Annotated in this window: 53 protein-coding genes and 1 pseudogene (1 of these 54 cut by a window edge); 9 read left to right on the top strand and 45 right to left on the bottom strand. The window is 65.2% G+C overall.

From position 1 onward, the window contains the following. Positions 1–470 carry the start of an urea ABC transporter substrate-binding protein gene (gene urtA / locus KNW02_RS11640; protein ID WP_216033443.1) on the bottom strand. 817 nt of this gene lie to the left of the window's left edge, so only the first 470 of its 1,287 coding nucleotides appear in the window; the start codon lies at positions 468–470; its stop codon lies beyond the left edge, outside the window. Positions 471–955: 485 nt separating this feature from the next. On the opposite strand from urtA, the gene KNW02_RS11635 reads away from it, so the two are divergent. After that, the gene (locus tag KNW02_RS11635) at positions 956–1,561 is read left to right on the top strand and encodes a calcium-binding protein (protein ID WP_216033442.1); all 606 of its coding nucleotides are present in this window, start codon (positions 956–958) and stop codon (positions 1,559–1,561) included. 113 nt (positions 1,562–1,674) lie between these two features. Here the strand turns inward: KNW02_RS11635 and KNW02_RS11630 are convergent, their stop codons facing one another. From KNW02_RS11630 to KNW02_RS11570, 13 genes are all read right to left on the bottom strand, one after another. Beyond that, positions 1,675–3,009: a sensor histidine kinase gene (locus KNW02_RS11630; RefSeq protein ID WP_216033441.1), complete on the bottom strand. Its 1,335-nt coding sequence runs from the start codon at positions 3,007–3,009 to the stop codon at positions 1,675–1,677. Further along, on the bottom strand, positions 3,006–3,668 hold the full coding sequence (locus KNW02_RS11625) for a response regulator transcription factor (protein WP_216033440.1): 663 nt from the start codon (positions 3,666–3,668) through the stop codon (positions 3,006–3,008). The genes KNW02_RS11630 and KNW02_RS11625 overlap by 4 nt, the downstream gene beginning before the upstream one ends. 33 nt (positions 3,669–3,701) lie before the next feature. After that, positions 3,702–4,046 (bottom strand): PepSY domain-containing protein, encoded by a 345-nt coding sequence (locus KNW02_RS11620; protein ID WP_216033439.1) that lies wholly within the window; start codon positions 4,044–4,046, stop codon positions 3,702–3,704. A 170-nt stretch (positions 4,047–4,216) separates the two neighbouring features. Then, complete coding sequence (locus KNW02_RS11615) at positions 4,217–5,179, bottom strand: dihydrodipicolinate synthase family protein (protein ID WP_216033438.1); 963 nt, start codon at positions 5,177–5,179, stop codon at positions 4,217–4,219. 125 nt (positions 5,180–5,304) lie between these two features. Beyond that, on the bottom strand, positions 5,305–6,009 hold the full coding sequence (locus KNW02_RS11610) for a GntR family transcriptional regulator (RefSeq protein WP_216033437.1): 705 nt from the start codon (positions 6,007–6,009) through the stop codon (positions 5,305–5,307). A gap of 74 nt (positions 6,010–6,083) precedes the next feature. Continuing rightward, on the bottom strand, positions 6,084–7,112 hold the full coding sequence (locus tag KNW02_RS11605) for a trans-3-hydroxy-L-proline dehydratase (protein WP_216033436.1): 1,029 nt from the start codon (positions 7,110–7,112) through the stop codon (positions 6,084–6,086). A gap of 15 nt (positions 7,113–7,127) precedes the next feature. Beyond that, complete coding sequence (lhpI, locus tag KNW02_RS11600) at positions 7,128–8,819, bottom strand: cis-3-hydroxy-L-proline dehydratase (RefSeq protein WP_216033435.1); 1,692 nt, start codon at positions 8,817–8,819, stop codon at positions 7,128–7,130. Continuing rightward, positions 8,816–9,817: a 4-hydroxyproline epimerase gene (locus KNW02_RS11595; protein WP_216033434.1), complete on the bottom strand. Its 1,002-nt coding sequence runs from the start codon at positions 9,815–9,817 to the stop codon at positions 8,816–8,818. Before KNW02_RS11595 ends, lhpI begins: the two co-directional genes overlap by 4 nt. A gap of 1 nt (position 9,818) precedes the next feature. After that, positions 9,819–11,045 carry an NAD(P)/FAD-dependent oxidoreductase gene (locus tag KNW02_RS11590; protein ID WP_216033433.1) on the bottom strand — a complete coding sequence of 409 codons (1,227 nt, stop codon included), beginning with the start codon at positions 11,043–11,045 and terminating at the stop codon, positions 9,819–9,821. 11 nt (positions 11,046–11,056) lie between these two features. Next, entirely contained in the window at positions 11,057–11,779 is a 723-nt protein-coding gene (locus tag KNW02_RS11585; protein WP_216033432.1) for an amino acid ABC transporter ATP-binding protein, read from the bottom strand. Continuing rightward, positions 11,772–12,425: an amino acid ABC transporter permease gene (locus tag KNW02_RS11580; RefSeq protein ID WP_216033431.1), complete on the bottom strand. Its 654-nt coding sequence runs from the start codon at positions 12,423–12,425 to the stop codon at positions 11,772–11,774. The genes KNW02_RS11585 and KNW02_RS11580 overlap by 8 nt, the downstream gene beginning before the upstream one ends. 12 nt (positions 12,426–12,437) lie before the next feature. Continuing rightward, entirely contained in the window at positions 12,438–13,103 is a 666-nt protein-coding gene (locus tag KNW02_RS11575; RefSeq protein WP_216033430.1) for an amino acid ABC transporter permease, read from the bottom strand. A gap of 65 nt (positions 13,104–13,168) precedes the next feature. After that, a complete protein-coding gene (locus tag KNW02_RS11570; protein WP_216033429.1) occupies positions 13,169–13,978 on the bottom strand; it encodes an ABC transporter substrate-binding protein in 810 nt (269 codons plus the stop codon). A gap of 605 nt (positions 13,979–14,583) precedes the next feature. Here KNW02_RS11570 and KNW02_RS21165 point away from each other — a divergent pair. Beyond that, a complete protein-coding gene (locus KNW02_RS21165) occupies positions 14,584–17,937 on the top strand; it encodes a M10 family metallopeptidase C-terminal domain-containing protein (protein ID WP_216033428.1) in 3,354 nt (1,117 codons plus the stop codon). A 70-nt stretch (positions 17,938–18,007) separates the two neighbouring features. After that, entirely contained in the window at positions 18,008–18,412 is a 405-nt protein-coding gene (locus KNW02_RS11560) for a hypothetical protein (RefSeq protein WP_216033427.1), read from the top strand. Between the two features lie 5 nt (positions 18,413–18,417). On the opposite strand, the gene KNW02_RS11555 is transcribed toward KNW02_RS11560, so the two are convergent. The 6 genes from KNW02_RS11555 to KNW02_RS11530 form a co-directional block, all read right to left on the bottom strand. Then, positions 18,418–19,263: an ATP-binding cassette domain-containing protein gene (locus KNW02_RS11555; protein ID WP_216033426.1), complete on the bottom strand. Its 846-nt coding sequence runs from the start codon at positions 19,261–19,263 to the stop codon at positions 18,418–18,420. Further along, the gene (locus KNW02_RS11550; protein WP_216033425.1) at positions 19,260–20,099 is read right to left on the bottom strand and encodes an ABC transporter ATP-binding protein; all 840 of its coding nucleotides are present in this window, start codon (positions 20,097–20,099) and stop codon (positions 19,260–19,262) included. Before KNW02_RS11550 ends, KNW02_RS11555 begins: the two co-directional genes overlap by 4 nt. Positions 20,100–20,102: 3 nt before the next feature. Beyond that, complete coding sequence (locus KNW02_RS11545) at positions 20,103–21,020, bottom strand: ABC transporter permease subunit (protein ID WP_216033424.1); 918 nt, start codon at positions 21,018–21,020, stop codon at positions 20,103–20,105. Continuing rightward, positions 21,017–22,024: an ABC transporter permease subunit gene (locus KNW02_RS11540; RefSeq protein ID WP_216033423.1), complete on the bottom strand. Its 1,008-nt coding sequence runs from the start codon at positions 22,022–22,024 to the stop codon at positions 21,017–21,019. The genes KNW02_RS11545 and KNW02_RS11540 overlap by 4 nt, the downstream gene beginning before the upstream one ends. Positions 22,025–22,096: 72 nt before the next feature. Further along, a complete protein-coding gene (locus KNW02_RS11535) occupies positions 22,097–23,698 on the bottom strand; it encodes an ABC transporter substrate-binding protein (RefSeq protein WP_216033422.1) in 1,602 nt (533 codons plus the stop codon). A gap of 175 nt (positions 23,699–23,873) precedes the next feature. Continuing rightward, positions 23,874–24,539 carry a GntR family transcriptional regulator gene (locus tag KNW02_RS11530; protein WP_216033421.1) on the bottom strand — a complete coding sequence of 222 codons (666 nt, stop codon included), beginning with the start codon at positions 24,537–24,539 and terminating at the stop codon, positions 23,874–23,876. Positions 24,540–24,801: 262 nt separating this feature from the next. On the opposite strand from KNW02_RS11530, the gene KNW02_RS11525 reads away from it, so the two are divergent. The 5 genes from KNW02_RS11525 to KNW02_RS11505 are packed head-to-tail and all read left to right on the top strand — an operon-like array spanning position 24,802 to position 30,988. Beyond that, positions 24,802–26,037: an NRAMP family divalent metal transporter gene (locus KNW02_RS11525; protein ID WP_216033420.1), complete on the top strand. Its 1,236-nt coding sequence runs from the start codon at positions 24,802–24,804 to the stop codon at positions 26,035–26,037. A gap of 53 nt (positions 26,038–26,090) precedes the next feature. Further along, positions 26,091–26,864 (top strand): LamB/YcsF family protein, encoded by a 774-nt coding sequence (locus KNW02_RS11520; protein ID WP_216033419.1) that lies wholly within the window; start codon positions 26,091–26,093, stop codon positions 26,862–26,864. Further along, entirely contained in the window at positions 26,861–27,652 is a 792-nt protein-coding gene (locus KNW02_RS11515) for a putative hydro-lyase (protein WP_216033418.1), read from the top strand. Before KNW02_RS11520 ends, KNW02_RS11515 begins: the two co-directional genes overlap by 4 nt. A gap of 1 nt (position 27,653) precedes the next feature. Next, the gene (locus tag KNW02_RS11510; RefSeq protein WP_216033417.1) at positions 27,654–29,216 is read left to right on the top strand and encodes a 5-oxoprolinase subunit B/C family protein; all 1,563 of its coding nucleotides are present in this window, start codon (positions 27,654–27,656) and stop codon (positions 29,214–29,216) included. Next, entirely contained in the window at positions 29,213–30,988 is a 1,776-nt protein-coding gene (locus KNW02_RS11505) for an ATP-binding protein (protein WP_216033416.1), read from the top strand. The genes KNW02_RS11510 and KNW02_RS11505 overlap by 4 nt, the downstream gene beginning before the upstream one ends. A gap of 92 nt (positions 30,989–31,080) precedes the next feature. Here the strand turns inward: KNW02_RS11505 and KNW02_RS11500 are convergent, their stop codons facing one another. The 3 genes from KNW02_RS11500 to KNW02_RS11490 all read right to left on the bottom strand — a co-directional run bounded on the left by KNW02_RS11500 (position 31,081) and on the right by KNW02_RS11490 (position 32,844). Further along, on the bottom strand, positions 31,081–31,491 hold the full coding sequence (locus KNW02_RS11500; RefSeq protein WP_216033415.1) for a type II toxin-antitoxin system VapC family toxin: 411 nt from the start codon (positions 31,489–31,491) through the stop codon (positions 31,081–31,083). After that, on the bottom strand, positions 31,488–31,733 hold the full coding sequence (locus KNW02_RS11495) for an AbrB/MazE/SpoVT family DNA-binding domain-containing protein (RefSeq protein ID WP_216033414.1): 246 nt from the start codon (positions 31,731–31,733) through the stop codon (positions 31,488–31,490). The genes KNW02_RS11500 and KNW02_RS11495 overlap by 4 nt, the downstream gene beginning before the upstream one ends. Before the next feature lie 184 nt (positions 31,734–31,917). Then, positions 31,918–32,844 (bottom strand): VaFE repeat-containing surface-anchored protein, encoded by a 927-nt coding sequence (locus KNW02_RS11490; RefSeq protein WP_216033413.1) that lies wholly within the window; start codon positions 32,842–32,844, stop codon positions 31,918–31,920. 329 nt (positions 32,845–33,173) lie between these two features. Between KNW02_RS11490 and KNW02_RS11485 the strand changes: the two genes are divergently transcribed. After that, a complete protein-coding gene (locus KNW02_RS11485; protein WP_216033412.1) occupies positions 33,174–34,271 on the top strand; it encodes a Hint domain-containing protein in 1,098 nt (365 codons plus the stop codon). Positions 34,272–34,294: 23 nt separating this feature from the next. On the opposite strand, the gene KNW02_RS11480 is transcribed toward KNW02_RS11485, so the two are convergent. From KNW02_RS11480 to KNW02_RS20870, 22 genes and pseudogenes are all read right to left on the bottom strand, one after another. Then, positions 34,295–35,290, bottom strand: a complete 996-nt coding sequence (locus tag KNW02_RS11480; RefSeq protein ID WP_216033411.1) for an aldo/keto reductase — start codon at positions 35,288–35,290, stop codon at positions 34,295–34,297. A gap of 17 nt (positions 35,291–35,307) precedes the next feature. Beyond that, a complete protein-coding gene (locus tag KNW02_RS11475; protein ID WP_216033410.1) occupies positions 35,308–36,309 on the bottom strand; it encodes an ABC transporter permease in 1,002 nt (333 codons plus the stop codon). Continuing rightward, positions 36,302–37,840, bottom strand: a complete 1,539-nt coding sequence (locus tag KNW02_RS11470; RefSeq protein ID WP_216033409.1) for a sugar ABC transporter ATP-binding protein — start codon at positions 37,838–37,840, stop codon at positions 36,302–36,304. Before KNW02_RS11470 ends, KNW02_RS11475 begins: the two co-directional genes overlap by 8 nt. Before the next feature lie 85 nt (positions 37,841–37,925). Next, positions 37,926–38,945, bottom strand: a complete 1,020-nt coding sequence (locus tag KNW02_RS11465; protein ID WP_216033408.1) for a substrate-binding domain-containing protein — start codon at positions 38,943–38,945, stop codon at positions 37,926–37,928. Positions 38,946–39,003: 58 nt separating this feature from the next. Continuing rightward, complete coding sequence (locus tag KNW02_RS11460) at positions 39,004–40,536, bottom strand: FGGY-family carbohydrate kinase (protein ID WP_216033407.1); 1,533 nt, start codon at positions 40,534–40,536, stop codon at positions 39,004–39,006. A gap of 20 nt (positions 40,537–40,556) precedes the next feature. Then, positions 40,557–41,366 carry a class I fructose-bisphosphate aldolase gene (locus tag KNW02_RS11455; protein ID WP_216033406.1) on the bottom strand — a complete coding sequence of 270 codons (810 nt, stop codon included), beginning with the start codon at positions 41,364–41,366 and terminating at the stop codon, positions 40,557–40,559. Between the two features lie 3 nt (positions 41,367–41,369). Continuing rightward, positions 41,370–42,785 carry an FAD-binding oxidoreductase gene (locus tag KNW02_RS11450; protein WP_216033405.1) on the bottom strand — a complete coding sequence of 472 codons (1,416 nt, stop codon included), beginning with the start codon at positions 42,783–42,785 and terminating at the stop codon, positions 41,370–41,372. Between the two features lie 14 nt (positions 42,786–42,799). Then, complete coding sequence (locus tag KNW02_RS11445) at positions 42,800–43,588, bottom strand: DeoR/GlpR family DNA-binding transcription regulator (protein WP_216033404.1); 789 nt, start codon at positions 43,586–43,588, stop codon at positions 42,800–42,802. Further along, positions 43,588–45,204, bottom strand: coding sequence for a glycerol-3-phosphate dehydrogenase/oxidase (locus tag KNW02_RS11440; RefSeq protein WP_216033403.1), 1,617 nt, complete (start codon positions 45,202–45,204; stop codon positions 43,588–43,590). The genes KNW02_RS11445 and KNW02_RS11440 overlap by 1 nt, the downstream gene beginning before the upstream one ends. 141 nt (positions 45,205–45,345) lie before the next feature. Then, the gene (locus KNW02_RS11435) at positions 45,346–46,305 is read right to left on the bottom strand and encodes a serine hydrolase domain-containing protein (protein ID WP_348524719.1); all 960 of its coding nucleotides are present in this window, start codon (positions 46,303–46,305) and stop codon (positions 45,346–45,348) included. A gap of 360 nt (positions 46,306–46,665) precedes the next feature. Further along, on the bottom strand, positions 46,666–47,592 hold the full coding sequence (napH, locus tag KNW02_RS11430; protein ID WP_216033401.1) for a quinol dehydrogenase ferredoxin subunit NapH: 927 nt from the start codon (positions 47,590–47,592) through the stop codon (positions 46,666–46,668). Then, on the bottom strand, positions 47,589–48,251 hold the full coding sequence (gene napG / locus KNW02_RS11425) for a ferredoxin-type protein NapG (RefSeq protein ID WP_216033400.1): 663 nt from the start codon (positions 48,249–48,251) through the stop codon (positions 47,589–47,591). The genes napH and napG overlap by 4 nt, the downstream gene beginning before the upstream one ends. A gap of 25 nt (positions 48,252–48,276) precedes the next feature. After that, complete coding sequence (locus tag KNW02_RS11420; protein WP_216033399.1) at positions 48,277–49,497, bottom strand: cytochrome-c peroxidase; 1,221 nt, start codon at positions 49,495–49,497, stop codon at positions 48,277–48,279. 4 nt (positions 49,498–49,501) lie between these two features. Continuing rightward, positions 49,502–50,404 carry a methylamine utilization protein MauJ gene (locus tag KNW02_RS11415; protein WP_216033398.1) on the bottom strand — a complete coding sequence of 301 codons (903 nt, stop codon included), beginning with the start codon at positions 50,402–50,404 and terminating at the stop codon, positions 49,502–49,504. A gap of 8 nt (positions 50,405–50,412) precedes the next feature. Next, positions 50,413–50,811 (bottom strand): amicyanin, encoded by a 399-nt coding sequence (locus KNW02_RS11410; RefSeq protein ID WP_216033397.1) that lies wholly within the window; start codon positions 50,809–50,811, stop codon positions 50,413–50,415. A 54-nt stretch (positions 50,812–50,865) separates the two neighbouring features. Then, the gene (gene mauA / locus KNW02_RS11405; RefSeq protein WP_216033396.1) at positions 50,866–51,432 is read right to left on the bottom strand and encodes a methylamine dehydrogenase (amicyanin) small subunit; all 567 of its coding nucleotides are present in this window, start codon (positions 51,430–51,432) and stop codon (positions 50,866–50,868) included. Positions 51,433–51,476: 44 nt separating this feature from the next. Then, entirely contained in the window at positions 51,477–52,076 is a 600-nt protein-coding gene (gene mauD / locus KNW02_RS11400) for a methylamine dehydrogenase accessory protein MauD (protein WP_216033395.1), read from the bottom strand. A 1-nt stretch (position 52,077) separates the two neighbouring features. Further along, positions 52,078–52,659 (bottom strand): MauE/DoxX family redox-associated membrane protein, encoded by a 582-nt coding sequence (locus tag KNW02_RS11395; protein ID WP_252733755.1) that lies wholly within the window; start codon positions 52,657–52,659, stop codon positions 52,078–52,080. Then, a complete protein-coding gene (mauB, locus tag KNW02_RS11390; RefSeq protein WP_216033394.1) occupies positions 52,643–53,875 on the bottom strand; it encodes a methylamine dehydrogenase (amicyanin) large subunit in 1,233 nt (410 codons plus the stop codon). The genes KNW02_RS11395 and mauB overlap by 17 nt, the downstream gene beginning before the upstream one ends. A 96-nt stretch (positions 53,876–53,971) precedes the next feature. Next, positions 53,972–54,796, bottom strand: coding sequence for a methylamine utilization protein MauF (locus KNW02_RS11385; RefSeq protein ID WP_348524718.1), 825 nt, complete (start codon positions 54,794–54,796; stop codon positions 53,972–53,974). Between the two features lie 258 nt (positions 54,797–55,054). Further along, the gene (locus tag KNW02_RS11380; RefSeq protein ID WP_216033393.1) at positions 55,055–55,918 is read right to left on the bottom strand and encodes a LysR family transcriptional regulator; all 864 of its coding nucleotides are present in this window, start codon (positions 55,916–55,918) and stop codon (positions 55,055–55,057) included. A gap of 321 nt (positions 55,919–56,239) precedes the next feature. Further along, positions 56,240–56,356, bottom strand: a pseudogene (locus KNW02_RS20870) (IS200/IS605 family transposase); the annotation flags it as partial.

Genomic DNA, 56,356 nt, shown 5'->3' with positions numbered 1-56,356 from the left:
CGCATGTAATCCACGGCGGGGATCGCCTGCTGGTTCGGTGCGGCGCCGGTATAGATGACGTTCTTCGAGGATTCCTCGCCCTCATACTGAACCGGATAGAACAGCAGCCCGTTCAGTTCCTCGATCACCGGCAGCACGGATTTGCGGCTGACCGAGGTCCAGCAGCCGAAGATCGCATCGACCCCCTGGACCGAGATCAGTTCGCGCGCCTTTTCGGCGAACAGGGGCCAGTCCGAGGCCGGATCGACCACCACCGCCTCGATCTGCTTGCCCAGAAGCCCGCCCTTGGCGTTCTGCTGGTCCACCATCATCAGCACGGTGTCCTTCAGCGTCGTTTCCGAAATCGCCATGGTTCCCGACAGCGAATGCAGAACACCGATCTTGATCGTGTCTCCGTCCTGCGCCGCCGCGCTGCCCGCCACCGACAGGCCAAGCATGCCGCCGAATAGAATGGGTCCGAAAGCTTGCATATCTATCCCTTCCGCGCCGCATCGACCTGCCGCCCCCCCCTGCCAGGCGGAGGCGGTGCCAGATCCTGGCAGCAACCTGATTTCACCCGCGCGGCATCGTCGTCGTTCACGCGATCGCGGCCGCACACATCCGGCCTCAGCGACCGGTCGCAACTGCAGAACATCCGCTTGCCCTTCCGGCCGGCAATTCGCCCGGCGCAATTGCGGGGCCGCCGCATCGGCACTGGCGATGCAGGCGTCAGTTTCAGGCCCGGATGCACAAGATCCGTGCAGTCTTGGGAGATGCCGGCCGTGGGAAATGGCCGCCCGATGGGTGATCGCCCTTTGCCTCGCAGGGCGCGCGCCAGTCTGACATTTTCCTGACAGGAACCGTCAGCCCCGCGTCAGCGTGCGGCCGCTATTCAACCTTCCAGAGGCGCGAATCAATCCGGATCGCGTCGTGCATTGGCCGCCAGACAGGCGCCGCAATCTGGAAGGAAGATAAAATGGCTCGCATTTTCGGCACGTATCGCAACGATTTTCGCAACGGGACCAGCCTGTCCGACGAGATCTTCGGTCGCGACGGCAATGACGTTCTGAACGGCCTTGGCGGCAATGACGAACTCGAAGGCGGAAACGGCAACGACACGCTCGACGGCGGTTCGGGCCATGACGAACTCGAGGGCGGCGCGGGCCATGACCTTCTGAAAGGCGGCCTCGGGAATGACGAGTTGGACGGCGGGTCCGGCGCGGATCGGCTCTGGGGTGGCGTTGGCAATGATGAACTGGACGGCGGTTCGGGGAACGACTACCTGAATGGCGGCGCCGGTCGTGACAAGCTGGAAGGCGGCAAGGGCAACGATGTCCTGACCGGCGGACAGGGGGCCGACATCTTCGAATTCGACTTTGGCGACGGGCGCGACCGGATCACCGACTTCCAGAATGGCGTCGACCGTCTGGAACTGGACGATCTTTCGCTGGCGCAGGTGCGCCATGTCATCAGCACCGCAAAGCAGGTCGGCAGCGATCTGGTGCTGAAGATGGGTGACACCACGATCGTTCTGGACGACTTCAACCGCGCCGATCTGGATGTCAGCGACTTCCTCATCTGAAGCGGCGTCAGGACCCGTCCCGAGACAGGCGCGCCGGCGGTATCCACAGGGTACCGCCGGCAGTCTTGCGTGACCGGATACGGTCCGTTCGGGCCGCACGCGGGCCCTGCCCGTCACCCGGCCTTCAGACTTAACGTGACAAGAAATCCGCCAGCGAGATTTTCAAGCCGCAATGTGCCATCGGCCGCCAGGGCGATCTCATGGGCGAGGGCAAGGCCCACCCCATGGGCTTCGGCCGTGTCCGCGCTGGTTTCGCCGCGTTTCATGATCCGCGAAAGCTGCGCCTCGGCGACGCCCGGGCCATCGTCCTGCACCCCGAGGTCTATCCGGTCGCCACGCCTTGCGGCCCGGATGACGACGCGATTGCGGGCGTGCCGCATGGCATTCTCGGCCAGCGCACCAAGTGCTTCGGTCAGGTCATGGGCATCGATCCGCGCGAAAAGATCATCGGCGATATCGACCCGCAACTCGATGTCATCCCCGCGCGAGGTGCGCCGCAGGACCTTTGCGACATTTCCGGCGACCTGCCCCAGATTGGCACGGCCCTCGCCCCGGATGCGGCTGCGACCGAGTTCATGTTCGACACTGCTGCAGATCGAATCGGCGATCTGATCGATCTCGTCCGCCGCACCGCCATTGCCGCCGTCGCGCAGCCTGCGGGTCTCGCCCAGCAGCGCCTGCAGCGGCGTTTTCAGCGTGTGGGCAAGATCCGCCGCCCGCCTGCGCGCGCGCTCGATCCGGGCATCCCTGTCGTCAAGCAGGTTGTCAATCTCGGTGGCCAGCGGACGGACCTCGTCGGGCATGTCCTGTCCCAACCGGCGGCGCGTGCCGGCAGTCAGCTCCGCGATCCGGTGATGCACCTGCGCAAGGGGCCGCAGGCCAAGCCCGACCTGCATGGCGGAACCCGTTATCAGCATGGCGCCCAGGGCCACGAGAAAGGGGATCACGCCACGCTCGAAATAGCTTCGGGCTTCGTCCAGATTCGCGCGGCTGGTCGCGACCGAGATGCGCAGCGGCACTGCCTGAGGGCCGACCTGCAGAAGCCGGTCCAGCACCAGCAGCCTCTGTTCGTCGGGGCCTTCCGCCTCATAGAGGGCGAACCTGCCTCGCGGCGGGGGCTGCTCCCTGACCGCAAGCTCCGTGTCCCAGAGCGACTGCGAGTGGTAACGGCGCGAGGCAATCTCGATCTGCCAGTACTGGCCGGAATAGGGGCTGAGATAGCGCGGGTCGCCGCCAAGGGTCTTGGGCGGTTCGGTCAGGGGGCGGTCCGGCTCGAACCCGGCCAGGATGACGTTGCTGCGGGCCTCAAGCTCTTGCGCCGCAAGGCGCGTCACCTGGCGGTCGAACAGGATGGTCAGGCCAAGCCAGGACACGGTGATTGCCAGCGTGATCGCCAGCGCCGCACCAAGCGTCAGCCGCCGTCGGATCGATCCGCTTTGCAGGGTCATTCCCCGCTTTCCAGGAAATAGCCGAAGCCGCGGCGGGTCCCGATGACCCCGGGGCCGGTCTTGCGGCGAAGCCGGGCGATGACGGCCTCGATCGCGTTCACGTCACGGGAATCGCTGTCGCCATAGACATGCTCCAGCAATTCGGTCGGCGGCACGACGCGATCCGCGGCATGCAGCAGATAGCTGAGCAGCCGGAATTCAAGCTGGGTGACGCTCAGCATGCGGCCGTCCACGGTCGCGGTCTGGCGGTTGGTATCGATGGACAGCCGCCCCAGCTCCTGGATCGGGTTCATCCGCCCCGACGCCCGCCGGACCAAAGCCCGCGCGCGCGCAACGACCTCTTCCATGCGAAACGGCTTCGGCAGATAGTCGTCGGCCCCGGCATCGATCCCCTCGACCCGCTCGTTCCAGCTGCCCCGCGCCGTCAGGATCAGGACCGGCATGTTCTGCCCCTCGGCCCGCCATCGCTTCAGAAGCGCAAGCCCGTCCAGCGAAGGCAGCCCCAGATCCAGCACCACCAGATCGAAATCCTCGGTTCCGCCGGTGAACCATGCTTCCTCGCCGTCCGAAAGATGCTGGACATGGAAGCCTGCGCGGGACAGGGCATCGGTCAGATCCGCCGCGATCCGCTCGTCATCCTCGACGATCAGGCAGCGCATCGCGGCAGGCTTTTCGTCGGTCTTCGGGCAGGGTCAGTCATCCTCTTCATCCTCGACCTCGATGATCGCCCCGGTCCGGGCGTCGATCTCGACCTCGAAGACGCGGCCCTCGGGGCTGACAAGATCGAATTCGTAGGCAAGTTCATCATCCTCGTATTCAAGCTGGATCTCAATGATCTCGCCTTCAAAACCGGCACGCAGGATATCGAGGATCTGGTCCAGCGGAAGGATTCTGCCCTCCAGCACCGCCGCCCGCGCAGAGCCTGCGTCCAGCCCATCCTCGGGTTCCAGCGGCGGCATTGCGGCGACCTGCGACTGCGCCGGGGCCGCAATCGCATGAAACAGCAGGCAGTTCAGTAGAAGGGCGCGGGTGAACATCCTTCCTGACTATCCCGCCTTGGCTGACATTTCGCTGACAATCTGCATCGGCGGGTCAGGATGAAACACCGACCCCGCGGCAGCGCGTCTCGCGAAACGGCCCGATGCGACGCGCCGTCGATCGCGGCCAAGCGATCCCGCCCTGCATCGCGGGCGGGATCGGCAGCCGGCTAGGCTGCGTATTTCTGTACCGCGCCAGGTCGTTTCGACCATTCCGCATACCAGGTATCGAAAAGCTTCAGCTGCGCCTCGACGAAACCGCGCTGGCTTTCGTTCAGGGCGTCTGTCGGATTGAAGTGCAGGGTGAATTCCGGATACCCCTTCAGGACCATCAGATGCTTGAAATACAGGACCAGGTTCGGCCCTTCATCGAAAGTCGACAGGACGGTCAGTGCCTCTTCCAGTTCCCTTGCGCGGGCGCGGGCCTCGACATCGCCGGCCGCCGCCGCCCGGCACAGCGCGACCAGATGCAGGACTTCCTTCGGCAGCACGCAGCCGATGCCGGTAATGGCGCCGGTCGCCCCGCAGTTGACGAAGCCATGATAGACGCCGGTATCCACACCGATCATCAGCGAGACCTCGTCATCGCGGCTGGTGATGTTTTCGGCGGCATAGCTCATGTCTTCCTTGCCGCCGAATTCCTTGAAGCCGACCAGATTGGGATGTTCGGCGCGCAGGGCGAAGAACAGGTCGGCGCGCGTGGCGAAGCCGTAATAGGGGCTGTTGTAGATCACCGCCGGCAGATCCGGCGCGGCGGCGAGGATGGCCTTGAAATGGTTGCGCTGTGCCTCGAGCGATGGCCCGCGCGACAGGACGCGCGGGATCACCATCAGCCCCTGCGCGCCGACCTCCCGGGCGTGCGTCGCATGCGCGACGGCCAGTCTGGTGTTCACGGCGCCGGTTCCGACGATGACCGGAATGCCGGCACCTACCAGCCGCGCGACCCCTTCCATGCGTTCGGCATCGGTCAGCAGCGGCCAGTCCCCCATCGACCCGCAATAGACCACGGCCGACATGCCGGCCTCGATCAGCATCTGTCCCTCGCGCACAAGCGCGTCAAAATCAGGGGTGCGGTCGGCCTTGCAGGGCGTCATCAGGGCCGGAATCGTTCCGGAAAAGATCTTGGCGGTCATGGAACCTCTCCTGTCATGGGGCGGATGAAGCGCGGCGGTCAGATGCAAAATACACTGTGCATTTTGTTTGTCGACATAATTTTGCGCGTCGCCGGGCTGATTTCATCAGGCAGGGTCATCGCCTCTCAGAGTGTGACCGGACGGCGGCGGTCCTCGGCGATCAGGCGCTGAAGCTGGGCGACGATCTGATCCGCGTGCTGGCTTGCAAGCCGGTCGGCCGCCGCGATGTCGCGGGCTTCGATCGCGGCAATGATATCCTCATGCTCATCGACATAGCGGCGGGGCAGGCGGTCGTCGAAGGACAGGTAATAGATCCGCAGCAGCCGCCGGCCTTCATCCAGCAGCCGGCCGAACAGGCTGACATAATAGGGATTCCGCCCGGCCTCGGCGATGGCGGCGTGCAGATCGCGATTGGTGGCGATCATTGCCAGCGCGTCCTGCGCCTCGACCGCGCGCGCGAAGGCCGCCTGATGGTTGCGGATCACGGCAAGATCGCCGTCGGTACGATATTCGGCCGCAAGCCGGGTGGTGACGCGATACATCAGCGTCATGGCATCGAAAAAATGATGCAGGTTCAGAAAGTCGATATTCGCCACCACGGTCGAGCGGTTGGGCAGGGTCGTCACCAGCCCCTCGCCGGCAAGCCGCACCAGCGCCTCGCGGATCGGGGTGCGGGACATCGACAGCCGTTCGGCCAGCTGGATCTCGTCAACCGGGCTTCCGGGCGGAAGCGCGAGGTTCAGGATATCGTCGCGCAGGATCTCATAGACGAATCTGACGCCTTCACCGCGTTTGCGCTCGGGGGCGGCCGTGTCGCTGGTCTTGGTCATATCGTGCCCTCACAATCCGCGGCCTGAATATTGGCCAGGCGGCAAAGGATCAACGCTGTCACGGCATCTGCCGGCTAGCGTGCGCCCCAGGTGTCACTCATCCGATAGCCCTCGGGCCATGGATCGTCCGGGTCCAGCATGTGCTGATGGATGCCGGTGATCCAGCCCCGCCCCGAGATTTCCGGCAGGATCGCGGGCCTGTCCCCGACGGTCGTGGTGCCGAGGATCCGGCCGCCAAAGGTCGAGCCGATCAGCGAAACCGCCGTCAGGTGATCGGCCTTTGTCATCTGGCCCCGCGCATGCAGCAGCGCCATCCGGGCCGACAGCGCCGTGCCGGTGGGCGAGCGGTCGACCTTGCCCGGCCGGATCGCCACCGCCGCCTTGACCCGCAGCCCGGTCTCGTCGCGCCGCAGCGGGCCGCCGAACAGGCAGAAGCTGAAATGCGTCCAGTCCGGCAGCGTCGGGTGACGGAACTGCAGTTGTTCGTTCGCGGCATTGCTGATCCGGACGCCGAGGCGGGCGATGTCATGGGCCTCATCCGGGGTCATCGCAAAGCCCATGGCGGCGGGGTCGACCACGACGAAACTGTCGCCGCCGAAGGCCGTATCGACGGTCAGGGTGCCGATCCCCTCGACCTCCAGCGCCTGATCCAACAGACCGGCAAAGCTGGGCAGGTTCTGGACGAATATCCGCTGCGCCTTTCCGTCGCGGCATTCGGCCCGGACCCGCACCAGCCCGCCCGGTGCCTCCAGCACCATATGCGTCTCGGGCTCGACCATCGGGATCAGCCCGCCATCCAAAAGCACGGTCGACACGCAGATGGAGTTCGAGCCGGACATGGGCGGCGTATCCTCGGGCTCCATGATGATGAACGCGGCGTCGGCCTCGGGGTGTTTGGGCGGGACCAGCAGGTTGACATGACGAAAGACACCGCCGCGCGGCTCGTTCAGCACGAAGTTGCGCAGGCGGTCATCGCGGGCGATCCAGCGGGACTGTTCCCAGATCGTCTCTCCCGGCGGAGGCAAGACGCCGCCGACGATGACATCGCCGACCTCGCCCTCGGCATGGGCAGAGATGATATGGACGGTCTGTCTGCTGCGCATGATGTGCCCCCTCGTTCAGATATCGGCGATATGCCGCGCCAGCCAGACCGGGCGCCCGGCCGGAGCATGGCCTGTCACGGCAGCCTCCACGCAATCGGAGAGGCTGCCAAAGCGCAGCGCGCGTCCCGACAGGCCGGGACCGTAATGGGCGTATTTGCCCGAGTTTGTCATTACCGTGCGGGTGGCAGGCGGAAAGACCGGCTCGGTGATCGAGCACCAGCAGAGGTCGGGGACGATCTGCACCCCGGCAGTTGTCAGAAATGCCATCGTTCCATCGTCCGTCAGCTCCGCGATCGTGCCGCGACCCGTGGTGACGATCGTCGCGATCCGCACCGACCGCCCCGCCAGCAGGCGGGCCAGCGATCGACATTCCATGGCCGACGCATGGGGGCTGCCGATGGCGATCAGATCCACCTGCCCCGGCCCCCGGTTCAGATCGTGCCACGCCCGCGCGAAATCGGCAGGCCCGATATGCCGAAGATCGGCATCGTTGAGGGCCGCGCCGGCCGCTTCGGGGGTCACGCCCTCGACATGCAGCATGGGCGCCGCCGAGGTCGTGCCGAAGGCCGCGCAAAGGGCCTTCAGGTCGTCGGCGGTTGGCGCCTGCGCCGCAAGCCCGCGCAGCAGCGGGATCCTGTCCGGCGACGCCAGCCCGGAAAGATAGCCGACCAGCGGCCAGATCGCATCGTCGCAAGCATCCGGCAGGTCGAAATCCAGCACCCGTGCCGCGCCTCGCCCTTCGTCCAGATAGACCCCGGCCAGCGGCGCCCGTCCGGTCACGGCGATGCAGAGGTCAAGATAGTCGGGATGCTTCTGCGTGCGGGCGCCAAGGACGGAATTGGCATAGATCACGGCATTGGATTCCGACCAGGCGATATCTTCGCCCCGGACCGGAGGGCCTTCGAGCAGATAGGGTGCGCAGGTAAAACTGGGCTGGCAGCCCATCCGCGTATAGGCATCGGCCAGCCGCGACGCCTGATCGCCGAACAGGGGCGGCACGCCCTGTGCCCGCCAGTTCCGGCGATCCACCGATATCGCATTGATGGTCGTCGGCACCCGCACCCTGGCGCCAAGCTGGGCCATGCGCTCGGCAAAGATCAGGTTTGCGGAATGGGCCAGAATGCAGCCGTCGACATGACCGCGAGAGATGTCGATCAGGCCGGCCGCACCCTGATTGCGTGCCATGGCACAGACGATCCGCATGGCAAGGGCTGCGGCCTCGCCGTCGCGCCCCGCAAGTATGGCGCAGTCATCCCCGGTCAGGGTCAGGGCGCCGTCGGGCAGGGGCGCGGCGGGGATATTCACCCTCTCGCCAATGATGGCATCGTCGGTGATGGTCAGGCGGGCTTCATCCGACAGGCGGGCGAGATCGGCGGCCGCCACCCGCAGGACGGGCAGGCAGGTGCCGAACATCTCGGCCCCGATCAGACCTCCCAGCGTCAGCGTGTCTTCAGGTTCCGAAAATATGACCGCCGCCGGAGCATTGCCGCGGATCAGCATGTCCAGAATGACGCCCGAGCCGGAACAGGATCCCCGCGTGGTCGGCATCAGCAGCACCGATCCCGCGAGATCCGTGCCATGGGCCGGATGATGAATGTCGATCACCCGCGCGGTTTCCGGATCGACCCCGCCCCAGAAGCTGAGGCCCTGATCCATGGCCGCGACCGGCCCCTCGGCCGTTCCGGGCAGGATGCGGGTCGCCGTCATGTCACCACGAAGCCATGCGCGAAGGGATCGCGTTCGTCGATGAAGATGGTGTTGTAGCCGGTCATCCGCGCCCATCCGGCGATGGAGGGGATGATCGCCTTGCGCCCCGCGACCTGTGTTTCAGCCTCGACCCGGCCCTTGAAGATCGAACCGATGATGCTTTCGTGCCAGAACTCGTCGCCCGCCTTGAGCCTGCCCTTGGCGCAGAGCTGTGCCATCCGGGCCGAGGTTCCGGTCCCACAGGGCGAACGGTCGATGGCCTTGTCCCCGTAGAAGACGGCGTTGCGGGCATGCGCCCCGGCTGTCACCGGTGCCCCGGTCCAGAGGATATGCGACAGCCCCTTGATCTGCGGATGCTCGGGATGGACAAACTCGTATTTCGCGTTCAGCGCGGCGCGCAGTCTGGGCGAGAAGCCGATCAACTGGCCCGCGGTGAAATCGGCCATGTCGCGGAAATTCTTCTGCGGCTCGACGATGGCGTAGAAATTGCCGCCATAGGCGACATCCACGACGATCTCGCCCAGGCCCTCGACCTCGGCGGTCAGGCCCTCGGCATGAAGAAAGCTGGGGACGTTGGTCAGGCGCACCTCTTCGACAAAGCGGCCCTGCTGCAGATAGGCGATATCGACCTTGCCCGCCGGGGTCTCGATCGACAGGCGGCCGGGTTCGCGGGGATGGATAAGCCCATTCTCGATCCCCATGGTGATCGTGCCGATGGTGCCGTGCCCGCACATGGCGAGGCAGCCCGAGGTTTCGATGAACAGTACGGCGACGTCGCAATCGGGGCGTGTCGGCGGGTAAAGGATGCTGCCCGACATCATGTCATGGCCGCGCGGCTCGAACATCAGGCCGGTGCGGATCCAGTCGAAGTCGCGCAGGAAATGGGCGCGTCTTTCCAGCATGTTCGCGCCCTCCAGCCGGGGGGCGCCGCTGGCGACGAGGCGGACCGGATTGCCGCAGGTATGGCCGTCGATGCAGGAAAAGGTATGGGTGGTCATGTCAGAACCTCGTGGCCGAGAATGGGCCGATGTCGATCGCGGGCGGCCTGCTGGTGACGAGGTCGGCGACAAGACGCGCCGTGCCCGCCGATTGTGTCAGTCCCAGATGACCATGGCCGAAGGCATAGATCACATGCGGCGAGGCCGAGGACCTGCCGATGACCGGCAGGGTATCGGGCAGCGAGGGGCGAAACCCCATCCATTGCCGCCCCCCTTCGGTCTTCAGGCCGGGCAGGAAGGATTTCGCCTTGCGCAGCATGGCCTCGGCGCGTTTGTAGTTCGGCGGCAGATCGAGCCCGCCCAGTTCCACCGCGCCGCCGATACGGATGCCGCTGTCCAGCTTCGAGACGACAAAACCATGCCCGCCGAAGACAAGCTGCAGGCGCAGGTCCAGCGCGTCGGGTGGCAGGGTGGTGTTATAGCCGCGTTCGGTCTCAAGCGGGATGTCGTCGCCGAGGGCGCGGGCCAGCGGACGCGAGAACGCCCCGGCGGCGATGACGGCATGGCCCGCACGCTGGCCGTCAACCTCGATGCCGTTGCCCAAGGGCCGCAGCGTTGATATCGCGGCCTGCCCGATCTGGCCGCCTGCGGCACGGAACCGCGCGGCCAGGGCCAGAACGTAATCCTTCGGATCCGAGATCGAGCACCAGCCCGGGGTAAACGTGCCCCGGACGAACCGCGGGGACAGGCCGGGCTGCAATTCGGCGATGCCGGCAGCATTCAGATGCCGGAACTCGATCCCGTGATCGTCGCGGATCTGCCAGCCGGGCAAGGCGCCCTGGAACTCGGCCTCGGATTCGTAGAGTTGCAGGCTGCCGTTCCGGCGCAGCATGCCCTGGGTTCCCGTGGCGGCCAGAAACGGCGCCAGCTCATCGCGCGACAGATCCATCAGCGCGGTCTGTACCGTCGTCGAATGCGCGACGCGGGCAGGCGCGCAGGCGCGCCAGAAGCGGTACATCCACGGCGCGATGCGCAGGGCATAGGACGGCGGCACGGCCAGCGGGCCAAGCGGGTCCAGAAGCCATCCTGGCGCCTTCTTCAGAATGCCGGGCGACGCCAGAGGCAGGATATCACTGAAGGCGAAGGCGCCGGCATTTCCGGCCGATGCCCCGGCCGCCGGCCCCTCGCGGTCGAGGACGGTGACCTTCAGCCCCCGTGCCTGCAGCACCAGCGCCGCGGAAAGCCCGATGACCCCGGCGCCAATGACGATCACATCGGGTTGCGACATGGCCCCGGGTCCTAATGCGTGGCGGCCAGGAAGCGCTGCAATTCCGGGTCCTTCGGATTGTCGAACAGGTCGGCCGGTGGTGCGATCTCGGCCATGACGCCCTTGTGGAAGAACGCCACCCGGTCCGAGACCTCGCGGGCGAATTTCATCTCGTGGGTCACGCAGATCATGGTCATGCCCTCCGAGGCAAGCAGGCGCAGCGTATCCAGCACCTCGCCGACAAGCTGCGGATCAAGCGCCGAGGTCACCTCGTCGAACAGCATGTAATCGGGCGTCATCGCCAGCGCGCGGGCGATCGCCATGCGCTGTTGCTGACCCCCCGAAAGACGGCCGGGATAGACGTCCAGCTTGTCGCCCAGCCCGACATGAGTCAGTTGCCTGACCGCCATTTCTTCGGCCTCGGCCTTCGATTGCCTCAGCACCTTGCGCGGCGCCAGCATGACGTTTTCCTTCACCGTCAGATGCGGAAATGCGTTCCATTGCTGGAACACGATGCCGATCTTCTGGCGCAGCCTGTTGAGGTTGGTGGTCTTGGCGTGAACCTCGGTCCCATCGACGAGGATCCTGCCCGCGTTGATCGGCTCAAGCCCGTTGATGCAGGTCAGCAGCGTCGACTTGCCCGAACCCGAGCCGCCGATCACCGTCAGCACTTCGCCCCTGGGCACGGTCAGGTCGATGCCTTTCAGGACCTCCAGCGAGCCAAAGGATTTGCGGACGTTCTCGATCTCAATCATTGGACCACCGTTTTTCCAGATAGCCGCCGAAACGCGCGACGGGAAAGCTGATGACAAAGTAGAACGCGCCGCAGATCATCAGCAGCAGCAGCGGTTCCTGCAGGCGCGTGATCAGGATTTGCGTGGATTTCAGAAGCTCGGTCACCTGCACGACATAGACGAGGGCCGAATCCTTCATGACGCCCAGTGCCAGCCCGATCCAGCTGGGCAATGCGACCCGCGTGGCCAGCGGCAGCACGATGCTGCGCATGTCCTGCGCCCAGGTCATCCCGAGCGAGCGAGCGGCGCGGCGAAGGGTCAGGGGCACGGCCTCGATCCCGCCGCGCACGATCTCGGCGCAATAGGCCGAGGTGTAAAGCGTCAGCACGATGCAGGCGACGGTCAGCCCCGACATGCCGAGCCGCAGCACCGTGCCAAGGAACGCATAGGTCAGCACAAGCTGGATCAGCAGCGGGATCGAGCGGAAGATGTCCAGCACGAACATCAGCGGCGCGGACCAGAAGGGCCCGAGCTGATAGCGGATCACCCCGAAGACGATGCCGAGGATCGTCCCGAAGAACACCGAGATCGCGGTCACGAAGATGGTCATCCCCGCGCCCTTGGCGAGGAAGATGAAGTCGTTTGCGGTCAGTGCGGTATCGAACATGGCCACCCCCCTTCAATACCGGAACAGACGCCGCGAGATCAGCCAGGCGCCGGCCTGGATGATCTTGACGATGACGTAGAAGATGACCGCGGCGATCGCGAACAGCTCGAAGGTGCGGAAGGTCAGCGCGTTCAGATCCTGGGTCACGCCATAGAGATCCATGTTCATGCCGACGGTGACGCCAAGCGAGGTCATCAGCACCGCCCAGACCATCTGATTGGTGATCGTCGGGAACGAGATGCGGATCATCTGCGGCAGCACGATGAAGCGGAAGGCCTGCAGGTCCGACATGCCAAGCGAGCGGCCCGCACGCGGCTGCGTGTCCGGAATCGCCTTCAGCGCACCGCGGAAGTTTTCCGCCAGATAGCCCGCATTGTTGAAGGTGATCCCCAGCAGCAGCGAGGAATAGGGGCTGAGATGGATGCCGATTCCGGCCAGCCCGAAATGCGCCATGTAGATCTGGAACAGTGCCGGCGTGTTACGGGCGATCTCGACCCAGGTTGTCGCGACACCGGACAGGACGCGATTGCCGGAACGCCGGAACAGCGTCAGCAGGATGGCTAGCACGATGCCGAGGATCATCGACAGGATCGCGACCTGCATGGTGATCAGCGCACCGTCCAGCATCTCGGGCAGACGGTTCCAGGCCTGCTTCCACTGGAATCTGTAGTTGAACATGTCCGCCTTCCTTTGTCAGGGAACGGCGGCGCGGACGCTTCCGCGCCGCCCGTCAGGCGGAAGCCTCAGCGATAGACGCCGGGGATGGTCAGGTCGGCGGGTTCACCGTCACCCACCCATTTCTTGTAAAGCTCGGCATAGCGGCCGGTGCGGACCTGCTGGTTGATGAACAGGTTCATGTAGTTGATCAGGCCCTGCTCCTCGCGCAGCGTGATGAGCGCGACATAGTCGGGCACCATCGGCGCCTTGTCGACGATCTTGATGCCGGGGAACTTGCCCGATTCCACGTTCGCCTCGGCCACCTCCACGGTCGAGACCGTCGCATCAAGCTGGCCCTGGCTAAGGGCCAGGAACACATCGGCCTGGTTCTGATAGGGACGGAACTCGCCCTCGCCCCATTCCTTGACCTTGCCCTCCAGCCAGATCGCCTCATAGGTGCCGGCGGTGGCGCCCACCGTCTTGCCCTTCATGCCCTCCCAATCGGCCATCTCGACGCCCTCATTGGCGACAACCGCGTTTTCGAAGGCATAGTAGGGAATGGTGAAGCCGACGGTCTTTGCCCGTTCCAGCGTATCGGAGGTCGAGGCCACGGCCACGTCCACCTGACCGGACACGAGCGCGGGAATACGCTCGGGGAAGGTTGTCTCGACGACTTCGGCTTCGACGCCGAGGGCTTTCGCCAGATCGTTGCAATAATCGACGTCGAAGCCCTGCGGATTGTTATCTGCATCGCGCGAGCCCATCGGCGGAAAATCCAGCACGACGGCACAGCGCAGCGTGCCCGAACTGATGACGTCGTCCAGAAGATCGGCGGTGGCGGAGCCGCTGATGGCAATTGTCGCGATGGCCGCGATGCTCGGCAACGAGACTTTCATTTTTGGTATTCCTCCCTGTTTGGCGGTTCGGCTTGTACCGACCTGACCCTAGTTTCTTTTCCTCCCTGCCAGCCTAAAAGGCAATAATAAAATATTTTATGTATTTACCAAATATACCGATACACAGCGCCTGGACCGCCGTACCTGTGCGTCCGGTCCCGGATTTGCCGCCATATCAGCGGGTGTCCGGTCGGCTGTGGTACCCCCAACCCGTCCTCCCGAGGAAATGGTCACAACCTCGTCCCTGACAGCATGGCGGCCGCGTTCAACTGATCCCGCAGGTTGAGCACCTGTCTGTCACCGAAGTCTGGCCCCCGATCGCCAGCGCCGGCCTATGTCGTCATGTCCCTGTTCGGGCTGCTGACCCGCATATCGGATAAGCCAAAATCCGCCGGTATACCAAGGTATTCTTTTAATATGCTGTTTTCAATAAGATTTATTTTGGAGTATCCGCCACCAGAGATTGTAGACTCACTTCCCGCACCGCTTCAATATTGAACCTGTCCGACGGTTGGCGGGCATTCCCAGCTCTGCCCCGTCGTGCCCGAGTGCAACAGGACCATGCAGCCTCGACTACCAAAGGTTGTTCAACAGGGGGTCAAGCCATGCCGACACCGACACAACCCAACGACCTGGCCAGTGAAGAATGGTGGGTCAATGACCAGACGCCGGATAACCCATTCGGCAAGAGCGAGGATTACGAGGGCTATCTGGACTATCTCGGCGCGCTGAGGCGTTCCATCACGCCCGAAATCGCGGCCGAGACGATCGTGATCAATGTCACCGAACTAAACGATCATCCTGACTACAAGGCCGCCGCCATCGGCGCGCTGCAGATGTGGTCCGCGGTCACGCCGATGGTCTTCGAGATCGTCGATGACCGGCCCTTCAACCCGGCAACCGACTGGATCGAGGTTGTCAGCCCCGAGATCGGCGAAGGCAGCGACGGAAGTGCCTTTTCGGCCAACCGCTATGTCAGTATCGGCCAGCGCTTTCACGACACCGAGCCGGACCTGACGGATATCGGCGGCTATGTGTTTGATTCCTTCATCCATGAATTCGGCCACGAATTCGGCCTGAACCACCCCGGCCTCTACAATTACAGCGGCCCGGGCGGGGTGCAGATCAACTACCTGAACAACGCGACCTGGACCTATGACCGCCAGCAATACAGCGTCATGTCCTATTTCGACGGCATCGACGTGGGCGAGGATACCCGCTGGTCCGCCTCGACCCCGCTGATGGCGGATATCGAGGCGGTGATCCGCCGGTTCTACTCGACCGTCGATGACGCCGGCGTGCGGACCTATCAGACGATCAACCTGAACACCGGCGACGACACCTACGGCTTCAACAGCGCCATGTACGGGTATCAGCTGACCGCCTCGGGGATGCAGCACGATATTGGCTTCGTGATCCACGACACCGGCGGCGTCGATACGGTAGACTTCTCGGGCTCGACCGCCGGCACGATCCTCGACCTGCGCGCGGGCCGGTTTTCCAGCGTCAATGGCCACAGCAACAACGTCTCGATCTTTGCCGGGCACAATGCCGACCCGACCGAGTATTATATCGAGAACGGCATCGGCAGCGCCCATGACGACATCATCATCGGCAATGACGGCGACAACGTCATTGACGGGCGCGGCGGCAACGACCGGATGGCGGGATATGGCGGCGACGACACCTATTTCGTCGATTCCGCGGATGATATCGTGCACGAGGACGCCGACGGCGGCAATGATACCGTCATCGTCCTGACCAGTGGCCTCGATCTTGGCGCGATCGAGAATGTCGAAAACATCATCTATGTCGATGGAACCCCGACCGGGCCGGTTGACGGCGGCGACGGAACCCCGCCCAGCGGCGGCGGTGCGCTGGACGGCATCGTCTTCGGGGACGCGGGCAACAATACGCTGGACGGCGGTGCCGGCGGCCAGACGATCTTCGGCCTCGACGGCGACGACCTGATCACCGGTGGCCGGGACTCGCTGGCCAGCCGCGATATCAACAACACCATCGACATCGCCGATCTCGACGACCAGACCGAAAGCGACGACGGCAATGACGCGCTTTATGGCGGCCGGGGCGACGACACGATCATGGGCGGCGCCGGCAACGATACGCTGGACGGCGGCGAGGGTGACGACCTGCTGCGCGGGCAGGACGGCATCGACGTGTTCCGCGGCGGCGCCGGCAGCGACACCGTCGATTTCAGCATGGAAAGCCCCTTCCAACTGCTGGTGAACCTCGAACTGAACATCGCCAGCGGCGGCACGGCTTCCGGCGACACCTTCTACAGCATCGAGAACCTGATCGGGTCCGACGACCGGATCGACCGTTTCATCGGGACCGCGGCGGCCAACCACTTCATCGGTCAGGGCGGCGGCGATGTCTTCAATGGCCGCGACGGCAATGATCTTCTGGACGGCGGGCGCGACGGCGACCTCCTCTATGGCGAGGGCGGCAATGACACGCTGATCGGCGGATCCGAGCAGGACTATCTGCACGGCGGCGCCGGGATCGACACGGTCGTCTATTCGGGCAGCAGCTCGGGCGTCATCATCAACCTCGCGACCGGCTCGGCCCAGGGCGGTCACGGAACCGGGCCGGTCCAGATCGTCGGGCGCGGCACGACTCTGAGAAATGATATCCTGGTCGAGGTCGAGAATGCGATCGGTTCGTTCCACGATGACAAGCTGATCGGCGATGCCCTGGTCAACGAGCTTTCGGGTGGCGCGGGCGACGATACGCTGACCGGTGGCGGGGGCGCCGACTTCCTGAACGGCGGCGCCGGCCGCGATACCGCCGATTACTCGGATTCGGCCGTCGGGCTGAATCTCAGCCTCGCCAGGAACGCACTGGCGGGCGACCGGTTCACCTCGATCGAAAACCTGTCCGGCACGGGCTTTGACGACCGTCTGCGCGGGGATCGCGCCGCGAACGTGCTGATCGGACAGGGCGGCGATGATCGTCTGCAGGGCGCGGCCGGCGACGACACCCTGCTTGGCGACTTCGCCGATCAGGGCGATGGCCCGGCCTCGCCGGGCATGGGCACCGGCTATGTCACGCTTGGCCCGGATGCGACCAACAATTCGATCGCGACCGCCTTTGATCTGTCGAACAACTTCTCGCTGGCGGAAGACCCCGACATCTTTGATTCGACCACGGTGCTGCACACCACAGTCAACGCCACGGGGAACGGACTGGGCGGCTACTACCGCATTGATCTGGCGGCAGGGACTGTGCTTTCCATCGACATCGATGGCATTGCGGACCCCAATGTCCATGACAGCTGGGTCCTCCTGCTGGACAGCGGCGGAAATGTCGTCGCCCAGAACGACGATGGCGGCGGCGATCCGGGTTCGACCAGCGGCCGCGATTCAAGCACCGTCTTCCTGGTCGAGGAAACCGGCACCTACTATATCCTCGAAGGCAGCTGGTCGCCGACCGCGCCGGGTTCCGGATGGTCGGAATCGGTGCCGGTGGGTTCGACCTACAAGTTGAACGTCTCGGTCGACTTCCCCGACGTTCCGCCGCCTCCGGGCGCTGCCGGGTCCGATGTGCTGAACGGTGGCCAGGGCAGCGACCTGCTGGACGGCGGTCTGGCGGCCGACCGGCTGATCGGCGGCCAGGGCGAGGATTCCTTCCGCTTCTCGACCGCGTTGGGGGACGGCAACATCGACCGGATCGCGGACTTCAATGTGGCCGACGATATCATCCTGCTGGATCGGGCGATCTTCACCGAGGCGGGCGCCGAGGGTGCGCTGTCCTTCGGCGCCTTCCACAAAAGCTCGGCCGGCACGGCAGCGGATGCCAACGACCGCATCATCTATGACACCGACAGCGGGCGACTGTCCTATGACGCCGACGGGTCTGGTTCGGGGGCGGCGGTGCAGTTCGCACGGCTCGGCTCCAGCCTGAACCTGACAGCCGAGGACTTTTATATCATCGGCTAGCCCGCGCCCCGGACATCCGCGTTGGTGGCCCCGAATTCCGGTCGCCAACGTGTCACCGACGGAGAGAGTGATGAAACGCCTTACCGATCGCCGCATGATCCTGCTGGCCGCCGGCACCGTGGTCTTTGCCGCCTTCGCCGATCACGGCGCGGCGCAGACGAATACCGTCGGCGGGACCGTGGAATTCGCAGACGGCGCCCCCATTCCCAAGGGTCTGCTGAAGGTCTTTCTGAAGGGCGTCGAGCCGCCGAAGCAGGCGCGCGGCACCGGCGCGCAGAATGACACCATCGAAAGCACCGGCAAGGCGCAGGTCATCGCGTTCTCGCTCGACCTGCCATCCGGCGCCAGAGCGACCAGCCCGCGACAGATCGTCGCACAGCTGGAGCGCGAGGATGGCTGGCTGCTGGCGCGGGGCAGCGCGCTGATCGAACCCGGCCAGCCCGTCGTGATCGAGCTTGCGACCGTGATGTACTGACCTGCTCAGGCCGGCCGGGCTTCCCTTGCCATCCGGCGGCGGGCGACCCGCTGGCGGATGGCCTCGACATCGGTCACCGGCGTCGCGTTGAACAGTTGCTGCGTATAGGGATGGGTCGGGTTGGCAAAAATCTGGTCGCGCGTGCCCTGCTCGACCGCCTCGCCGTTCGAGATCACCATCACCTCGTCGGCGATATAGCGCACCACCGACAGGTCGTGACTGACGAAGACATAGGTCAGTTCCAGTTCATCCTGCAGATCCGCCAGCAGGTTCAGGACCTGCGCCTGAACCGACAGATCCAGCGCCGAGACCGGCTCGTCCAGCACCAGAAGCGACGGGTTCAGCATCAGCGCGCGCGCGATGGCGATGCGCTGGCGCTGGCCGCCCGAGAACATGTGCGGATAGCGGTTGTAATGCTCGGGCAGCAGCCCGACCTTCTGCAGCATCGCCTCTGCCCGGTCGCGGCGTTCGGCGGCGGGCGTATCGGTGTTGATGACCAGCGGCTCGGTCAGCACATTGCCGATCTTCTGGCGCGGGTTCAGGCTGCCGTAAGGGTTCTGGAACACCATCTGCACCTTCGAGCGCAGGGCGGAATCGGGGCGGCGCTTGCCGATATCGACGGGCAGGCCGTCCAGCAGCAACTCTCCTCCCGAGGGCGCGTCGATCAGCGCGATGATCCGCGCCAGTGTCGATTTACCCGAGCCGCTTTCACCGACGATGGCCAGTGTCTTGCCTTTCGGGACAGCGAAATCGACGCCTTTCAGCGCCCGCACGGTCCTGGCCTTGGCCAGAATGCCACCGGGGACGTGGTAATCCTGAACGATGGCGCGACCTTCCACCACGGCGGTCATCGGCTGGCCTCCTGTTCGAAATAGTCCGAAACGGTCGGCAGGCGATCCCCCTCGGCATGTTCGGGCAGGGCCGACAGAAGCGCGCGGGTATAGGCGTGCTTCGGCGCCTCGAAGAGGCTCAGCACATCGGCCTCCTCCATCTTCTTGCCCTTGTATTGCACGACGACCCGGTCGGCGGTTTCGGCCACCACGCCCATGTCATGCGTGATCAGGATCAGCGCCATGTCATAGTCATCCTGCAGCTTCAGCAGCAGGTCGAGGATCTGCTTCTGGATGGTCACATCCAGTGCCGTGGTCGGCTCATCGGCGATCAGCAGGCGCGGGTTGGAGGCAAGCGCAATGGCGATCATCACCCGCTGACACTGGCCGCCCGACATCTGATGCGGATAGGCCTTCAGCTTTTCCTCGGGCGCGGGAATGCCCACCGCCTGAAACAGTTCCAGCGCCCGGGCGCGGGCCTGACCGCGGGACATGCGCAGGTTCAGGCGCAGCACCTCCTCGATCTGGAAGCCGACGGTGAAGGACGGGTTCAGCGAGGCGATGGGCTCCTGAAAGATCATGGTGATCTCGCGTCCGATCAGCTTGCGGCGCAGCGCCGGCGACATGTCGCGGATGTCCTGCCCGTCATAGGTCATCTCGTCGGCGGTGATGGTCGCGGTGTCGGGCAGGAGCCCCATCACCGCCAGCATCGACACCGACTTTCCGGACCCCGATTCACCGACGATGGCCAGAACCTCGCCCCGGTCCACGGAAACGTCGATGCCGTCAACGGCGGTAAAGCTGCCGGTCGCGGTGGCGAAGCGGACCGTAAGATTGCGGATGTTCAGCAGGGGCATCGGTCAACTCCGCTTCAGTTTCGGGTCCAGGGCATCGCGCAAGCCGTCGCCCATCAGGTTGATGGCCAGCACCGAGACCAGAATAGCGAGGCCAGGGAAGGTCACGACCCACCAGGCGCGCAGGATGAACTCGCGCGCCTCGGCCAGCATGGTGCCCCATTCCGGCGCCGGTGGCTGTGCGCCCATGCCCAGAAAGCCGAGCGCCGCCGAGTCGAGCACGGCCGAGGAAAACGACAGCGTCGCCTGAACGATCAGCGGAGCAAGGCAATTGGGCAGGATGGTCTTCAGCATCAGCCGCAGGTTGCCGGCCCCGGCGACCCGTGCGGCGGTCACATATTCGCGGCGCATCTCGCTCATTACGGCGGCACGGGTCAGGCGGGCGAAATGCGGCTGATAGACGATGGCGATGGCGATCATCGCATTGGTCAGCCCCGGCCCCAGCACGGCGACCAGCACCAGCGCCAGAAGCAGCGAGGGGAAGGCCAGGATGATATCCATGATCCGCATGATCAGGTTGTCGATCCAGCCGCCGAAGAACCCGGCGACAAGCCCGATGACGATCCCGCCGACCAGCGCAATCGAGACGACGACGATGCCGATGAACAGCGAATACTGCGCGCCGAAGATCAGCCGCGAAAGGATGTCGCGCCCGACCGCATCGGTGCCGAGGATAAAGCCTGCGCGCCCGCCCTCCTGCCAGATCGGCGGCACCAGCAGGGCGTCGCGATACTGCATCGTCGGGCTGTGGGGGGCCAGTATCGATGCGAAGACCGCGACCAGAACCAGCAGGACGAACACGGCCAGACCAAGCACGGCCCCCCGGTTCTGACTGAAATAGAACCAGAACTCGGCCAGCATGCGGCGGCGGATCGCCGCATCCGACAGTCTGACCGGCGCCTTGGTATCGGGTGTATCGGTCATTTCACGCGGATCCTCGGATTGATCAGGCCATAGGTCAGGTCCACCAGCAGGTTCACCATCATCACCAGCGCGGCGATCAGCAGCAGGCCGGACTGGACCACCGGATAATCGCGGCGGGAAATGGAATCGATCATCCATTTGCCGATACCTGGCCAGGAAAAGATCGTCTCGGTCAGGATGGCGCCGGCCATCAGCACGCCGATCTGCAGGCCGATGGTGGTGACGACCGGGATCATCGCATTGCGCAGCGCATGCACCCCGATCACCCGGCGCTGCGGCATGCCCTTGGCGCGGGCGGTGCGGACATAATCCTCGCCCATCACCTCCAGCATGGCGGATCGCGTCTGACGGGCGATCACGGCCAGCGGGATCGTCGCCAGCACGATCGAGGGCAGGATCAGATGGCTGACCGCCGATCCGAACGCGCCCTCCTGTCCGGACAGCAGGCTGTCGATCAGCATGAAGCCGGTCGCATTGGGGAAATAGTACATGAGGCTGATGCGCCCGCTGACCGGAGTCCAACCCAGCATCCCCGAGAAGAAGATGATCAGCAGCAGCCCCCACCAGAAGATCGGCATCGAAAACCCGACCAGCGCCGTGGTCATCGAGATCTGGTCGAACCAGCTGCCGCGCTTGATGGCCGCCAGCACGCCCACGGGCACGCCGATCAGCGTGGCGATGATGATGGCGCACAGTCCCAGTTCCAGCGTGGCCGGAAACAGGGCCAGAAACTCATCCAGCACAGGTTTTTTCGTGACCAGCGAATTGCCGAAATCGCCCTGCAGAAGCCGTCCGAGGAAATCGAGATACTGCATCGGCAGCGACTTGTCATAACCAAGCTGGGCGGTCAGTTCCGCATGCCGTTCCGGCGTCACACCGCGCTCGCCCGCCATCAGCAGAACCGGATCGCCCGGAAGGATCCGCACCAGGCCGAAGGCGATGATGGTGATGCCCAGAAATGTCGGAATCAGGAACAGAAGCTTGGAAAGGATGAAGCGGACCATATGCCCTTGTCCTTTGAAGAACGCGCGGAGAACCTGCCTCCGCGCGCCCGGTTTCGGTTCGATCGCACCCGATCACTCGGCGATATCGACGGTCTCGAAGGTGAAATCGCCTAGGGGGCTCATCACGAAGCCAGAGACATTGGCGGCCATCGGCACATATTGGGTCGAATGGGCGATGGTGTACCAGGGCGCCTGATCCTTGAAGATCACCTGCGCCTGCTCATAAAGCGCGGTCCGCTCGGCCGGATCGGCGGTCACCTTGGCGTCCTTCAGAAGCTGCGAGAATTCCTCGTTGCACCAGAAGGCACGGTTTGCCCCGCCCTCGCCGGCGCTGTCGCAGGACAGCAGCACCTGCAGGAAGTTGTCGGGATCGCCGTTGTCGCCGGTCCAGCCCAGGATCACGGCGCCTTCGCGCCCCGATTCCATCGACTTGGCCAGATATTCGCCCCATTCATAGGATATGATCTCGACATTGACGCCGACCTTGGACAGGTCTTCCTGCATCAGTTCGGCCGTGCGGCGTGCGTTCGGCATATAGGGTCGCTGCACCGGCATCGCCCAGATCTGCATGGCCAGATCGGACACGCCCTCTTCCGCCAGCATCGCCTTGGCGGCCTCGGGATCATAAGGATCGTCCGCGATCGCGTCGTTATAGGACCACATGGTCGGCGGAATCGGGTTCTTGGCCGGCTCGGCCGCGCCCTGGAACACCGCATCGACGATCGCCTGCTTGTTGATCGCCATGTTCAGCGCCTTGCGGACCTTGGGATTGTCGAAGGGCGCGACGGTGGTGTTATAGGCCAGATAGCCCACGTTCAGACCGGCCTGTTCGTCCAGCTTCAGATTGCCGTCGGCGCGGATCGCCTCGATATCGGCGGGCGCCGGATAGGGCATCAGATGGCATTCGCCGGCCTTCAGCTTCTGCAGGCGCACGGCGGCATCCGGGGTGATAGCAAAGACCAGATCGTCGATCAGCGGCGCCGTGCCCCAGTAATCGGCGTTCTTCTGATAGCGGATCACCGCGTCCTTCTGATAGGCCACGAACTTGAACGGCCCGGTGCCGATCGGCGCGTTGTTCAGGTCCTCCATCGTGCCCGCCGCTTCCAGCGTATCGGCATATTCCTTGGACACGATCGAGGCGAAGGGCATGGCGATATTGGCCAGGAAGGGCGCCTCGGGCGAGTTCAGCGTGATCTTGACGGTATAGTCGTCAATCTTCTCGATCGACTTCACCAGTTCCGGCATCGACATCGAGGTATAGTATTCATAGCTGACCCCCGGGATGTACTGATGCCACGGGTGATCGGCCTGACCCTGACGCTGGAACGAGAAGATGACGTCATCGGCGTTGAAGTCGCGGGTCGGGGTGAAGCTGTCATTGGAATGGAATTTCACGCCCTGACGCAGCTTGAAGGTGTATTCGGTTCCGTCCTCGGACACTTCCCAGCTTTCGGCCAGGCCCGGCTCGACCTCGGTCGTGCCCTTCTTGAACTCGGTCAGCCGGTTATAGACCGGATGGGCCGAGGCGTCGAAGGTGCCGCCGGCGGTGTAGGGCGCGGGGTCGAACCCTTCGGGCGAGGCTTCCGAGCAATAGACGAATGTCTTGGCTTCTGCCGCGAAGGCGCTGATCGCCAGCGCCGAAACGGCCAGCAGGCTGTGGGAAAGCAGTTTCATGGGGTTGGTCCTCTTACTCTCTGTTGTCGTCATTTTATCGTCCGGACCCATCGGGATTCCGGCGTTTGTGGTACAGGCCGAAAGGGTGGCAGGAAAACACCGGGCCTGCAATGGAGATCAAGGAAAAGCCCCGAGGGGGAGGCCGTCCGGCCTGACCCGGCGCCGAAAAAGGCCGTCAGGCCCGGCGGGCAAAGGCGGCCAGGACCACGCGCTCGGATTCCATCAGATAGTCCTGCAGCAGAGTCGCGGCGGCGGTGCCGTGCCCCTGTTCCAGCCGGTCGACGATGGTCCGGTTTCTGGCGATGAAGGGCTGATGCAGCAGTTCCGGATTGTCCAGCAGGCCGAAGGCGAGGCGCAGTTCCGCCGCAATCTGGGTGAAGAAGATGAGCAGGCGCGGACTGTCGGTCAGCGCGATGATGGCGCCGTGGAAATCCATGTTCGCGCTGCCGACGCCGCGCCAGTCGCCCGCGGCCGCCAGCGTCTGCGCGCGTTCCACCGCCTGCCGCATCCGGGCGACCGCCTCGTGCCGCGGCCAGGCGCCGGACAGCGCCGGGATCTCGATCAGGCGGCGGATCCGGTAGATGTCGAGGATCGAGGCCATCGACGGGACCGCCACGAAAACCCCGCGATTGGGCTTGTGCTGCAAAAGCCCCTCGCGCGTCAGCAGGCGGAACACCTCACGAAGTGTATTGCGGGATACGTCCAGCCGCTCGGCAAGCTGTGCCTCCGACAGGCGATGGCCCGGGGCGAACTCGCCCCCGATGATCATCTCGCGCAATGCCCCGGCCGTCTGTTCGGTCAGGCTGTCCGGGCTGTCGAATATCCGCTTTTCAATGCTCATCTTCCGCCGCGTCCTGACCAGTCGACACCAGTTTCCGGGCCGTGATTCGTTGCGTGAACCTGTCGCAAGCCCCTGTATCCACCATAGCATCAGGGATCAGAACGCAGTGTTAAGGCAACCAGATTTCTCTTATATCTCAACAGTAAATAATGATTGTTGAACAATAATTACAGTATTGCCAGATAATAGTTGACGTAACGTCGGGCAATACGTCACAATCCGGTGACCAACAAGAAAATCAATCCGACAGGAGCGTTAACCGATGGCTGAATCCATCTCGACCTCTCCGACGGGCAACGCCGCAGCCCGCGGCGGTTTCCTGGCGGCGATCTTCCTCATGGCCACATCCGCGGTCGGACCGGGCTTCATCACCCAGACGGCCACTTTCACCGCCACGCTCGGCTCGGCCTTTGCCTTCGCGATCCTTGCCTCGATCGTGATCGATTTCGTGGTTCAGCTGAACATCTGGCGGATCACGGCGCTGACCCGCAGCAACGCGTCGGCCACCGCCAATGCGGCGATCCCCGGTGCGGGCTATCTGCTGGCGGTGCTGGTGATCATCGGCGGGCTGGCCTTCAATGTCGGCAATATCGCCGGCGCCGGGCTGGGCCTGAACGCGATGTTCGGGCTGGACCCCAAGATCGGCGGCGCGGCCTCGGCGCTGCTGGCCATCGCGATCTTCCTGTCGCGGCGCGCCGGTCTGCTGCTGGACCGCGCAATCATCGGGCTGGGCGTGCTGATGATCGGCATGGTGGTGATCGTGGCGCTGTCCTCGAACCCGCCGGTGGGCGAGGCCCTGCGCCAGTCGGTGCTGCCCGACGTGATCGATTTCCCGACCATCACCACCATCGTCGGCGGCACCGTCGGCGGCTATATCACCTATTCCGGCGCGCATCGCCTGCTGGACAAGGGTCTGGTCGGAGAGGAAAACCTCGCCGCCGTCACCCGCGCCTCGCTCAGCGGGATCGTCGTGACCGGGATCATGCGCTTTCTGCTGTTTCTGGCCATCCTGGGCGTCGTCGCCTCGGGCGTGACGCTGGACCTGTCCAGCCAGGTCGCCAACCCCGCCGCGCAGGCCTTCGCGGCCGTGCTGGGCGACTGGGGCATGCGCATCTTTGGCGTGGTGTTGTGGGCGGCGGCGCTGACCTCGGTGATCGGCGCGGCCTATACCTCGGTCAGCTTCTTCAGCGCCTTCGGCAAGATGACCGACCGCAGCCGCAGCATCGCCACGGTCGGGTTCATCACGGTGTCGCTGCTGGTCTATGTCTCGCTCGGGACGGCGCCGGCGGCGCTGCTGATCTTTGTCGGTGGTTTCAACGGCTTGATCCTGCCCATTGGCCTGACGATCTTTACCTATGTCGGCTTCGCCCGCCCCGACCTGATGGGGGGCCATCGCTACAACCGGCCGCTGCTGATCGCCGCCGCGATCGTCTGCGCGCTGACTTGGTATATGGGCGCAAATTCGATCGGCGGGATCTTCGCGTTCCTGCAAGGCTAGGCACGAAAGCGGTGCGGGCCTTCGGGCCCGCCCCCGACCCGAGGGAGGATTTCATGACTTGCAGCATCGACCTGAACAGTGATCTGGGCGAGGGATATGGCGCCTGGAAGATGGGCGACGACACCACCATGCTGGATATCGTCAGCTCGGCCAATGTCGCCTGCGGCTTTCATGCCGGCGATCCGCTGACCATCCTTGACACGGTGCGCGCCGCCGCGGAACGCGGCGTGGCCATCGGGGCGCATGTCTCATATCCCGACCGGGTCGGTTTCGGCCGCCGCCCTATGGATGTCGCCCCGGCCGAACTGACCGCCGACGTGATCTATCAGATCGGCGCGCTTCAGGGCATCTGCGCGGCGGCAGGAACGCGGGTCAGCTATGTCAAGCCGCATGGCGCGCTTTACAACACCATCGCGCGCGACGCCAAACAGGGCGCCGCCGTGATCGAGGCGATCCGCGCCATCGACCCCTCGCTGGTGCTGATGGGGCTGGCGGGTGCACCGATCCTGGCGCAGGCCGCTGCGGCGGGACTGAGCACCGTGGCCGAGGCCTTCGCCGACCGCGCCTATACCGCCGGGGGCGAGCTGGTGTCGCGCCGCGAAGCCGGCGCCGTCCTGCATGATCCCAAGCTGATCGCGGAACGGATGCTGCGCCTTGCGACCGAAGGCGTGATCGAGGCCGCCGATGGCTCGGCCCTGCGCCTGCAGGCTGACAGCATCTGCGTCCATGGCGACAGCCCCGGCGCGGTCGCGATCGCCGCAGGCGTGCGCGACAGGCTGCGCGGCCATGGCGTCCTGATCGCGCCTTTTACCGCTGGGCAGCCATGAACAGGCGTCCTGATATCGGCAGCGCCCACATCGCCCGCCTGGCCTGCCGGCGGGACGCGCCGCGACCAACCGCGGGCATGGCCCCGGGTTTCACCCAATGCAACATGATCTCGCTACCGCGGGACTGGGCCTGGGATTTTCTGCTTTACGCGCAGCGCAACCCGAAACCCTGCCCGGTGCTGGACGTGACCGATCCCGGCAGCCATCGCAGCGCGCTGGCGCCCGATGCCGATCTGCGCACCGATATCCCGCTTTACCGGGTCTGGCGCGATGGAAAACTGGCCGAGGAAACCCCCGACGCGACCGCCGCCTGGGCCGAGCATCCCGATCTGGTCACATTCCTGATCGGCTGTTCCTTCACCTTCGAGACGCCGCTGCAACAGGCCGGAATCGAGATGCGCCACATCGCGCAGGGCCGCAATGTGCCGATGTTCCTGACCGATCGCGACTGTCGCCCCGCCGGGCGGCTGCACGGCAAGCTCGTGGTCTCGATGCGGCCCATCCCCGCCGGGCGTGTGGCCGAGGCGGTGACGATCTCGGGGCGCACCCCGGCCGTGCATGGCGCCCCGGTCCATATCAGCGCGCCCGAGGGGCTGGGCATCCGCGACCTCATGCGCCCCGATTTCGGCGATCCGGTCGATATCCGCCCGGGCGAGGTGCCGGTCTTCTGGGCCTGCGGCGTGACCCCGCAAGCGGCGCTGATGGCCTCCCGGCCGCCCTTCGCGATCACCCATGCGCCGGGTCATATGTTCATCACCGATATTCCCGACACGAACTGGCAGGTGTGACATGCGTTTTCTGCCGATTTCCCGCCGCAGCCTGCTGGTCGAGCTTGACGATCTGGAACAGACGCTGGCGCTGTTCGATGCCATGCGGGCCGATCCTGTGCCCGGCATCAGCGATATCATCCCCGCCGCCCGGACGCTGATGATCCGCACCGAAGTGGGCACCTTCGCGGATGCGGCGCTGGCCGGCGCAATCCTTGCCCGGCAGCCCGCGCCGGGCACCCTGCCCGACGCCCGGTCCGGCGAAACCGTCGAGCTGCCCGTCACCTATGACGGCGAGGACCTGCCCGAGGTAGCAAAGCTGATGGGCCTGACCGAGGCCGAGGTGATCGAGGCCCATCAGGGCGCGACATGGCAGGTGGCCTTTTGCGGCTTCGCGCCCGGATTTGCCTATATGTCGGGCGACGATCCACGTTTCGATCTGCCGCGCCGATCCTCTCCGCGCACGCGCATCCCGGCGGGCTCGGTGGCGCTGGCGGGCCGCTTCTGCGGCGTCTACCCGCAGGAGACGCCGGGCGGCTGGCAATTGCTGGGCCGGACCGAGGTGCCGATGTGGGACCTTGGCCGCGATCCGCCCGCGCTGTTGCAGCCCGGCATGCGCTGCCGTTTCGTGGCCCGGGGGGCAAAGGTCCACCCCGTGGCCGCGACAACCGCCCCGCGACCGGCCGCCGCCGAGGGGCTGCGCATCCTTGCCACGGCATTTCCCATCATCTTTCAGGATGAGGGGCGGCCGGGCCAGACCGGGCAAGGGGTTTCCGGCTCGGGCGCGATGGATATCGGCGCGCTGCGCCGCGCCAACCGCGCGGTCGGTAACCCCTCGAACGCGGCGGCGCTGGAAATCACCCTTGGCCCGGTGCGGCTGCGGACAGATTGCCCGATGGTGCTGGCCCTGACCGGCGCCGCGCAGGCCAGCATCGGCGGCCAGCCGGTCCCGACAGGCGCGGGTTTTGCGCTGGATGCGGGCGACGAGGTGCTGATCGCGCCGTCAGGGTCGGGGATGCGCAGCTATCTGGCGCTGCGCGGCGGCTTTGATGTCTCGCCCGTGCTGGGCTCCGCCGCGACCGATACGCTGGCCTTCATCGGGCCGGAGGCGCTGAAAGCGGGCGATGTGATCGCCCCGGCCGGCCGTCCCGTGATCGCGGCGGGCGAACCCGAGGCGCAGCCCGATCTGCCCGGACCCGGCGATCTGGTTGAACTGCCGGTCACGCTTGGCCCCCGCGCGGACTGGTTCACGCCCGAGACGATCCGCCATTTCCTGACCCAGGAATGGCTGGTGACACCGAAAAGCTCGCGCGTCGGCATCCGGCTGGAGGGCGAGAACCCGGTCACCCGCGAGGATACGCGCGAACTGCCCTCGGAAGGGACCGAAACCGGCGCGATCCAGATCCCGCATTCCGGCCAGCCGGTGCTGTTTCTGGCCGATCACCCGCTGACCGGCGGCTATCCGGTCATCGCCACGCTGCGCCCCGAGGCGCTGGACCTCGCCGGGCAGATCCCGCCCGGCGCCCGCATCCGCTTTGCCGCCGAGGCGCCCTTTGAACCCATCGAACCCGCGAGGCCCGCATGACCCTGTTTGCCGACTCCGCCGACCTTCGCCCAATCCGCCGCCTGCTGATCGCGAACCGCAGCGAAATCGCCGTGCGCGTGATCCGCGCCTGCCGCGATGAAGGGATCGAGACGGTCGCCATCTATGCCGACAGCGACCGCGACGCGATCTTCGTGCGCATGGCGGACCACGCCTATGCGCTTGGCGGCGACCGGCCCGCCGACACCTATCTGGACTCCTCCAAAATTATAGACATCGCCCGCAAGGCACAGGCCGACGCGATCCATCCGGGCTATGGCTTCCTGTCCGAACGCGCCGATTTCGCCGCCGCCGTGCAGGAGGCCGGGCTGATCTGGATCGGCCCCGACCCCAAGGTGATCGAGGCGCTTGGCGACAAGATCGAGGCCCGCCACATCGCCGAGGCGGTCGGCGCGCCACTGGTCGCCGGCACCCCCGGCCCGGTCGAAACCCCGGCCGCCGCGCTGGCCTTCGCCCGCGAACACGGGCTGCCCATCGCCATCAAGGCCGCCTTTGGCGGCGGCGGGCGCGGCATGAAGGTCGCCTGGCGGCTGGAAGAGGTCGAGGAACTGTTCGAAAGCGCCACCCGCGAGGCGCTGGCCGCCTTTGGCCGGGGCGAATGCTTCATCGAGCAGTTCCTCGACCGCCCGCGCCATGTCGAGGCGCAGGTGCTGGCCGACCGGCATGGCAATGTGAAGGTGATCGGCACCCGCGACTGCTCGCTCCAGCGCCGCAACCAGAAGCTGATCGAGGAGGCCCCGGCCCCCTTCCTGACCGACGAGCAGCGCGAGCGCATCCACGATTCCGCCCGCCGGATCTGCGCCCATGCCGGCTACAGCGGCGCCGGCACGGTCGAATACCTGCTGTCCGCGAATGGCACGATTTCCTTCCTTGAGGTGAACACGCGGTTACAGGTCGAACATCCGGTGACCGAGGAAACCACCGGCATCGACCTTGTGCGCGGCATGATCCGGGTGGCGCAGGGGGCAAGGCTGGCGGATGAGACCGTGCCCGCCCCGCGCGGCCATTCGATCGAGTTCCGCATCAATGCCGAGGACCCGGCGCGCGGCTTTCTGCCCACGCCCGGCCCGATCGAGCATTGGCAGGCGCCCTCGGGCCCCGGCATCCGCGTGGATAGCGGCGTGGCGCAGGGATCGGTCGTGCCGGGCAGCTTTGATTCGCTGATGGCCAAGCTGATCATCTCGGGCGCGACGCGGGCCGAGGCGCTGGAGCGCGCCACCCGCGCCCTGCGCGAATTCGAGATCGGCGGCGTGGCCTCGGTCCTGCCCTTTGACCGGGCGGTTCTGGCGCAGCCGGATTTCCGTGCCGAGCATGGCGATTTCCGCGTCCATACGCGCTGGATCGAGACCGATTTCGCGGATGATCTGGCCCGGGCGCTGGAGCCTCATGCCCGCGTGGCGGCCTCGGCCACGCCGGGTCTCATGCGCATCGCGGTCGAGATCGACGGCAAGCGGCACGAGTTGGGCCTGCCCACCAACCTGCTGGCGGCGATCCCGTCGGGCGGCGGTCCGGCCCAGATGGCAGCGCCCGATGAACCCGCCGATGAGGCCGGTGTGACCGCGCCGGTGCCCGGCACGCTGTCGATCTGGCAGGCCGGGGATGGCACAGAGGTCGAGGCCGGCCAGGTCATCGCCGTGATCGAGGCGATGAAGATGGAAACCCGCGTCGAGGCGCACCGCGCCGGCAAGCTGTCGCACAGGCGCGAGGCCGGCAGCATCGTAGGCATGGGCGAGGTCATAGCCAGGGTGGAGTGATCCAACGGCGAGGGTGCGGGCCGATTGACGGCTGAAGGCACCCCTTCGTCAGCCCAGTGAAAACCCCGGCGGCGGATTCTGCCGGGGGAGGGTCAGCCCTGTCGACCCGCGCCCAGCAAAGCCATGCCCGGAATTGCGGCGGCCTTCACGTCGAATGTCAGTGTCTCGCGGCAGCCCGCGCCCTGCCCCGCCAGCGCGATCATCTGATCGGCAAAGCCCGCGCCACCCTCGCGCCAGCGCTGTGCCGCGAGGCCGACGCGGTCGGCCTCTTCGACCGCCAGTTCACGCGCGGCCAGCAGCCCGTCGATCGCATCGGCAATATCGCGGCGCGACAACCGGTAAGCGCGCTCCAGCACCCAGACCGTCTCGACCATGACTTCGCGGGCGATCCAGCCGGGCCGGTCCTCGGTCAGCGCCGAAATCGCCTCGGCCGCCAGCGCCGCCTGTGCCGGATCGTCCTGGGTCAGGTAACGGACCAGAACATTCGTATCCAGACCGGTCACGCCCCATCGTCCCGCGCCCCGGCGGCAATCGCCGCCTCCATCTCGTCCAGCGACACCGCCGCCTGCCGGTCCCGCCGCAGCATGCCCGCCAGATCCGAGACCGGCCTTGTCCGCAGCAGCCGCACCTGCCCGTCATCGAGGATGACATAGCGCAACTGATCCCCCGGCGACAGCGACAGCGCCTGCCGGACAGCCTTGGGCAGCGTCGTCTGCCCTTTCACGGTGATCGTCGATTGCGACATGATGACCTCAATGCGTAATCATACATCGCATTACATATGGCATATTCGCATTGAATCTTCAATGTCCCGGCGATTGCCGGGTGCGGGGCGCGGAAAGCCATCGCCGCCCCGGAAATGCGGGGAGGCGACCGGCCGAAAATGCCAGCACCTGCCCCCGTCTCAGCACCCGGTGGGCCTGACCCGATCAGTTGTCGTCCTGTTCCTCGAACAACACGCCGATGGCGATGGTCTTGTCGGCCCGGTCGAGATTGGGGTCCGAGGCGATCATCACCGGGTTCGGCACATCCGGCAGCACCGTCAGCCGGCCGTCCTGCGGCAGTTCGACCCGCGACTTGTGATAAAGCCCGACCGAGGGAACCAGCGAGATGCCCTCGAACCCCTCCGGCACCGCGAACTCCATCGTCACCTGACCGTTCATCGCCTCGGGCACATAATCGGGGATCGCCGCATAGATGCCGGTGGATTGCCCGCTGGGCTTAAGAAGCTCTCCCCAGAGGGTATAGTGATAGCCTGCGACAAGGTTCTCGTGATCGACGCTGGCGCGGATCACCCCGCCCTCGGCGGGCAGACGGTTATCGCCGTCGGCTGCGTCGGCGGCGGTCACGGCGATGGCCTGGATTGCATGAACCTGTATGACGTGGTCGGGGCTTTCCGTGTCGCGGATTTCCGCAAGCGCGGCGGCCTCGCCGGCGCTCTGCTGATCGACCTTGCCCTTGTAGAGCGTCAGGTAGACCGCATAGTCGATATTGTATTGCGTGCGGTTCGTCGGCACCGGCAACTCGACGCTGGTCTGTCCCGACGCCGCTTCGGGGGTGAATCCGGTAAAGACCGGATCTCCCACCGCCTTGTCCTCGCCGACGTGATGGAGTTGGGCGGCAAGGGTGTAATCCTCGCCCGGCGTCAGCCCCTCATAGGCCACGTCGCCGCGCGCCGTGCCTCCGGTGCGCATGAAGAAGCGGTTGTCGTCCTCGACATCCAGAACCGTGGCGGTGATGGAAGCGGGATCGGCGGCATATGCCGGGGCGTGCGGGATCAGGACCGAGCCGGCCAGAACCAGAGCCAGCGAGGTGCCGCAGAGCGCGCGCGACATGGTGGTGGTGTTCAGCGTCATGATGCTGTCCTTTGTATTGCTGTCGGTGATGTTGCCCGTCCACTACCCTCCCGCCGACCAGCGATCAATGTTTCACCGGGGCAGAAGTGGAGAAGTGAACGGCCGCGCCACCCGATCCGGCGAAATACCGCTTTTCAGGAGGAAATCTGCTCAGGACAGGCCGCACCGCACTGGCAGGTTCCCCGAGGTCAGGTCTTTCCGAAAATCGGGAACCGCGCCATACTGGCGCCTTGGGTGAGACGGCTGTCCATATCTGGGCCACGACCGGACAGGCGGAACATCTTTTGCGGCAGTTGCCAATGTCATCGGGTTGAGAGGGCTGATTCAGGATGCCTGACTTTGAATTCGGAGGTCTGATCGATGCCACCGGCCTGTTCACCTGGCAGTCGGGCGGGACCAATCCGGGCGCCACGATCAACGAAGCCAGCAACGGCTTGCCGAACGTCACCACCGATCAGGTCTATACCTATAACGGTGGCTCGGCAGAAGCGGTCACCGTCACCGATAACGACAGCGAGTTCATAGAAGGCGATCTGTTCCAGCAGACATTGACCCTGCCCGCGACGATCAACGGCGTCGCCTACGCGGCGGGGACCCAGATCACCACCACCGGGCAGATCGTGTTTCGGGACAATGCCACGGGGACCGCATACACCGTCTATACGGGAACGCTTGGCACAAACAGCGCAGGGGTCACCAGTCCGACCTATTTCTATATCTGGAAGGACGGCGCGGCGCCGCCGGCCGGCTCCTCCCTGAGAGTAGTCTCCCGAGGGCAGCCCACCTCGATCACCTACAATACTCTTCCGGCACCCTGTTTCTGCAACGGCACGCTGATCCAGACGCCCGATGGTCCCCGCAGGGTCGAGGATCTGACGGTCGGCGATCTCGTGAACACCCGTTCCGGGCCGCCGCTGCCGGTCCGATGGATCGGATCGCAGACCGTGACCCCCGAGGCGCTGGCCGCCATTCCGGAATTGCGCCCGGTGATCCTGACGGCGGGCAGCCTTGGACACAATGTGCCGACGGACGATCTGATGGTCTCGCGCCAGCACCGGGTCCGGCTTGCATCGCACATCGTGGCGGAACTGACCGAGGCGGAGCATGTCCTGGTTCCCGCCGTCAAGCTGGTCGGAGTACCGGGCGTTCATTTCTACGAAGGTGGATCGCCCTTCACCTATTATCACCTGCTGCTGGACCGGCACAGCCTGGTGCAAAGCAACGGCACATGGACCGAATCACTGTATCTCGGCCGGGAGTTCCTGGGCAGTCTGTCCACTGAAGCACGGGACGAGTTGCGGACCATTTTTCCGAAACTGCTGTGCGACGGCTTCGACTATCCGCCCGTGGCGCCGATGATCGAACGCCGCCGCGTCATTGACGAACTGGTCCGCTCGCATCTGAGCAGCCACGTCGACCTTGCCTGACCCGCGCGGGTGAACGGATCAACTCACCCGGACGCAGCCTGAAAATGCCGCCGCAGGTGTCTGTCGGCCGCCGCGTCGATGCGGGCGAGATCGTTCGCGCCAAGCGCGATCCTGCCCGCCTGCGCATTCTCGCTGGCATGGCCGGCCTTGCGCGCACCGCAGAGAACGAAGTCGATCTGCGGTTGCTGCAGGGTCCAGGCGACGATCAGCTGCGAGAGGGTGACCCCGCGATCCGTGGTCAGATCCCGAAGATCATGCGCGAAATTCGCGACCGCCATGCGGATATTGATGGAGAACCGTGGATCGTCCTTGCGGATGTCGTCGCCCGGAAATTCCCGGTCGGGGGTGATCTTGCCGGTCAGAAGCCCCATGCCCAGCGGTGAATAGCTGATCGTCGACACGGCCCTGCCCTTGATGCTCGGCAGGATCTCGGCCTCGATGCCGCGATCGATCATCGAGAACCGTTCCTGGATGCAATCGAGCCCGCCCAAGGCCAGGTACCGATCCAGATCGTCCGGTTGCAGGTTCGAGGCCCCGATGGCGCGGATCTTGCCATCGCGTTTCAGGCGGTTCAGCGCCTCCAGCGTCTCGTCGATGGGGGTCGTGGAATCCGGCCAGTGGGTGATGTAGATATCGATGTAATCCGTTGCCAGGCGACGCAGACTTTCCTCGACCTCGTGGGCGACCCCCTCGGTCCCAAGATAGCGATACACCTGCTTGCCATATTGCTCGAAGAACGGCGTCCCCCTTGCGTGATGCCAGTTCAGCCCGCATTTGGTCGCGATCACGACCCTGTCGCGCCGGCCCCTGATGACCTCGCCGATCAGGCTTTCGGCATGGCCCAGACCGTAGCCCGGCGCGGTGTCGATCAGGTCGGTCCCGGCATCGATCGAAGCCGCGATGGCCGCGCGCGAGGCGGCATCGTCCGACCCGCCCCACATCGCGCCGCCAATGGCCCATGTGCCCAGACCTATGGCGGAACAGGTGATCCCCGTCGCCCCGATTTCACGTCTCAGCATGATTGCCCTCCGCCGGTTTAGCGATGCTTGTTGACCAGATGGTCGATGGATACGGCAGCCAGAAGGATCAGGCTGCGGATGGTGTCCTGCCAGAAGATCGAGATATCGAGCAGGATCATCGAGCTTGTGACCAGCGACAGCAGCGCGATGCCGAGGATCGCCCCCAGAACCGAGCCCTTGCCGCCGTTCAGCGAGGCGCCGCCGATCACTGCGGCGGCAATGATGTTCAACTCGCTGCCGATGCCGAAGGTCGGCGTCGCAACGCCGAGGCGCGCCATGAACATGATCCCCGCGAACCCGGCCAGCGACGAACACAGGACCGTCGTCCACAGTCGCACGTTGCGCACATTGATCCCGGCATAATTGGCCGCGTGTTCGTTGCTGCCGACATAGATCACCTTGCGAAAGGCACTGGCCTTGCGCAGCAGGATATCCCCGATCACGGCCACCACGAAAAAGATGATGATGACCACCGGCACGCCGTAGAAATTGCCCTGGCCGATATATTTGAAGGACGGCGGCAGGGTGAACAGCGACAGCGGCGTCCCTTCGGTGATGATGAAGCCGATGCCGCGCAGCAGGCCGAAGAACGCCAGGCTGGTGATGAAGAAGCTCAGCCCGACGCGGGTGACGAACATTCCCATCACGAACCCCGCCAGCGCCGTCGCGCCGACGCCGAACAGGCTGGCCAGCCAGGGGTTCATGCCGATCAGGAACAGCTTGCCCGCCACCACCATCGCCAGACACATCGCCGCCCCGACCGACAGGTCGATCCCGCCGACGATGATCAGCATGGTCATGCCGACGACCACGATCCCCTCGGTCGAGAAGGACAGCAGCACGGCGCGCATGTTGCCCCAGGTCAGGAAATGTTCCGAGGCAAAGCTCATGATGATGAAGGACACGACGAGGATCATCAGCAGCATGCCCTCGCGGATCCTCAGCAGCCGCTTCAGCCAGTCCAGAAACCCTTTCGGCGGCTTGACCCCATCCGAATCTATCGCGCCCTGATCAGCCATGGATCGCCTCATTCGACGAAGTTTCCTTTTGCGCCGCGCCGGCGGCAAGACGAACCAGATTGTCCTCGGTCAGATCCGGGCCCGCCAGCATTCCCGCCTGCCGCCCCTCGGACAGGACCAGAACCCGGTCGCAGAGGCCCAGAACCTCGCTCAACTCGGACGAGACGACCAGAATGCCGATGCCATCATCCGCGAGTTGCCGCAGAAGTTGGTGGATCTCGGCCTTGGCGCCGACATCGATGCCGCGCGTCGGCTCATCCAGAAAGATGATCCGCGGCGCGATCGACAGCAGGCGCGCGATCGCCACCTTCTGCTGGTTGCCGCCGCTGAGTTCCGAGACGTTCTGCAGGACGCTGGCGGCCTTGATGTTCAGCCGGCGGCCAAGGACCATGGCCTGATCGTTTTCCTTGCGCTGGCTGACAAAACCGTAACGGTTGCTGACCTGCGAAATCCGCATGGACGAGATGTTCTGGGCGATGCTGAGGTCCAGAAAGACACCGTTCATCTTGCGGTCCTCGGAAAGGCAGACCACGCCCTTGGCCACCGCGTTGGAATAGCTGCGCGGCGCGAAATCCGTGCCGTCGGCGAGGGTCACCGTGCCGGAACTGCGCGCCCTCAGCCCGCAGATCAGCTGCAGAAGTTCCGAGCGCCCCGATCCGATCAGACCGGCAAGGCCCATCACCTCGCCCCGCCTGAGGCTGAAGCTGACATCATGGACCATGGCGGCATCGGACAGGCGCGCGACCTGCATCAGCACCGGGCCGTCTGCGGTGGCGGATTTCGGCGGATAAAGCGCCTCGAGCCTGCGGCCCACCAGCTTGTGGACCACCTCGTCCGGGGTCACGTCGGCGACCCTGTCGGTGGAAATATGGCGGCCATCGCGCAAGACCGTGATCCGGTCGCACAGCTTGTAGATCTCGGACATGCGGTGGCTGATATAGATGATCGCGACGCCCTGATCGCGCAATTGACGCAGCAACACGAACAGCGACTCGGCCTCGGATTGCGTCAGCGCGGCGGTCGGCTCGTCCAGAATGAGAATTTCGCAATCCAGCGCAAGGGCGCGCGAAATCTCGACCAGCTGCTGGTTCGAGATCGACAGGCTGCCGAGGCGGGCATCGGGCGAAATCGTCGTCAGCTTGCCAAGGGTTTGCGCCGCCTCTTTCCTGATCTCGCCGTGATTGACGAAGATCGACCGGCTGCGGCCGATGGTCGACATCATCACGTTCTCGGCCACCGAAACATCGGGACAAAGCGCGATTTCCTGATGCACCAGCGCGATGCCGTTGTCCTGCGCCTCCAGCGGGCTGGCGATGCTGATCGGCTTGCCCTTCAGCATGATTTCGCCGGACGTGGGCGCAAGAACCCCGCCGATGATGTTCATCAGGGTCGATTTCCCGGCGCCGTTTTCCCCGGCAAGCGCATGGATTTCGCCTTTCCTCAGCTCGAAATCGACCGAGTGCAGAACCTTGATCGAACCAAAGCTCTTGCAGATGTCAGACAGTTTCAGGATCGGCTCGGGCTGGGTCATGGATCGCCGGCGGTTCGCGTCTCGCAAAGGGTGAAGCAAGGCAAGGGGCGGTCATTCGCCCCTTGCGAGGGTCGGGTGGCCGGGATCACTCCTTGATCCCGTCGGTGCCGCGCCGTTCCAGATATTTGTCCCAATAGAAGAAATCGGCGTTCTCGGAGGTGACGACGGCAAGGCCGTTGTCGATCACGACACCCGCAAATGGATTCTCGCCCGTCTGCGAGGTGGCGTTCATCGGGTCGATCATGTCCGAATTGGCCGCAAGATACAGCATCATCATGCCCATATAGCCCTGAATGCCCTGATTGGGGTTCAGCGAGCCAAAGACCTCGCCCGCCTTCAGCATGTCGAGGATCTTGCCGTTCACGTCGGTCAGCATGACCTTGATGCCGGTGTTCAGCTCTTTCGCGGCCTGCGCGGCACCAAGGGCGGAATTGGCCTCGGGCATGAAGATCGCGCCCAGTTCGGGATTGGCCTGCGCCATGCTGAGAACGGCGTTATAGGCCTTGGTCGGATCCTGGTTCGAGGCGGCGCGGGCGACCAGTTCCATGTCGGGCCAGTTGCTTTCCATGCGGCCGATAAAGGCGGCGATGCGGCGGTCGTGATTGTCCTGACCGGGGTTTTCCAGAACCGCATATTGCCCCTTGCCGCCCATCGCCTCGGCCACGGCATCGGCGGCGACCTGACCTTCGCGGGCATTGTCCGAGGTCACGAAGGCCACCCGCTTGGAATTGGGCGAATCCGCCCCGAAGGTGACGACCGGAATACCCATTTCCGCCGCGCGGTTGATCGGCTCGATGAAGGGTTCAGGGTTCATCGGCGCGATCAGGATGCCCTTGGGGTTGCGGGCCAGAACCTGCTCGAACACCGCAAGCTGCTTGGTCACGTCATATTCGGGCGTGCCGGTATAGACGGTATCGACGCCCAACTGCTGGCCGGCCTGCTTCATCATCTCGTAGACGGGAAACCAGTATTCCACGCCCGAGACGAAGGTGATCATGTAATACTGGTCCTCCTCGCTGCCCTTGAAGGGCTGCTCGTCCTGCGCCAGGGCCGGGGTCACGGCCAGGGACAGGGCGGCAAGTGTCGTCGCAAACAGTTTTCTCATCGTTTCCTCCCTAGGTTTGTTGAACCGCCGGCTGGCAAAGGTTGGCGGTGTTTCGTCCTCAGTTCTCGATCAGTTCGGGTCCCCCGTCCCCGGCCCCCCGCCGGTTTACCGGATCAAGCGCCGCGAAGGCCGTCCGGAACAGCTCCAGCCGGTCGTCATGGCGGCGCATGCCGTCCGTTGTCGGCTCGGTCCGGGTCATGGCGCAGGTCATCGCCGCGACCGCCTGATCCATGTCCGCGAATTCCCCCGCCCCGATGCCGGCCAGCATGGCCGCCCCCTGGGCGGTGGTTTCCGTCACCCCCGGCACATCGACCGGCAGGCCAAGCGCATCGGCGCGCGACTGGACGATGCCCGGATTGCGGGCACTGCCGCCGACCATGATCAGCCGCTCGGGCGTCAGGCCCAGACAGGCGGCCGAGGCCAGGATTTCACGCGTCTGAAGGTTCAGCCCCTCGAAGACCGCGGCCAGCATCTCGGTTCTGCCATGGCTCTGCCGCAGCCCCAGAAACGCCCCCGCCGCCGTCGCGTCCATCACCGGGCCGGTGCAGCCCGCCAGATGCGGCAGGAAAACGGGTAAGGCGGCGCGGCTGGCGGCGGCCTCGGTCGCCAGCGCGAAAAAGCTATCGTCGTTCATCCCGGGGGCGAAGGTGTCCCGAAACCACGTCGTGACGCCGCCGCCGATGGCCGCGCCGAAGGCCGAGAACTGCCCCGGTGCGACATGATGTTCAACGGTCCAGCCGGTGCCAACCGCCGCTTCGGGCAGGGTGAATTCGGCAAGGGTCGCCTGAATGATATCCCATGTGCCGCCGATATTGACGACCGCACCGGGCCTGTGCCCGCCGACCGGCAGCGCGCCGCAGAGATAGTCATGCCCGCCCAGAATCACGGGCGTCCCCTGGGGCAGCCCCGTTTCTGCCGCCGCCGCCGCTGTAACCTGCCCCAACAGCGTGCCCGCCGGTTTCGCCGCGCACATCAGGCCGAGATCCACCCCAGCCTTATCGGCGATGCCCTGATCCCATGCCGCCGCGCCGGGCGAAAACAGCAGCGTACAGGCCGCCATGGAATAATCCGTGGCCAGTTCACCGCAGAGCCGCTGATTGACGAAATCGCCCATCAGCACCCATTTGCGGGTCCGTTCAAGGATTTCGGGGTGATGGTCGCGCATCCATTGCAGCCGGAACAGCGTGCTGAAGCCGCGCGGGGGCGAGCCGGTGGTCAGGAACTGCCGCGCCTCGCCGAAGTCGCGCAGCCACGCCTCGTAATAGGGAACGCAGCGGCTGTCGGTCCAGGCGATGAAATCGTAAAGCGGCGTATTGTCCCGATCCAGCGGAACACCATCCATGCCCAGACAGGCGGCGGCGACGCCCGCGATCTCGGCATCGGCGGGCAGAGCCTGAATCACCTCCTGCAGAACCTCGCAGGCGGTCGCCCAGACCGCGCGATGCGGCCAGACGATCTCTCCCGGCCGCGCCGGATCGGGTGTGACACTGGTACTGGGGCGCGAGGCGATCCTGGCAGGGCGCCCGTTCAGGTCGAAGGCACCGGCACGAATACTGCCCGATCCCAGATCCAACCCGATCAGATAGCGCATCGCTTCGCACCCCCCCGCCGCTAGGCCGCGTCGCCGTGGACGATCCGGCGATAGCGCTGGACGGTCGCAGGCACGTCATCGGCCTCGAAGATATTTCGTCCAAAGACCAGGCCGGACGCCCCGGCCCTGATCGCGTCATCGGCATGGCCGAAGGCATCTTCGGGGTTCTTCGCCTTGGCCCCGCCCGCCAGCATCAGCGGCACCGGGCAGGTGCGCGCCATTTCGGTGACATTTTCCAGCGACCCCGGATAGAACGCCTTGACCATGTCCGCACCCAGTTCCGCCGCGATCCGGCAGCCCAGCGACTGGATGGCGATATCGGTCTGGTGTTCGGGATGGCGGCGCAGCTGCGCGCTCAGCGCCTCGACCATGAAGACCATGCCGAGGCGTTCGCATTCCCGGGCGATCCGGGCGTTGCGGGCGATCTCCAGTTTCTCGATCTCGGGGTCGGGATGGCCGATATACATATAGGTCATGATCCCGTCGGCGCCGGCGGCCAATGCCTGTTCGACGCTGGCAAGCTCGACCGTGCCGCCCTGATCATAGGGCAGGACGCTGCGCACATAGCTTTGGTAATCCATATGCAGCATCAGGGCGGGCCGGTCGCGGCCGATGAAATACTGCTCGAGCAGCAGCAGCATCCCCGGCGCCACCATCAGCCCGTCCACCGCCGACATCTGATCGCAGGCCCGTTCCATTTCGGCCAGACTCATCATGCCGGGCAGCGGCCCCATGATGACGCCATGCGAATAGGCCACCAGCAGCGCCTTGCGGCTTTTCTGGTTGAAGAACCTTGCCATGCGGATCTTCTTGCCGGTTCTTGAATCCATCACTCAGTTCCTTGTTTCCGCGGGCGTCCGGGGGCGGTAGCCCAGCTTGCCGGGGTTCATGATGTTGTTGGGATCCAGCGCCGACTTGATCAGCTGGTTGACGACCATCGCGTCGCCCTGATCGGCGGCGACGAAATCCTTGCGCGCAAGGCCGACCCCGTGGTGATGCGAGGTCGCGGCCCCCCGTTCGAGGCAGATCCGCATCGCCACCTCCCAGATCCGGCGAATGCGCGCCTCGGCCGCCGCCGCATCCTCGGCCTGCCCGATCAGGATCACATAGAGCGAGGACCCCTGCGCGTAGACATGCGAGAAATGGCACAGCACTTCGTCGGCCAGCGGCGCCAGCGCCGTTTTCAGCGCCTCATAAGTGCCTTCTATGCTGCTCCAGAAATCCGAAATCTCGATGGTCTCGGCCACGCCGCCGGGCCGGGCCAGTATGTTCTCGACCGCGGAAAAATCATAGCGCCGGGCCAGCCAGCCCTCGATGCCGGCGGGGCCGATCGCCTTGCCGCCATGGGCGCGGCAGAGATCCATGACCGCCGCATATTCGGCCTCAACCACGGCTTCGATCCCCTCGAAGCCAAGGAACATGACACATTGCCCGAAGGACGGATCCTTCATCGCATGCCGCGCCTCGTCCACATCATAGAAGCGTACGATGAAGGGCTTCAGCCCGTTGCGGGTCATCGCCCGCATCGCCTTGATCCCGTCTGAAACGGTATCGAAAGTCACGGTTTCCAGCCGGCGATAGGATTTCAACGGGAAAATGCGGGTCGTCACCTGCGTGACGATGCCGAAGGTGCCTTCCGATCCCAGAAAGACCTCCTTGGTGTCCAACCCGATGGCGGCGCGCGGGGTCTGCTTGGTCTGGACGATCCGGCCGTCGGGCAGAACCACCTCAAGCGCGATCAGTTGATCCTCGATCCCGCCATAGAGCGAGGACAGCTGACCGGTCGCCCGCGTCGCAACCCAGCCGCCGACGGTCGAGCGATCCAGCGATTGCGGCGAATGGTTGAGCGTGTAGCCGCGTTCGTTCAGTTCCGCCTCAAGCAGGTCGCCGCGCTTGCCCGCCTGCACCGTCACCAGCAGGTTGTCTTCGTCCAGCGCGATGATCCGGTCCATCCGCGAGAGGTCGATCACCACGCCGCCCGCCTCGGTCAGCGGCGAGCCGACCACGGACGAGCCAAGCCCCCAGGGCGTGACCGCATTGCCGTTCTCGTTGCATTCCCGCAACAGCGCCGCCACCTCCTGCGTGCTGTGCGGATGGGCCACCAGATCCGGCTTGCAGGGCTGCTTGCCCTGCTGGCGCCATTTCACGGCGATGGGCCAGGCGTCATAGCTGTGCGCGGCCACGCAGTCCGCGCTGTCCGAAAGCCGCTCGGCAGGCACCGAGTCCAGGATGATCCGGGAAATTGCCACTGGCCTGCTCCTGTTCATGAATGGTCGGGTGGGATGACGAAGACGCGGTCGCGGGCCGAGCCGAGGGCCTTGATGCGCTCATCCGGCAGCGGCGCATCGACCAGCACCCGGTCGAACTCGTCCAGATCGGCCACCCGGTAGAGCGCGGTGCGCGAGAACTTCGACCGGTCGGCCAGCAGATAGCGATGGACCGAGGCCTTCATCATCGCCCGTTTCGTCGCCGCCAGCAGCGGGTGCGGATGATAGGCCGTCGCCCCGTCAATGGCCGTGGTCGAAGTGAAATAGCGGTTGATGCGCAACTGCGCGATCGAGGTTTCACACATCGGGCCGCTGAACGTGTCGAACTGCTGCACATATTCCCCACACAATCCGATCAGGCGCAGCTTGGGCAGCCTGGAGACTGCCGCCTGAATGGGGAGAAAGTTGGAAACGATGGTCAGGCCCTCAATCTCGGCCAGATGCGGGATCATCGGTAGCAGCGTTGTTGCTTCGTCCAGCAGGATCACATCGCCTGCCTCGACCAATGTGCAGGCATGGGCCGCCAGCCGCTCTTTCTCGGCCGCCGCCCGGTTCACCCGGAATTCGACATTGCTTTCAAAGACCGAGGACGGTTGCGCCGTGGCGCCGTTGCGCACCTTTCGCAGCACGCCGCGGTTTTCCAGTTCTTCAAGGTCGCGGTGGATGGTCATGCGGCTGACCCCGAGCGAGGCCGCCAGATCGTCCACCGAAACCTCGCCCTGCGCCAGAACATCCGCGCTGATCTTTTCCAGCCTTTCGGCCTTGGACATGGTCACCGTGCCCATCACGCCACCCTTTCGCTTGATGTCGGCGGACTGGCCGTTTCGTGGAATCTGGCGCCATCGGTCAGTCGCAGATAGGATCTGTAATCCGCGATATCCCTTGCGATCCGCGCCGCGGACCAGCCCAGATGACGCGATGCGACCGCCTCGAAGGCCGGCAGCAGATGCAGGCCGCGCCCCGCGTGATAGCCCAGCAGGGTCCGGCGCAGCAGAATGTCGGACAGGCTCTGGGCGAATTCGCGTTCGACGGCAAAAACGAACTCGGCCGCGATGGCGCCGCTGGCCGGGTCGATCACCTCGGCCAGATCCCGGCTGCCGTCGCAAAGCTGCGCGATCTTCGCCGCGCGCTCGCCATAGAGGCCAAGCAACCTGTCACGGCTGCTCGCCCCCAGCGGGGATGCAGCCAGCACCTCCCGCGCATCCTGCGGCGCGGCGCCCGGCAGGACGGTGGTCGCGGTGACGGAGGCGACGTGATTGGCCCCGATGAAGGCGCCGAGGCTGTCGGTCACCTCTTCCGCAAGGCTGCGACATGTCGAAAGCTTGCCGCCCAGAACGGTAAACAACCCGTCCAGATCGCCCTCATGACGATGAATGACATGCCCGCGGCCGATCTTGTGGGACGGCCCGGACTGTCGCGGCAACGGCCGCACGCCCGAATAGGTATAGAGGATATCACTGCGCTGGATCCGGCCGGCCTTGAAGGTATGGCCGATGGCATCGAACAGGTAGTCGATATCGTCCCTGGTGGCCTGCGCCGCGCTGACCGGCCCCTCGATCACCCTGTCGGTCGTCCCGACCAGGAGATTGCCCAGCCAGGGAACCATGATGACGGGCCGCCCATCAGATCGCGCTTCGAAGAACACCGCCTCGTCCGGGGCGCCGTCAAAGCGGCGCAGGACAACGAATGACCCCATCGCCTTGGTCACAAGCGGATCCGTCGCGACGGTCGCCACCGACAGCATTTCGTCCGCCCATGCCCCGGTGGCATTCACGACCGCCAGGGCGGTACAACGCCCAGCACCCGTCGCACCGGACCAGCGGACGGTCAGCGCCCCGGCCTCGCGTCGGATGTCAACCACCCGGCAGCGATTGCGCAGATCCGTGCCATGCTCTGCCGCATCGACGATATGTTCGATGGTCAGCCGCTCGGCATGGGCGGCAAAGGCATCATGCATGACATATGCCCCGTTCAGGCCGGCATCGCGCAGTGAGGGCACCCGCTGAAGCGCCTTCGCACGAGACAGGCTGCGATGCCTCGGCGCCCCGCCCATGGCCAGGATATCCAGCGCCAGAAGCCCCAGGCGCACCTTCCAGTCCGGATGCCCGCCGCCCTTGTGCCGCGGGATCATTAGCGTCTGCGGATGCACGATATGCGGGGCGATCTTCTGCAGCACGGCGCGTTCGCGCAACGCCTCGCGCACCAGCCCGATCTGGGCCGTTTCCAGATAGCGCAGACCGCCATGGATCATCCGCCCGTTATGACCCGAGGCACCAGCCCCGAAATCGTCCGCCTCCAGCAACAGGACCCCGAGACCGCGCAGGGCCGCACCGCGGGCGATGGCGGCACCATTGATGCCACCCCCGACGACGATGATATCTTTTGGCGAATCCGATCCCATAAATCACTTTATATTATGTTTTTATCACATCTTCAAATGTTATATTTGGGATCGCGCTTGAACGCGACCTGAAAAACGGATCCGCCCGCCGCCACTCGATCCCGGCCCGCCAGCCGCTTCGTCAAAGGGCCTGAAGCCCGGCTAACGGCACTCTTCCGAGGCAAGCCCGCTCCTCACGATTGTCTCCAGAAGATGCCGCAGGTCACCGAAATAGCCGTCGCCTCGGGCGGGCAGGTTCGGGTCGGATGTGATCGCGATGCTCAGCCGCCGGGACGGGACGATGGCCAGCAGCTGCCCGCCATAGCCGCGGGCATAGGCGGCGCGCTGGTCGTCATAGCGGGTCAGGAACCAGCCATAGCCATACTGGTCGCCCGAGAATGGCGAGCGTGTCCGCGGCTGCATCGATGCCTCGAGCCAGGCATTGCTGACAACGCGATCGCCGTCCAGCGTGCCGCCGTTCAGGACCATATCGCCGATCCGGGCCAGTCCCAGCGGACTGATGGCCATGTCGTTGCCGCCGAGGTAGCGCCCTTGCGGATCGGTGATCCAGGGTGGAATGGCGATCCCCAGCGGATTGCCCAGCCAGTCGCGCGCCATCTGGTGCAGGCTGAGGCCGGACGCACGGGCAAGCGCGGCGCCCAGAACATGCCAGCCGCCGGTCGAATAGATGAAGCGCCCGCCCGGCCGCCCCTCGGCTGGCTGGCTGAGCGCATAGTCGACCCAGTCATTGCTGCTGACCCAGGCACCGTAATTGCCGCCCGAGGTGCTGCCCAACCCGGTCTGCATGGTCAGCAGGTTGCCGATCGTCAGCCCGTCACGGGCGTCGCCGAATGGCTGACGGCCCAGCAGGGGCAGAACCCGCTGGTCGACGCCCTCGATCACGCCCCGGTCGATCGCGATGCCCGTCAGGATCGCAATGATCGTCTTGGACACGGATTTCACATTTGCCGGGCGATCCAGCGAAGGGCCCCGGAAGGCACGGGCGAAAACGCACCGACCCTGCCTGTGGATCACGAGGGATCGCAACTGTTCAAGCCCCGCGGCCGCCGCCACCGCGGCATCAAGGCCCGCTTCCTGACCAGGCGTGGGTCTGACGGACATCGGCGCCGCCAGCAATGCGGCGCCGGTCGTGGCCAGTATCTTCCGACGAGACAATCGTGGCATCAACGATCCCTCTGCTGCCCGCATGCGAATTGGGGCGGCATGCGCGCGCGTCAAGCCCGTGGTCGACGATTTGTGAATATGGCTGCGCCGCGCCGGCCGGCGGATAAGGACGCGCGGACAATGATCGCGGTTGCGGAGTGCGCGAGGGGCTCAACGCCGATGATCGCGACTTCCTTCACAACCGATTCCTCCTGATCCCGTCTTGATCGGCGTGGCATAGATGCCGTCAGGAGGGGCTATCCAAACCCATCATCAAAGCCACGCCAGAGCGTTTCGCAGGGGCGATCTTCGCCGTCATCAAAGCGGATCCCGCCCCGCCGCCGGTCCGGGCGGCGCGTCATCGCGCGGGCCGGTGCCGGTCGTCGGGGCCCCAGCCTCGGCCCAGCGCTGCGACATCCGGAAGACATCCACCGGGCAGGCGTCGATGCAGCCGCCACAATTCTGGCAGTCGCCCGACAGGATCAACGGGCTGCCCCTGCCCTTCAGCGCGGGGACGATGACATGCGGCTCGGGGCAGACGTTGAAACAGGCGCCGCAATCGGTGCAGGCGCTACGATTGGCAGCCGAGACGCGGAGCACCGCCCCCCGACCCAGCAGCCCGTAGAAGGCCCCGACCGGGCACAGGTGGCTGCACCAGGCCCGGCGCGAGACCAGAAGGTCCAGCAGGAACACCGCGACGATGATCGCCCAGCCAAAGCCGATGCCACCGATCATCGCGCGTTGCAGAAGGCTGACGGGGTTCACGAACTCCCACGCGACGGTGCCGGTCACGAATGAGGCCAGCAGGGTCGCGGCGAGGATCACCAGCCGCGTGCGCCTGTCCAGTTTGCGATCCCGCGTCAGCCCCGTTCTTTCGCGCAGCCAGTGGGCGGTGTCGGTGACGATGTTCACCGGGCAGACCCAGCCGCAATAGACCCGGCCGCCGAGGATCAGATAGGCGACCAGGATGATCAGTGCGCCCGTGACCACCGGCGTGGCGGGTGAGGTTCCGCCGGCCAGACCCTGCAGCAGGATATAGGGATCGGCCAGCGTCACGAGGCCGCCGATATTGCTGGCGGCGAAATTGCCGCGCACGATCCAGATGCCGGCCAGCGGCCCCAGCATGAACAGCCCCAGAACCGAGATCTGAGAGATCCGCCGCAGGACCCACCATTTATGGGCGCGCAGGAGCCCGTGCGCCTCGACCCCCGGTCTGCGGCTGTCCGATATCCACCAGCCGATCATGTCGCGCGCCCCGCCGGGTTGCGGCCGGCGCCGCCCAGACCCAGATCGCGTGGCAGCACGCGGATCGAGGCATGCCCGGTCACGCAATGCTTCTCGCAGGTGCCGCAGCCGGTGCAGTGATCGGAATGGACGGTCGGGATCATGATCCTGCGGCCGTCGAACTCGCCCGGCTCGAGCGTGATCGCGTCGCCCCGGATCGGACAGACGCGCACGCAGATGCTGCAATTCATCCCCTTGTAGTTCAGGCAGTCCTCATGGCCGACCAGCACGGCCACGCCCATCTCGGCGTCGCGGATGGCGATGTCGCTGTCCAGTGCCCCGGTCGGACAGGCCCGCGCGCAGGGAACGTCCCGGCACATGTAGCAGGGCACCTCGCGCGGCGTGAAGAAGGGTGTGCCGACCGCCGCCTCCTGCCCCCATTCGGCCAGCGACAGCGTGTCATAGGGGCAGGCCTGCACGCACAGGCCGCAGCGGACGCAGGACGCCAGGAAATCCTCCTCGGGGCGGGCGCCGGGGGGGCGCAGGGCGCGGGCGTCGGCCTGGCCGGTCGAGGTGATCAGCGCGGCCAGCGAAAACCCGCCAAGGCAGACCGCGCCGACCGTTCGCGCGGCCTCGGCCATCGCGGTGCGGCGGGTCATCTTGCGTTTGCCGGATGCCATCTCGCTTGCCCCTTTGCAGTGGCCGTCACTGGCTGGTGACGGCCGGTTCATCCTCCCTTGCGCGCTTCTGTTCGGCCAGAAGCGGCTCGTATCGCCGGTCGGTCAGCGTCTCGAGAAAGGCGATCAGCGCATCCACGCGCCCATCGTCCAGCATCAGCCCCGACTGCAGTTCGGCCAGCGACAGGTTCTCGGCCACTTCGGGCGCGCCCCATGGCGCGCCGGTTTCGGGATTGATCTGCGAGATCGGCCGGCGGCTCGTGTACTTGTTATAGAACAGGACGGCGGTGCGCAGGTCCTCGAAGACGCCGTTATGCATGTAGGGCGCGGTGACGGCCACGTTGCGCAGGCTGGGCACCTTGATCCGGCCGGCCTGGGCAGGGTCATCGATCCCCGGTCGCGCCAGCAGGCCCTGATCGACGTAATCGGTGCGGGCGCCGTTCACCGCGCGCACGGCGCGGTTCACCGGCACGCCGATATTGTGATATTCAAAGCTGGTGAAGGTTTCCTGCGGGGTCACGCCCTGCTGGCGCAACTGGTGGCACAGCCGGCAGTTCCAGGTGATGAAGACCGTGAAGCCGAATTCCTCCTGCGGGGTCAGTCTGGTCTCGCCACGAAGATAGCGGTCGTATTTCGAATCGAAGGGCATGAATTCCTCGGTGCCCTGATAGGCCGCCAGCGCCTCGACGGCGTGATCGAAGGCGCGATCCACATCGTCCAGCGCATCGGCACCGAACAGCGCCGCGAAGGACCGGACGTAGTCGGGATCGTCCCGCAGGCGGCCGATCACCGTGGCACGGTCGGGCATCGCCATCTCGACCGGGTTCAGCATCGGCTGGCCCGCCTGATCGCGCAGATTGTCCGCCCGCCCGTCCCAGAACTGGCCGCCCTTGTAATTGCCCTTGGCGTCGCGATGGAAATCGGGGCTGAGCGCGGCATAGGACAGCATCGGCGTGTTCCGGTCGCCATGGGATTTCCCGTCATCGCCGACCGAGACCGCGCGGCCGGCAAGCCCCTCGCGCGGATCGGTGAAGGCATGTTCCGGGTCGTGGCAGGTGGCGCAGGATTGGGTGGCGTCGCGCGCCAGCGACGGATCATGGAACAGCGCGCGGCCGAGAAGAGCCAGCCGGTCGCCGCGATCCGCCTCGGCCGCCACGCCTTCGGGCTTCGCGGCGGCGGCAAGCACGACCCCCGCCGCGACCAGAAAGGCCGGCGACAGAAGAAACAGCATCCCCGGCAGGAACCGCATCCGCTCAGCCTCCGACGGCGGCGGCGGGCCGCAGGGCCTGCGGTGCCGCGCGTTTCTGCTGGCGCGCCTGAACCTCGGCAAGGATCAGGCGGTGCGCCAGCAGATCGGCCAGGTTTGCCAGCAGGGCCAGACGTTTCTGCCCCGCCAAATCGTCAAGCACCGGGATCAGGACGCCGTCCGGCCCGATCAGCCGCTGATGTTCGGAACGCAGGATGCCGATCAGCCCGGTCAGCGGCAGGTCCAGAAGCGGCTCGTCCAGGGCGATCGCGCCCGAATGGATCAGCATTTCCCGGGTGATGCACAGCGTCCCGGCGCCCGACCCGGCCATGGCCGGGTGACGGGTCGCGGCCACCAGAACCGCAAAGCCCGCGATCAGCCGGCTGGCGGCATCGGGTGCATTGCGCGCCCGCTGGAACAGTTCGGCCACCGGCGCAAGATCGGCGTCCATCGCCGCAAGCACGTCGAAATCGACCTTCATCGCGCTTGGCCGGAAGGGCGTGCAGCGCCAGCGGGCGCCATGTTTCATATCGGCGACCCGCCAGCCGGCGATGGCCATGCCGCGGCCGATCCGGGCCAGCCAGCCGAGCATGCGCGCCTGCAGGTCGCCATGCGCAAGCTGCAACGCCTCGCCGGCCGAGCCGGCGGGCAGGCGATAGATGACCTCGGCCAGCTTGCCGGCGTCATTCGCATGCAGGCCGAGGAACGCCCCCGGCAGGGCCGGGCCGGCGGACAGTTCGGGCGCTGCGTCCTGCGCAATCAGATCCAGTTCCCACGCCTGGGTGACCGGATTGCGCAGATAGAAGCCGACGAGGAATTCCCGGTTCAGCGCATCGGCCTGCGACAGCCGCACGGCGTCGCGGCTGCCTTCGGCCTTGAGAGAAGCGCGAATGTCATAGGGAATCCACATGTCTTCCGCTATCCCACGATCACCTTGCCCCGCATGAAGGGATGCGGCGTGCAGAAATAGTCGAAGCTCCCGGCTTCGGTGAAGGTGATGGCATAGGCCTGATCCTTGGTCAGCATCTCGCCGCGGAACGCGCCCTCGGCGACGATGCCTTCCTTGAAGGCGACGTTGTGCGGCATCACCTCCCTGTTGATCCAGTAGACGGTATCGCCCGCCTCGATGGTCACCTCGGGGGTCTGATATTTCATCTTATCGATTTCGACCGTGATCGCATCGGCGGGCACGTCGGATGCGGGCACGGGCTTTTCATGCAGGACGCTGATCCTGTCCTGGGCAAAGACGCGGCTGGCGCCGATCACGGCAAGGCCGAGCCCGGTCAGAACGGATCGACGCGATATTCCAGAATTCATCTAATCCTCCTTGGGAATGCAGCCGGGCGACAATCGGCCGCCCGGCCTGGATCGTCAGCTGGCTTTGCCGACGATGGGAGAAATGGTGCAGTGATAGGTCATCGCATCATCCTCGGCGCCAAAGCACCAGATGATGTCGTTGGCGAATTCCGGGCGATAGACCGGCAGTTCACCCTCGGTATTGAGGCAGGGGCAGCGGCCCGAGACGTTGTAGCCACAGCAGTCGCGATAGGCGATCAGATAGCTTTCGCCGTCGGTCGGGTTATAGCAGCTTGCCACCCACGAGGCCGTGGCCAGCTTGGTGCCCGGCGGGCAGTTGGTCAGCGATCCGCCCGAGCAGTCGCAGATATTGCCGTCGATCGAACAGTGCCGCCAATAGTCGCAGGACTGGATGTCATTGTCCTGCGGCACCCATTTGGCGCGCGGATCACTGCCTTCGGCCGGGCTGGTGGCATTGGCGCGGCTGACCCGCCCCCGGCGGTCCACCGGCAGAAGCGGCACCAGTGCCACCCCGGCCAGAACCGTGCCGATCCGCCCGATGGCGCCGCGGCGGCTGGTCCGGCCCGCAACCCGGCGCGACAGTTTCTCGACCATGTCGTCGAATCTGATATTCCCCAGCATCGTTTGTCCTCCCTCTGCCTGGGATTGAATTGGGAACGGCCGGGTCAGGCCGCGGTCTTTTTGCGGCTGGCCATGAACTGCTGCAGCGAGGCAAAGCCGGTCTTGTCCGCCTCGAGCAGGCTTTCCAGATGCTCGCGCGTGTTGGTCAGACCCTTGGCGCGGATGACCCCCTCGGCATCCAGAAGCACGCCATAGGGGATCTTGCCCACCTGGAAGGCCATGCCGATCTCGGCCGAGACGACATAGCGGATCTGGCCAAGTTCATGGCTTTTCAGGAAGCGGGCATGCTCTTCCGCGGCACCGTCGCTGATCATCACCACGCCGATATTCTCGGCCCGCGCGATCGACTGGATGATCGGGAACAGCTTGTCGCAGACCGGACAGGTCGGCGCGGTGAACATCAGCAACGTCGGGCGCCCGCGTTCGGACGCGCCGCCGATCCTGACCGGGCGGCCGAAATGGTCCGGCAGATCGAATTCCGGCGCCTTGTCGCCGATGTCGGGGCCATGATCGGTGATCATCGCGCCCATCGGCGACGAGCGTTCGTGCAGCAGGCCGACCTGCCGCACCAGCCCCAGCATGACCACGATCACGCCCAGCAAGGCAATCCACAACACGATATTGGAAGCAATCAGAAACGTCATCTCAGCGACCTTTCACGAAAGAGGAGGTTGGGTTTTGCCGGGCGGGAAGACCGCCCAGCATCGAGGCGCTGAAGTAGAGAAGAACCAGGGCCGCGCCGGCCATGGCACCGGTGACCAGATCGACCGGCCCGGCGCTGCGGGCCAGAGGCTGCAGCGCCACCACGCCAAGCGCCATCGCCGTCAGCACGGCATTGCGCCCGACCATCACCCAACTGATGCGCTGCTTCATGCCGTTGCGGAAGCAGCCGCAATCGATCCAGGTGCGCCCGCGAAGGACGTTGATCATGATGGCAAGGCCGAACCCGGCCAGTAGGGCGCTGGCGGCGATGGCCGCCGGCACGACCAGCGGACCGATCAGCAGGCCCGCCGCCACGGCCAGTTCGACCACCGGCAGGATCATCGCCACCCAGCGACTTGGCCCCTCCGGCAGAAGCCGGAAGTTCCGCACCACACCGTGAAATTCCTCGATCCCGGTCAGCTTCGAGATGGCGGCGGCGGCGAACAGCACCGCAAGGAAGCTGCGCAGCGCCCAGAGGATCAGCGGTTCTTGCAGGACCTGCTGCATCTCACGACCCCATGTCATGGGTCATGATGATCTGCGGACCGCGACCAAGCTGGTTCACGCTGCGCAGTTCTTCGCCAGAGTCCGCATCATAGATGTGCAGCGTCTGCGTGCCGGCCGACAGGGCGTAAAGCAGCGGTTCCGCATCCTGGCTGACATTGATCGAATCGATCTCCTGGCCCAGTGCGATCTTGTTGATCCGCTCGCCCGTCTCGGCATTGATGACCAGCACGAAACGGCTTGCGGTCTTGTGCCGCCACTGGTCGCGCTGATCGACCAGCAGATAGATGCGGTCGGACTGGCGGTGATAGGCGGTCTGCTGCCATCCGCCCGGACGCCAGTTGTCGGCGCGTTCTGCCTCGGTCAGGGCCTCGAAGGGCTCGCGGAAACCCGCCGCCTCCTCGGTCAGATCCATCTGGTAGATCTTGCCGGTATAGGTCGGCCAGACCAGCCGGCCCGAGCGCAGAGAATAGGCGGGGTGGTTGATCAGCAGTTCTTCCTCGGCGTGGAAGACCTGGGTGTTGGTGACGCTGGTCTCGCCATTGGCGAAGTCGACGCGCGCCAGACTGCCGTCGCGGCAGTTCATGTAGAACACCGTCGGCGAGGCCGGGAAGATCTGATAGCAGTCCGGCACGTCCAGCATGCGCTCGAACTGCTTTGCCTCCAGATCGACCACGCCCACCGCCGGGGCGGGCGAGAACTGATAGAACAGCACCTTCTTGTTGTCCGGGGTCAGCGCGTTCATCCACTGATAGGTGCCGATCAGGAAGCGCGCGTCCTCGGGCAGTTCGATATCCGCGGTCGGCAGCAGGGTTTCGGGATCGAAGACTTCGACATAATCGGTGCGGTCGCCGCGGGCGATGCGCGACCAGACCGAACTGACCTGCGCGAAGAACGAGCCGTCCTCGGCCGCCAGCGGATGGGCCAGGAACCCGCCATCGGTCATGCCGATGACCCGCCCGGTCGAGCCGTCGATGATGAACTGCTGGGTGACGGCGGCAAAATGCGCCGGATCCTGAACATAGACACGCCGGGTATCGACGGCGGGGGTCTTCAGGATGACCGGCTCGTCAGCCTCACCGCCGGCCAGGGCAGCGGCGGCCTCTGCGGCGGCGCGCTGACCCTCGCTTGCGCCGTCGGTCTGGGCCAGGGCGACGCCCAGGCTCAGGGCCGAACAGGTCAGACCGAAGCCGATTCGCGTCAGACACAGGCGCAGAGATGCATGTGGAAAAACCATCGTTTCCTCCCTTTGATGGCACCCGGACCCTGGCATCAGGGCCCCGGGGGAAAGGTTCGAGATAGAGGTGAAAGGTCGGGCCTTGGGGCCGGCGCGTCAGATCAGCGCCAGCACCGCGAAGGCCGCGCCAAGGCCGGTCAGGATCGCACCATCGGCAATCGCCGCGCGTTCCTGATTGCGGCCCAGCCAGGACTGGATCGCGTAATCCGTGACCGGCAGCAGGTTGACCGCGACCGGCAGATAGCGGCCGAGGTTGAACACCGCGATGATGCCGATGGCCTCGGGAATGCTGCCGGTCAGGATCGCGGCGGCCGTTATCATGTAAAGCAGGGGCGTCTGCACATAGGTCAGGTAATCCAGCCCCAGCGACAGGCCATAGATGCCGCCGACGACCCATTTCGGAAACCGCTGGCGCGCGTCATGGGGCACCTGGGCGCGGCGTTGCGGATAGGGGGCGCGCAGGAAATCAAGCTGATGGGCACCGTAGGCCAGCCCGATCAGGGCCAGCAGACCAAGCCCGAAGCCAGTGGCGACGCCCGAGAACCCGATGATCCCGCCGATCGCCCCCAGCAGCGTGCCCAAGACGATCGCGCCCGCCGCATAGCCAAGCCCGTGCATGGCGAAGGTCGGCAGCCACTTCAGAACCGCCCCGGCCCCTTTCCCGGTCGGGCGCAACAGCGAGATCGAGGAATAACCGCAGGGCGACCAGGTGGACAGCAACCCGCCGGCAAAGGCGCCGGCCGCCAGAACCGGCATGACCATGCCCTGTTTCAGCATGAAGCCAATGGCAGCACCCGCGCCAAGGCTTCCGATCAGGATCGCCAGACGTTTCGCAATCGGAACCTGATCCGGAAAGCTGACGCAGTCCTGCACGCCCGCTCCCGGCTCGGGCAGGGCCCGGATATCACCAATGCTTGTCACCCCACGCCTCCTCTCGCTCGACCGCCGGGACGGGTCGCAACCAAGGCGTTCATTGCCTTCGTCAACTGCGGATCAGCCCGGCCCCACAACTCTGTGGCGAGATGTCGCAGGGGGTAAATGGCTCACTTTGCATCTGGGGGCTGCATAAATGCAGGAATAACCGAGGCGGAATAAAATATGTTTTACATCAGCATATTGATAAATTTCCGGTCAGCTGAAAATCTCCTTGGAAAGCCATATCTTGGTATGAGACGCACCTCAGACGACCCGTCTGGCAAAGAGTTCTGCGCACCACTCCGAGATGTGGCGGGCCATCGGATCGCTGCGCAGATGCGGCTGCGTCAGCAGCCAGATTTCACGCTCGACCGTCAGCGAGGCAATGGCGAGGCGCGGGTCTTCACGAAGACCGGCCAGCATGAAATCGGGCAGCACCCCGACCCCGCCACCGTCCCGCAGGACCCGGCGTATCACCTCGTGGCTGGAGGTCTCCAGCCGGACGTAACGCGCGGACTGTGCCCCCAGCAACGCCTTCATCTCGGGCGTTTCCGCAAGGGCTTCGGGATAAGTGATCAGCAGGGGATCGCCCGTCTCGCCGCCGGCCGGCCGGACAAGGCTGAAGGTCATCACCCCGATGCGCCGCATCAGGAACGCCCCGTTCGCCGGGCGTCCCAGACGGATGGCGAAATCGGCCTCCCACCGGGACATGTCCGCATTCTGGTCGGAGGCGTCGATGCCCAGGATCAGTTCCGGAAGATCGGCCAGCAGCGTGTTCAGATGCGGCGCCAGGTAATATTCGGCGATGGAGGAAATCGTCGTCAGCCGGAACTTGCGGCTGGTATAATCGGAATGGCGCAGCTTGCGATGGATCGCCTCGACAGCGCCTTCCATGTCGCGCAGATCCATCATGATCGCCCGGCAGGCATCAGTCGGCCGCCGCACGCCGTCCACCGCATCGAACAGGGTCAGACCAAGCAGGCTTTCGAGGCGCGCCACCCGCCGGCTGACCGTGGTTTCGTTCAGCTGCAGAATCCGCGCCGCACGGGTGAAGCTGGCGGTGTCACAGACCGCCGAGATGATCCGCAGGTCATCCCAGTTGAACGAAGATATCCCATCCAGCCGCATCGTCCGTCTCCTGAAAGAACCCTGCGCAACGCCCCGCTGCACGGGGCATGGCCGCCGGCAGCGCCTTCGTTCCCTGCATCGCCACGAAAGCAGGCGCATCGACCATTGCAGTGGCTCTGCCGCGGTCGTCCCGTCAGGTCGGCAAGACATAGGCGGTTTGCCACGGGGGTCGCAAGGCCCGGCAATCCGGCCGGAAGCGGGCCCCGGACGCCCGAAGGCTAAGGCCGGGAACCCGAAACCCTTCCCCTGCCGCGCCCCGTCAAAACGAACCTCTCGGGCTTGTGACCTGCCGGATGCTCTGCCCTTGATGGAAGTGAACCACTACCGGCTGACGCCGGTAGCATCCCGTTTTCCATGCAGTTCCAGATACTGAAGTATGATGTCGTCGGTGACATTGCCCGAGGTTGTCGAGAAATATCCGCGGGCCCAGAACCGCCT

This window comes from Paracoccus marinaquae, assembly GCF_018860165.1.
GTDB lineage: Bacteria > Pseudomonadota > Alphaproteobacteria > Rhodobacterales > Rhodobacteraceae > Paracoccus > Paracoccus marinaquae.
This window is presented reverse-complemented; position numbering and strand designations above follow the sequence as displayed.

What these genes read in the sequence shown, in the direction of transcription:
- KNW02_RS11460 (WP_216033407.1), bottom strand. Translation starts at nt 40,536, where the DNA reads ATGCGCTATCTGATCGGGTTGGATCTGGGATCGGGCAGTATTCGTGCC.
- KNW02_RS11575 (WP_216033430.1), bottom strand. Translation starts at nt 13,103, where the DNA reads ATGTTCAACTACAGATTCCAGTGGAAGCAGGCCTGGAACCGTCTGCCC.
- KNW02_RS11415 (WP_216033398.1), bottom strand. Translation starts at nt 50,404, where the DNA reads ATGTGGATTCCCTATGACATTCGCGCTTCTCTCAAGGCCGAAGGCAGC.
- KNW02_RS11570 (WP_216033429.1), bottom strand. Translation starts at nt 13,978, where the DNA reads ATGAAAGTCTCGTTGCCGAGCATCGCGGCCATCGCGACAATTGCCATC.
- KNW02_RS11560 (WP_216033427.1), top strand. Translation starts at nt 18,008, where the DNA reads ATGAAACGCCTTACCGATCGCCGCATGATCCTGCTGGCCGCCGGCACC.
- napG (WP_216033400.1), bottom strand. Translation starts at nt 48,251, where the DNA reads ATGGCATCCGGCAAACGCAAGATGACCCGCCGCACCGCGATGGCCGAG.
- KNW02_RS11595 (WP_216033434.1), bottom strand. Translation starts at nt 9,817, where the DNA reads ATGACCACCCATACCTTTTCCTGCATCGACGGCCATACCTGCGGCAAT.
- KNW02_RS11530 (WP_216033421.1), bottom strand. Translation starts at nt 24,539, where the DNA reads ATGAGCATTGAAAAGCGGATATTCGACAGCCCGGACAGCCTGACCGAA.
- mauD (WP_216033395.1), bottom strand. Translation starts at nt 52,076, where the DNA reads ATGACGTTTCTGATTGCTTCCAATATCGTGTTGTGGATTGCCTTGCTG.
- KNW02_RS11505 (WP_216033416.1), top strand. Translation starts at nt 29,213, where the DNA reads ATGACCCTGTTTGCCGACTCCGCCGACCTTCGCCCAATCCGCCGCCTG.
- lhpI (WP_216033435.1), bottom strand. Translation starts at nt 8,819, where the DNA reads ATGACGGCGACCCGCATCCTGCCCGGAACGGCCGAGGGGCCGGTCGCG.
- KNW02_RS11455 (WP_216033406.1), bottom strand. Translation starts at nt 41,366, where the DNA reads ATGGATTCAAGAACCGGCAAGAAGATCCGCATGGCAAGGTTCTTCAAC.
- KNW02_RS11590 (WP_216033433.1), bottom strand. Translation starts at nt 11,045, where the DNA reads ATGTCGCAACCCGATGTGATCGTCATTGGCGCCGGGGTCATCGGGCTT.
- KNW02_RS11520 (WP_216033419.1), top strand. Translation starts at nt 26,091, where the DNA reads ATGACTTGCAGCATCGACCTGAACAGTGATCTGGGCGAGGGATATGGC.
- KNW02_RS11490 (WP_216033413.1), bottom strand. Translation starts at nt 32,844, where the DNA reads ATGACGCTGAACACCACCACCATGTCGCGCGCGCTCTGCGGCACCTCG.
- KNW02_RS11485 (WP_216033412.1), top strand. Translation starts at nt 33,174, where the DNA reads ATGCCTGACTTTGAATTCGGAGGTCTGATCGATGCCACCGGCCTGTTC.
- KNW02_RS11620 (WP_216033439.1), bottom strand. Translation starts at nt 4,046, where the DNA reads ATGTTCACCCGCGCCCTTCTACTGAACTGCCTGCTGTTTCATGCGATT.
- KNW02_RS11580 (WP_216033431.1), bottom strand. Translation starts at nt 12,425, where the DNA reads ATGTTCGATACCGCACTGACCGCAAACGACTTCATCTTCCTCGCCAAG.
- KNW02_RS11395 (WP_252733755.1), bottom strand. Translation starts at nt 52,659, where the DNA reads ATGACATGGGGTCGTGAGATGCAGCAGGTCCTGCAAGAACCGCTGATC.
- KNW02_RS21165 (WP_216033428.1), top strand. Translation starts at nt 14,584, where the DNA reads ATGCCGACACCGACACAACCCAACGACCTGGCCAGTGAAGAATGGTGG.
- KNW02_RS11475 (WP_216033410.1), bottom strand. Translation starts at nt 36,309, where the DNA reads ATGGCTGATCAGGGCGCGATAGATTCGGATGGGGTCAAGCCGCCGAAA.
- KNW02_RS11550 (WP_216033425.1), bottom strand. Translation starts at nt 20,099, where the DNA reads ATGCCCCTGCTGAACATCCGCAATCTTACGGTCCGCTTCGCCACCGCG.
- KNW02_RS11420 (WP_216033399.1), bottom strand. Translation starts at nt 49,497, where the DNA reads ATGCGGTTCCTGCCGGGGATGCTGTTTCTTCTGTCGCCGGCCTTTCTG.
- KNW02_RS11440 (WP_216033403.1), bottom strand. Translation starts at nt 45,204, where the DNA reads ATGGGATCGGATTCGCCAAAAGATATCATCGTCGTCGGGGGTGGCATC.
- KNW02_RS11515 (WP_216033418.1), top strand. Translation starts at nt 26,861, where the DNA reads ATGAACAGGCGTCCTGATATCGGCAGCGCCCACATCGCCCGCCTGGCC.
- KNW02_RS11610 (WP_216033437.1), bottom strand. Translation starts at nt 6,009, where the DNA reads ATGACCAAGACCAGCGACACGGCCGCCCCCGAGCGCAAACGCGGTGAA.
- KNW02_RS11525 (WP_216033420.1), top strand. Translation starts at nt 24,802, where the DNA reads ATGGCTGAATCCATCTCGACCTCTCCGACGGGCAACGCCGCAGCCCGC.
- KNW02_RS11470 (WP_216033409.1), bottom strand. Translation starts at nt 37,840, where the DNA reads ATGACCCAGCCCGAGCCGATCCTGAAACTGTCTGACATCTGCAAGAGC.
- mauB (WP_216033394.1), bottom strand. Translation starts at nt 53,875, where the DNA reads ATGGTTTTTCCACATGCATCTCTGCGCCTGTGTCTGACGCGAATCGGC.
- KNW02_RS11635 (WP_216033442.1), top strand. Translation starts at nt 956, where the DNA reads ATGGCTCGCATTTTCGGCACGTATCGCAACGATTTTCGCAACGGGACC.
- KNW02_RS11585 (WP_216033432.1), bottom strand. Translation starts at nt 11,779, where the DNA reads ATGATTGAGATCGAGAACGTCCGCAAATCCTTTGGCTCGCTGGAGGTC.
- KNW02_RS11465 (WP_216033408.1), bottom strand. Translation starts at nt 38,945, where the DNA reads ATGAGAAAACTGTTTGCGACGACACTTGCCGCCCTGTCCCTGGCCGTG.
- KNW02_RS11545 (WP_216033424.1), bottom strand. Translation starts at nt 21,020, where the DNA reads ATGACCGATACACCCGATACCAAGGCGCCGGTCAGACTGTCGGATGCG.
- KNW02_RS11410 (WP_216033397.1), bottom strand. Translation starts at nt 50,811, where the DNA reads ATGAATTCTGGAATATCGCGTCGATCCGTTCTGACCGGGCTCGGCCTT.
- mauA (WP_216033396.1), bottom strand. Translation starts at nt 51,432, where the DNA reads ATGCTGGGGAATATCAGATTCGACGACATGGTCGAGAAACTGTCGCGC.
- KNW02_RS11630 (WP_216033441.1), bottom strand. Translation starts at nt 3,009, where the DNA reads ATGACCCTGCAAAGCGGATCGATCCGACGGCGGCTGACGCTTGGTGCG.
- KNW02_RS11625 (WP_216033440.1), bottom strand. Translation starts at nt 3,668, where the DNA reads ATGCGCTGCCTGATCGTCGAGGATGACGAGCGGATCGCGGCGGATCTG.
- KNW02_RS11510 (WP_216033417.1), top strand. Translation starts at nt 27,654, where the DNA reads ATGCGTTTTCTGCCGATTTCCCGCCGCAGCCTGCTGGTCGAGCTTGAC.
- KNW02_RS11380 (WP_216033393.1), bottom strand. Translation starts at nt 55,918, where the DNA reads ATGCGGCTGGATGGGATATCTTCGTTCAACTGGGATGACCTGCGGATC.
- KNW02_RS11615 (WP_216033438.1), bottom strand. Translation starts at nt 5,179, where the DNA reads ATGACCGCCAAGATCTTTTCCGGAACGATTCCGGCCCTGATGACGCCC.
- KNW02_RS11540 (WP_216033423.1), bottom strand. Translation starts at nt 22,024, where the DNA reads ATGGTCCGCTTCATCCTTTCCAAGCTTCTGTTCCTGATTCCGACATTT.
- KNW02_RS11480 (WP_216033411.1), bottom strand. Translation starts at nt 35,290, where the DNA reads ATGCTGAGACGTGAAATCGGGGCGACGGGGATCACCTGTTCCGCCATA.
- KNW02_RS11555 (WP_216033426.1), bottom strand. Translation starts at nt 19,263, where the DNA reads ATGACCGCCGTGGTGGAAGGTCGCGCCATCGTTCAGGATTACCACGTC.
- napH (WP_216033401.1), bottom strand. Translation starts at nt 47,592, where the DNA reads ATGATCGGCTGGTGGATATCGGACAGCCGCAGACCGGGGGTCGAGGCG.
- KNW02_RS11445 (WP_216033404.1), bottom strand. Translation starts at nt 43,588, where the DNA reads ATGGGCACGGTGACCATGTCCAAGGCCGAAAGGCTGGAAAAGATCAGC.
- KNW02_RS11495 (WP_216033414.1), bottom strand. Translation starts at nt 31,733, where the DNA reads ATGTCGCAATCGACGATCACCGTGAAAGGGCAGACGACGCTGCCCAAG.
- KNW02_RS11605 (WP_216033436.1), bottom strand. Translation starts at nt 7,112, where the DNA reads ATGCGCAGCAGACAGACCGTCCATATCATCTCTGCCCATGCCGAGGGC.
- KNW02_RS11435 (WP_348524719.1), bottom strand. Translation starts at nt 46,305, where the DNA reads ATGTCCGTCAGACCCACGCCTGGTCAGGAAGCGGGCCTTGATGCCGCG.
- KNW02_RS11535 (WP_216033422.1), bottom strand. Translation starts at nt 23,698, where the DNA reads ATGAAACTGCTTTCCCACAGCCTGCTGGCCGTTTCGGCGCTGGCGATC.